A 43325-nucleotide genomic window follows, 5' to 3' on the forward strand; every position below is an offset into this window, starting at 1 on the left:
GGGGGGCGCGCCCCAGCCCCCCCCCCCCCCGCCCCGCGGCCCCCCCCGGGGGGCCGGGGGGCCCCCCCCCACGGCCGTACCACCGAGCGGGCCGCCGGGGAGTTCACCGCGCTGCCCCCGCACGCGGCCGCTCTTCAAAGGCACTTCGCCTTCGCCTGGCGGGCGATGGACGCCTTCTACGAGGAGGACGACCGCATCCTCGGCCACGCCGCGGACCCCCAGTCCGGAGTCACCCCGCGCTGGTACGTTCCGCGGGCCGACATCGACGAGACGTGGCTGCGCGCCGCCGACGGCCAGACCTTCTGCCCCTGCAAGGGCCTGTGCGACCACTACGGCATCGGCGAGGCGCGTCGCGCCGCGTGGACGTACCGCGACGCGTACCGGCAGGTCGACCTGGTCAGCGACCTGGTGTCCTTCGAACCGGACAAGGTGGAGGTCTCTCTCGACGGCAGGCCGCTGCGCCTCGAACCCGGTCAGAACGTCGTCCCCCACGGCATCGACCGAGGCATGGACGCCCACGAGGCCGCCTGAGACGCACCGCCCCGGCAGCCCTGCGAACACCCGCAACGTACGACGTCCCGGCCGCCGGCCCGGCCCGATCCTCCGGTGTCACGTCACCCCCCATGCGCCTTTCGTGCAACGGCACGCCCCGAACGTGCAGGAGTTCACACGCCCGTAACCCGCACACTCGGTGGCCAGGCACAACCGTGATTGGACCGACACGCGGAGGCGATGGACCCATGCGGACGTTCGTGCACACTTCCCATCCGGCACGGGTGATCTTCGGTCCCGGCACTGTCGGGGAACTCGCCGAAGAGGTACGGCGGCTCGGCGGTTCCCGGGTGCTGCTGCTCTCCAGCCCACCGCTCGCGGACGCGTCGGCGCGGGTCCGGGACGCTCTCGGCGGCCTGCTGGCGGCGGAGTTCGACGGCGCCGCCATGCACACGCCGACCGAGGTGACGGAAGCGGCGCTCGCCGTACTGAGGGAGGCGGGGGCCGACTGCCTCGTGTCCGTGGGCGGCGGCTCGACCACGGGCCTGTCCAAGGCGCTCGCGCTGCGCACGGACCTGCCCCAGGTCGTCGTACCGACCACGTACGCCGGATCCGAGGTGACCCCCGTGCTGGGGGAGACGCGTGACGGGCTCAAGGTCACCCAGTCCTCGGCCGCGATCCTGCCCGAGACCGTCGTCTACGACGTGGACTTCACACTCTCCCTTCCGCTGCCGATGTCGATCACCAGCGGTGTGAACGCCATGGCGCATGCCGTGGAGGCCCTGTACTCCCCCGACGCCGACCCGGTCACCGACCGGCGGGCCCTCGACGCGATCTCCCTCATCGCCCGGGCGCTGCCCCAGCTGGCGGCCGACCCCGCGGACCACGTGGCCAGGGCCGACCTGCTGCAGGCAGCCTGGCTCGCCGGCACGTGCCTCGCGACGGTGGGCATGGGCCTGCACCACAAGCTCTGCCACACCCTCGGCGGCAGCTTCGGCCTGCCGCACGCCGAGACACACACCGTGATCCTTCCGCACGCGATGGCCTACAACGCGCCCGCCGCCCCGGACGCCATGCGCCGTATCGCCCGGGCACTGGACGTGCCCGACGCACCGAGCGGCGTGTACGACCTGATCGCCTCGCTGGGCGGGCCGACCTCGCTGCGGGATCTGGGCATGCCCGAGTCCGAGCTGGCCCGCGCGGCCGGGTCGGCCGTGGCGACGCCGTACCCGAACCCCCGGGAACTGACCGCCGAAGGCGTCGAGAGCCTGCTGGCCGACGCCTGGCACGGCCGCCGCCCCCGGGAGTCCGACACCACCGACGCCACGACGGCCCGGCTCACGCATCAGGTCGTGGCGAGCTTCGCGCAGGCGCCCGACGCCCGTGTCCGCACCCTGCTCACCGCCCTCGTACGGCACCTGCACACCTTCGTGTCCGAGCAGGACGTCACCGAGACGGAATGGCAGTACGCGATCGACTTCCTCACCCGGACGGGAGAGGTGTGCGGCCCCACCCGGCAGGAGTTCGTGCTGCTCTCGGACGTGCTGGGGGTCTCCAGCGCCGTGGACCTGCTGACCAACTCCCGCACCCCCGACACCACCCCGTCCGCCGTCCTCGGCCCCTTCTACGTGGAGGGACCGCCCGAGGCGGAGCACGGCAGCGACATCTCCGGAGGCCTGCCCGGCACCCCCCTGTGGGTGGACGTCCGCATCACCGACACGGCCGGCGTGCCGGTCAAGGACGCCGTCGTGGACGTGTGGCAGTCCAACGAGGACGGCTTCTACGACGTCCAGCTGCCGGAGCTGGACGGCCCCGTCCTGCGGGCGCGGCTGCGCAGCGACGCCGAGGGGCGGCTCACCTTCTGGTCGATCCTGCCCTCGGAGTACCCGATCCCGCAGGACGGCCCCGTGGGACAGATGCTCGCGGCAGTCGGCCGCCACCCCTACCGGGCGCCGCACCTGCACTTCATGATCGACGCGCCCGGCCACCGCCGGCTCGTCACGCAGCTGTTCGTGGCCGGCGGCTCCTACCTCGACAGCGACACCGTGTTCGGCGTGAAGGACCAGCTCGTCGTCGACTTCGCCCCGCAGCCAGGCCCCACCCCGGACGGCCGGAGCCTCGACGGGGAGTGGCGCCGCCTGGACCACGTCTTCCGCATCGCCCCCCTGACAGACTGACCGAGGAGAAGGCCACTCATGACCCGCACGGACACCTACGACACCGACGTCCTCGTCGTCGGCAGCGGCCCCGCCGGGGGCTCGGCCGCCCTGTTGCTGGCCACCTACGGCATCCGCACCCTCCTCGTCACCAAATACGGCTGGCTCGCCAACACGCCCCGGGCGCACATCACCAACCAGCGCACGATGGAGGTCCTGCGCGACCTGGGCGTCGAAGCCGAGGCTCTGGCGCAGGGCAGCCCGTCCCACCTCATGGGGGACACGGTGCTGTGCACCGCGCTCACGGGCGAGGAGATCGGCCGGATCCGCAGCTGGGGCACGGGGCCCGGCTCCCTGACCGAGTACGCGTCGACCAGTCCCTGCGAGATGATCGACCTGCCGCAGACCTACCTCGAGCCGATCCTCACCACCAACGCCGCGGCCCGCGGCGCCAAGGTCCGCTTCGACACCGAGTTCCTGAGCCTCACGCAGGACGAGGACGGGGTCACCGCCCTGCTGCGCGACCGGATCCGCGGCGACGAGTTCACCGTACGGGCCCGCTACCTGATCGGCGCCGACGGCGGACGCAGCACCGTCGCCGAGCAGATCGGCCTCCCCATGGACGGGCGCATGGGCAAGGCCGGCAGCATGAACATCGTCTTCAAGGCCGACCTCGCCCAGTACTGCGCCCACCGCCCCAGCGTCCTGTACTGGGTGCTGCGGCCCGGCGCGGCGACCGGCGGCATCGGCATGGGCCTGGTCCGTATGGTCCGGCCGTGGAACGAGTGGCTGCTGGTGTGGGGCTACGACATCGAGCAGCCGCCGCCCTCGGTGGACGAGGAGGAGGCGCGCCGGATCGTACGGGATCTGATCGGCGCCCCGGACCTGCCCGTGGAGATCACGTCCACCTCGCTGTGGACCGTCAACCATACCTACGCCTCGGCCTATTCGTCCGGGCGGGTGTTCTGCATGGGCGACGCCGTGCACCGCCACCCGCCGTCCAACGGGCTCGGCTCCAACACCTCGGTCCAGGACGCGTACAACCTGGCCTGGAAGCTCGCCATGGTCGTGCGCGGCGAGGCCGAACCGGAACTGCTGGACAGCTACTCGGCCGAACGCGCCCCCGTGGGGCGGCAGATCGTCGAACGCGCGAACCTCAGCCGCGACCAGTTCGGACCGGTCTTCGAGACGCTCGGCGTCGGCGCCGACAGCGACGAGCGGACCATCGCCGAGGGACTCGCCGCACTGCGGGCCGGCACCGCCGAGGGCGCCAAGCGCCGCCGGCTGCTGGAGGACGCGATCCAGCTCAAGAACTACGAATTCAACGCGCACGGCGTTGAGATGAACCAGCGCTACGTCTCCGGCGCGGTCCTCGCCGACGACTCTCCCGCCGAGCACCGGCAGGACGACCCGGAGCTGGTGTCCCGTCCCACGACCCGCCCGGGCGCCAAGCTGCCGCACGCCTGGCTCGTGGACGGCGGGGGGCAGCGGCTCTCCACGCTCGACGTCGTCGGCAAGGGCGAGTTCACTGTGCTGACCGGATTGTCGGGCGGGGTCTGGGAGGCGGCGGCGGAAGCCTGCCGCGCCGAACTCGGCATACCGCTGCGCCACGTGCGCATCGGCGACGACGACTCGCGTGACGCCTACGGCGAATGGAGCAGGGTGAGCGAGACGCCCGAGGACGGGGTGCTCCTGGTGCGCCCGGACGGCTACGTGGCCTGGCGTCGCGGCACCGCACCGGAGACCGCCGCGGAGGCACGGGACGAACTGCGCGCCGCGCTGCGCCGGATTCTGGGGCGGTGACCATGGACAAGCAAGTGGCCACGGCCGCGCAGGCCTTGGCAGACGTCACGGACGGACAGTCCTTCGCCGTCGGCGGGTTCGGACTGAGCGGTGTCCCGGAGGTGCTCATCGGCGCGCTGTACGAGTCCGGCGCGGGCGACCTCACTGTCGTGTCGAACAACTGCGGCGTCGACGGGCGCGGTCTCGGCGTGCTGCTGGCGGCAGGCCGCATCAGCCGGGTCACCGGCTCCTACATCGGTGACAACAAGGAGTTCGCCCGCCAGTACCTGGCAGGTGAGCTCGAGGTCGAGCTGATTCCCCAGGGCACGCTCGCCGAGCGCATGCGGGCGGGCGGCAGCGGCATCCCGGCGTTCTTCACACCCGCCGGTGTCGGTACCGCGGTGGCGGAGGGAGGCCTGCCGTGGCGGTACGCCCCCGACGGCTCGGTCGCGGTCGCCTCACCGCCCAAGGAGGTGCGGGTGTTCCACGGCGTCGAGCACATTCTGGAACACGCCGTCACCACCGACTACGCCCTCGTCCGTGCCGCCCGCGGCGACCGGCACGGCAACCTCGTCTTCCACCGGGCGGCCCGCAACTTCAACCCGCTGGCCGCCATGGCCGGCCGCATCACCGTGGCCGAGGTGGAGGAACTCGTCGAGCCGGGCGAACTCGACCCCGACGAAATCCACCTGCCCGGCGTGTTCGTCCAGCGGGTCGTGGCACTGACCCCGGAGCAGGCGGCCGACAAGGGCATCGAGAAGAGGACGGTACGCGAGCGATGAGCTGGAGCAGACAGGAGATGGCGGCACGCGCCGCACGTGAACTGCGCGACGGCGACTACGTGAACCTCGGCATCGGGTTGCCCACGCTGGTGGCTGACTTCCTGCCGGCCGGCGTGGACGTCGTCCTGCACTCCGAGAACGGCCTGCTCGGTGTCGGACCGTACCCGGCGCCGGACGAGGTCGACCCCGACCTGATCAACGCCGGCAAGGAAACCGTGACGGTGGTGCCCGGGGCGGCGTTCTTCGACTCGGCGCTGTCCTTCGGCATGATCCGCGGCGGCCACATCGACACCGCCGTCCTCGGTGCGCTGCAGGTCTCGGCAGGCGGCGACCTGGCCAACTGGGCCGTCCCGGGAAAGATGATCAGAGGCATGGGCGGCGCCATGGACCTCGTGCACGGCGTGGGACGGGTCGTCGTGCTGATGGAGCACACCGCGAAGGACGGCAGCTCCAAGATCGTCGACGAGTGCACGCTCCCGCTGACGGGACGGGCCTGCGTCGATCGCGTCATCACCGACCTGTGCGTGCTCGATGTCACCCCGCAGGGACTCGCACTCGTCGAGACAGCGCCGGGCGTGACGGCGGAGCAGGTCGTCGACCGCACGTCCGCATCTCTCATCGTGAGGAGCCCCCGATGATCGAACAACCGCGTGACGTCTACATCGTCGACGCCGTACGCACCCCCTTCGGCCGATACGGCGGCGCACTGTCCGGCGTACGCCCCGACGACCTGGCCGCCGGCGTGCTGCGCGCCCTCGTGGAGCGCAGTCCCGGCCTCGACCCGGCCCGCATCGACGACGTGCTGTTCGGCAACGCCAACGGAGCCGGCGAGGACAACCGGAACGTGGCGCGGATGGCCGTCCTGCTGGCGGGCCTGCCCGTCAGCGTGCCCGGCGCCACCGTCAACCGGCTCTGCGGCTCCGGCATGGAGGCCGTGGTCCAGGCGGCCCGCGCCATCGCCCTGGGCGACGCCTCCGTCGCCGTGGCCGGCGGCGTGGAGTCCATGAGCCGCGCCCCTTGGGTGCTGCAGAAGCCGGACCGGCCCTACCCGGCTAAGGACCAGCAGCTCCACTCCACCACCCTGGGCTGGCGGATGGTCAACCCGCGGATGCCGCGGGAGTGGACGATCCCCCTCGGCGAGAGCGCGGAGCTGGTGGGCGCCAAGTACGGCGTGACGCGCGCGGAGCAGGACGCCTTCGCGCTGGCCAGCCACACCAATGCCGCCGCCGCATGGCGCGACGGCCTCTACGACGGCGAGGTCGTCGCCGTCGACGGCGTGGACCTGCCGCGCGACGAGGGCATCCGCGACACCACCTCCCTGGAGGCCCTGGCGAAGCTGAAGCCGGCATTCCTGCCCGACGGCACCATCACGGCCGGCAACGCCTCACCGCTGAACGACGGCGCGTCCGCGCTGCTCCTGGCCGACGAGGAGGGGCTCGCGGCGATCGGCCGCGAACCGCTTGCCCGGGTGCGGGCGGCGGCGGTCACGGGCATCGAGCCGCAGTACTTCGGACTGGGCCCGGTGGACGCCATCCGCAAGGTCCTGGCCAAGGCGCGGGTCGACGCGGCCGACCTGCGCACCGTCGAGCTCAACGAGGCCTACGCGGCCCAGGTGCTGTCCTGTCTGGCGGCGCTGCCCGAACTCGACCGGTCCGTCGTCAACCCGCGTGGTGGCGCCATCGCGATCGGACACCCGCTGGGCGCCTCCGGGGCCCGTGTCGCGGGCGCGGTCGCCCACCAGCTGGCCGCGGCCGGCACGGGAACGGGTCTGGCGGCGCTCTGCATCGGGGTGGGACAGGCGCTGGCGCTGGTGCTGGAACGCTGAGCGGGGAAGGGTGAGAGGGCGGTCGCCGCCCTCTCACCCCTCGCGGCGCACGACGGCCGGGGTGGTGCCCAGGCGGGCGCGCATCACCCGGGTCAGGTGCTCCTGGTGGGAGAACCCGCACGCGATGGCCACCTGCCCGATGGGCGCCGACCCGGTGCGCAGCAGCCGGGACGCGTGTTCCAGGCGCAGGCGCAACACGTACTGGTGCGGGGACTGGCCCGTACTCGCGCGGAACTGGCGCGTGAACTGGCTGACACTGAGCGAGGCGGCGGTGGCCAGATCCGCGATCGGCAGCGGCTCGGCCAGGCGTTCCCCGATGAGGTCCCGCACCGCGGTGAGCTGCCGGTCGGAGAGTCCGGAGCGGACCGGCCCTCGCTTCGCCGGTCGCGCGGCGTGCCGCCGGGCGAGCTGTGCGGCGAGCATGCCGGTCAGATGGTCCACGTACGTGCGGGCCGACGGCTCCCAGCGGCGCACCGCGACATCCAGCGCGATCATGAGCTGCTCGGCGAGCGGATCGGTGGAACCCAGTTCCTCGGACAGCTGGACGGGCCGCCCCTCGTTGGCCTCGCGCAGCGCCTGGTCCGTGAGGTAGGCGTGCACTGTCTCCAGGGGGCCACCCAGCTCGACGCTGAGCTCCCGGCCGACCGGCTGCAGGAACAGTCCACCGGCGGGAACGGTCCGCGACCGCGCCGCGCTGCCCTCACCCCGGCGCACGGTGACCGGTCCGCTCAAGTGCAGGATGAGCAGATGGGTGGGAGCGGGGTCGAACCTCGCCCGGTAGGACTGCTCCTTCTGCGCGGACAGATAGAGGTGCTCCCACCCGAGCCCCGCGCTGCTGTACCGGGGCCGCACACCGGGCAGGCGAAGCATCCCCACCGTGTCGGTCAGTCCGAGCTCTGCCACGGTGCGACCTCCTCGGGCACCACCAAGCTGGTTGAATGCTAAATCATACCCGACGGGCCCGGAGCCGACCGCGCATTGATCCCCATACTGGATCAAAATGGACGCAACATACGGCCATACTGCGGAGGCGCGGCGATGCACGGTGACGCCGAGAACGACGAGGACCTCATCGAAGAGCGTGACCGGTACGACGGCGAACCCGACGCCGAGGACGATGACGAGTACGACGAGTCCGGGCCGTACGACGAGGAGCCGGACGGCGGGTGGACCGGTGCCCGGGTGGCGGCCGACGCGGACCCCGACGTCTTCCTCGATGTCCCCGTACTGAAGGTCGACGAGATCGACCTGGAGGTCGACGACCTGCGAGCGCGTGTCTCCCTGCAGGCCGAGGTGCTGGACCTGCTGAAGCTGAACGTGGGTGCCGACGTCTCGCTCGGCCGGGTGCACCTCGGCATCTCAGGGGTCGAGGCGCAGGCGCAGCTCAGGGTGCGTCTGGACAATGTCGCCACGATCATCAACCGGGTGCTCACGACGCTCGATCGCAACCCGGAGATCCTGCATGAGCTGGCGCGCGGGGTCGGGTCGGCCGTGCAGGACGTCGGTGGCGGGGCCCGTCAAGCTGTCGGCGAGCTGGGTACGGGTGCCGGAAGAGCCGTCCAGGATGTGGGGCAAGGTGCCGGGGCCGCCGTCCAGGACGTGGGCCGGGGTGCGGGTGCTGCCGTACGGGATGTGGGCCAGGGGGTCGGCTCCGTGGCGAAGGACGTCGCCCAGGGGGCTGGAAGAGCTGTGGGGGACGTGGGCAGTGGCGCCGGGCGCGCGGTGGAGGGCGTCGGTCACGAGGCGGGTCAGGCTGTCGGAAGGGTGGGTGAGGGGCTCGGCGACACCACCGGAGGTGTGGTCGAGAAGGCTGCGGACGTGACGGACACCGCGGACGAAGTGGTAGGGGAGGCGGGCCGCGCTCTCGAGGACGGACCCGACGCGGCGGGCGGCAGCGCACCCGGAACCGAGTCGGCCGAACGGAGCACGGCGCGCAGGCCCGCCGAAGGCCGGGGCCGGGCCGCCCGGAGTCAGGGCGCCACCCGCACGCGCAGGGTGCGCGGTGAGGACGGGAAGCTGCCGCCGCGGACCAGTCGCCGTCGCACCATCGACGAGCGTGAGGAGCCGCCCTGAACGACGAGCGGGGGAGATGAGCGCCCAGCAGGAGACATCTCGTTCCGGTCGACGGTCCACGCCGAACGGCTCCGCTTCACGGAGGAACCCCGCACCGCGGTCCGCTTCCCAGGCGCCGGGGAGCGGGAGTCGATGAGCCACAGCGACCGGACGCACCTTCCCGGCAGGGTCGTTCCCGGTCGGGATTACCACGACGTCACCGTCGCCTACCGTCTCGCGACCGGGCTCACCGGTGAGCCGAGGACGAACGGGTAGGCGCCGACGGCATGGCCCGGCGCGGAGCCGGCTGGCCATGTGTGCAAAACCCGGTCCGATCTCGCCGTCGCCCCCTCGGTGTGCCGCCGTCGCGTACGTGCGCCCCCCTTGCACTCGGCCCACAGCTTTCACTTAAGGTTAGGCTCGCCTAATTGTTCAAAGCTGGACCACAGCAAGGAGCACCTCCCATGCCACTTCGGCGCCGCGGCTCAGCCGTAGTCACCCTCGCCCTCGCGGCCGCGCTCTCCCTCACGGCGTGCGGCAGCGGTTCGTCCGGGAAGGGCGACAGCGCGTCCACCGCGGCCGGGTCCGGTGCCAAGGACTCGAAGTCGGTCGCCATGGGCGGCGAGGACTTCGCCGACGCGGCGAAGAAGACAGCCGAGCTCGGCACGGACGCCAAGCCCGGCGAGTGGCCGCGCACGATCGAGCACGCGATGGGCAGCACCGAGATCAAGGCCGAGCCCAAGCGCGTGGTAGTGCTGGACGTCGGCGAGCTGGACAACGTTGTTTCCCTCGGCGTGAAGCCGGTCGGCCTGGCTCCGAGCGAGGGCTCGCCGGAACTGCCCTCATACCTCAAGAAGGACGCGGGCACGCCGGCGAACATCGGCACCATCAACAGCCTCAACCTCGAGGCGATCGCGGCCCTCGAGCCGGATCTGATCCTGGGCAGCCAGCTGCGCGCCGCCGCTTCGTACGACGAGCTGTCGCAGATCGCGCCGACCGTCTTCTCGATCCGCCCCGGCTTCACGTGGAAGGAGAACTACCTCCTCAACGCCGCCGCGCTGGACAAGACCGCGCAGGCCAAGGCGAACCTCGCCGCGTACGACAAGCGCGTGAAGGCGCTGGGTGCCGAGCTGGGCGCCGACAAGCCGAGCGTGTCGATGGTCCGGTACATGCCCGACGGAGTCGTCCGGCTCTACGCCAACAACTCCTTCATCGGCACGATCCTGAAGGACCTCGGCATTCCGCGGCCGAAGAACCAGGACATCGAGGACCTGGCTGCCGAGGTCAGCGCCGAGAACATCGATCAGGCCGACGCCGACTGGATCTTCACGGGCGTCTACGGCGACCCGAAGGCCACGGACAAGAGCAAGGCCCAGGGCAACCCGCTGTGGAAGAACCTCAAGGCGGTCAAGGCGGGCCACGCCTACGACGTGCCGGACGAGACCTGGTACCTGGGCCTCGGCGTCATTGCTGCCGACGCGGTGCTCGACGACCTCCAGAAGTACCTGGCCGCCTGACGAACCTGGTAAGAGAGAGTGAGCCCGGCGGATGCCGCCATCCACCCCCACCCGTCGCCGGGCCGCTTGGCTGCTGGCCGGCGCCGCGATGCTGCTGGTCGCCGTACTGCTGAGTCTCGCCGTGGGCAGTCGCCAGATCGCGCCCGGCGAGGTGATCCAGGCACTGCTGCACGGCGGCGACAGCGACGACGCCCAGGTCGTGCGGGCGTTGCGGACCCCGCGCACGGTCGTGGGCCTGCTGGCGGGCGTCGCGCTCGCGCTCGCCGGAACGGTGATGCAGGGCATCACCCGCAACCCCATCGCTGAACCAGGCATTCTCGGTGTCAGCCAGGGCGCGGCGGTGGGTGTGGTGTGCGCGATCGCCTTTTGTGGCGTGCACTCGATCAACGGCTATGTCTGGTTCGCCTTCGCGGGCGCGGCGCTGGCGGCGGTGGGCGTGTACGCCGTCGCCAGCGGTGGACGGGGCGGGGCGTCGCCGGTCAAGCTCGCACTCGCGGGTGCGGCGATGAACGCCTTCCTCGCCGCCCTCGTATCCGGGATCGCCACCACCAACGCCCGTGTCCTCGACGAGTTCCGCTTCTGGCAGGTCGGTTCGATCAGCGGGCGAGGCAGCGAGGTCATGGGCCAGATCTGGCCGTTTCTGCTGGCCGGACTGGTGCTGGTCGCGGCGATGGCTCGTGGCCTCGACGCACTCGCCCTGGGCGACGATGCCGCCAAGGCCCTTGGGCACAACGTCGGGCTGATGCGCCTGCTCGGCGCGCTGGGCGCGACCGTGCTCACGGGCGCGGCGGTGGCCGCGGTCGGCCCGATCGCGTTCATCGGCCTCGCCGTACCGCACATCGCCCGCGCGCTGGTGGGTACCGCGCACCGCTGGGTGCTCCCACTGGCCGCGCTGCTGGGCCCGGTGATGATCCTCGGCTCGGACGTCCTCGGCCGCATCGTCTTCCCGCCTTCGGAGGTTCCGGTCGCCGTCATGACCGCCCTGATCGGCGTCCCGTTCCTCATCGCGCTCGTCCGGCGCCGGACGGTGGTGGCCGCATGAGCCGTATGAACGCATCGAGCCGCACCGAGTTCATTGCCGAAAGCCCCGGGCAACCCGTCGTCGCCGCCGAACAACCCGTGGCTCATCCGGCCGGCCGCGCAGTTCGCCCCGCCGGGCACGCCGTGCTGCGCGGCGGCCGGGCCAGCTTCCTGGTCCACCGGCGGGCAGTCGTCGTCGCCGCGGCGCTGGCGGTGTTGCTCGCGTCTGCGGTGGTCGCGTACCTGTGCGTGGGCGAGTCCTTCGTCCCACCCGCGGAGGTGGTCCGTGTGCTGTTCGGGCGACCGAGTCCCGACGAGTTGGTGGTGGGCACGCTGCGCCTGCCCCGACTGGTGGTCGGACTCCTCGCCGGAGCCGCGTTCGGCCTCGCGGGCGCACTCGTGCAGACCGTCGCACGCAATCCACTCGCCAGCCCCGACGTCATCGGTGTCACGCACGGCGCCGGAGCGGCCACGGTCGCCGCGCTGGCCTTCAACGCCGTCGCCGCCGACGCCCTTCCGTACGTATCCGTCGCGGGCGGCGTCGTGGCAGCGCTGCTGGTCTATGTCTTCGCATGGCGGCGCGGACTCCAGTCCTCCCGCTTCGTGCTCGTCGGCATCGGTGTGTCGGTCGCGCTCGGCTCGCTGACACAACTCTTCCTCACCAAGGGCGACTACTTGGTGGCCCAGCAGGCGAAGGTATGGCTGACGGGCTCCCTCAACAGTCGCGGTTACGAGGAGGCCGGCCCGCTCGCGCTCGTGATGTTGCTCGGCGTCCCGGCAGCCTTGTGGGCGGCACGGGCACAGCGCGGCGCGGCGTTCGACGACGACACGGCGACCGCCCTCGGCGTGCGCCTGAACCGGGTACGGCTCGGGCTGACCGCGCTCGGTGTCGTCCTGGCGTCGGTCGCGACCGGAGCGGTGGGCCCGGTCGACTTCGTCGCCCTGCTCGCCCCGCAGATCGCGCGCCGGCTCACCCGCACGGCCCAGATCCCACTGCTGTCCTCGGCGTTGACCGGCTCGCTGATCGTGGTGGTCGCCGACCTGCTCGGCCGCCGTATGTTCGCCCCGATCGAGCTGCCGGTCGGAGTCCTCACCGCCGCGGTGGGCGCTCCGTATCTGATGTGGCTCATCGTCCGCACCCGTAGCCGTTCCGGAGGCACCTCCTCATGAGTCGTCCGCCCGTCAGCCGCCTCGCGGCGCGCGATCTGACCCTGGCGTACGAGGACCGCACCGTGGTCGAGGGCCTCGACCTGGAGATACCCGACGGCAGGGTCACCGTCGTCGTCGGTCCCAACGCCTGCGGCAAGTCCACCGTCCTGCGCGCGCTGGGCCGCCTTCTGAAACCGCGTGGGGGCTCCGTGCTGCTGGACGGCGCCGAACTCGCCAGCGTCCCGGGCAGACAGATCGCGCGGACCATCGGTGTCCTGCCGCAGTCCCCGACCCCGCCGGACGGCATCACCGTCGCCGACCTCGTCGCCCGTGGCCGCCAGCCGCACCAGAAGTGGTGGCAGCAGTGGTCGGAGGCCGACGAGCGGGCCGTCGCCGAGGCGCTGGCGCACACCGACACCGCCGACCTCTCCGACCGCCCGGTGGACGAGCTCTCCGGCGGCCAGCGGCAGCGCGTGTGGATCGCGATGGCCCTGGCGCAGGACACGGAACTGCTGCTGCTGGACGAGCCCACGACCTACCTGGACATCGCTCATCAGGTGGAGGTGCTGGACCTGGTCCGTCGGCTCAACCACGAGCGTGGCCGCACCGTCGTCGCCGTCCTGCACGACCTCAACCAGGCCGCTCGCTACGCCGACCACCTCGTGGCCATGAAAGCCGGCCGCATCGTCGCCCAGGGGCCGCCGGACGAGATCGTGACCGCCGAGCTGGTCCGTGACGTCTTCGGCCTCTCCTCCGTCGTGGTCCCCGACCCCGTAACGGGTGGTCCCCTGGTCGTCCCCACCCGCACCTGGCAGCCCCTGCTTGCGCACGAGCCCCAAGCTCGCTGATCGTCCCTTGCCGCTCGCCTGCTTCCTATGACCTGGCGTCGTCGCCGGCCGTAGCGATGGCTGCGTCGATGAGCGTGACGGCGATGGCACGCGCATACGCCGCGGGTTCGGTGCTGTTGAGGGCGGTGCTCCGCGCCGCCGCGCCGTCGTAGAGGAGCGCGAGCTGCTCGCCGAGCTCCTCCGGCGCCCGGGCGCCGGCCTGACGGGCCAGGTCGGCGAGCCGCCGGGCGAACTCGGACTTGTAGGCGGCCGCGAGCCGGTGGGCCGGGTGCTCGGGGTCGGGGATCTCGACGGCCGCGCCCAGGAAGGGGCAGCCCCGCAGGGGCCTGCCCGACACCTCCGGACGCCGGTCGAAGACGGCGAGCAGTTGTTCGCGCGGGTGGTGACCCGCTTCCGCCGAGGCCGCGCCCACCGGGAGCAGATCGTCCTCGAGACCGCTCAGGTAGGCGTGGACGAGCTCGTCCTTGCCGGCGAAGTGCGAATACAGCGTGCGCTTGGAGACGTTGGCGACCGTGCACAGCTGCTCCATGCCGGTGGCGTTGACTCCTTGGGCGATGAACAGCTCGGTGGCCGCCTTCAGGATCCGCTCCCGGGCGCCGCGGCCACGGCGGCGTACGGGGGATGGCGCAGTGCTCATAACTTGAGGATACCGATCGTTGTACATAACCGGAGTCCTGAGCTAGGGTCGAGGGGTAAGTAAACCGATTGGTGTGGTTAAGGGTGGACGCACTCCCGTCGATCGGCGCCCCCCGTCACCCGTCTCTGTTCCGGAGAAACGGTCATGTCCTCATCCCCAGCAACGGCCGGCGCCGCTGAGGCCGCGACGCCGCCGCGGGTCCCCGAAGCGCGCGACCCAGGCCACCGAGAGCCGCGTCCGGGACTCGTGCTCGCCGTGCTGGCCACATCGGTGTTCCTGTCCGCGCTGGACGCCTTCATCGTCAATGTCGCGCTGACGCCGATCGGCCAGGGCGTGGGGGAGACGTCGCTGTCCAGGCTGAGCTGGATCCTCAACGGTTACGCGATCGTGTACGCGGCCCTGCTGGTCCCGGCCGGCCGCCTGGTCGACCGATACGGCCACAAGGCCGGCTTCCTGCTCGGGCTGGGCGTCTTCACCGCGGCCAGCTTGGGCGCCGCCGTCAGCGGCGACCTGTGGGTGCTGGTCGGCTTCCGCTTCCTGCAAGCGGCCGGAGCGGCCGTCCTCACCCCCGCCAGTCTCGGCCTCGTGCTGACCACGGCGCCGCCCGCGAAGGTCACCCGGCACGTGCAGATCTGGGCGGCCAGTGGATCGCTGGCCGCGGCGGCGGGCCCCGTGGTCGGTGGCCTGCTCGTCCAGGTGGCCTGGCAATGGATCTTCCTGCTCAACCTGCCGATCGGGATACTCGCGCTGACCATGGCCGTGCGGCTGCTGCCCGCCGGACGCCGGAGCCCTGACACGCGCCTGCCGGACCTGCTCGGCGGCGCGCTGCTGGTGGTCGCGATCGGTGCGCTGGCGCTGGGCCTCGTCCAGGGTCCGGAGTGGGGCTGGACCACCGGGCCCACCCTTGCGGCCTTCACGCTGTCCGCGACCGCGCTCATGCTGTGCCTCCGGCGCTCCGCCCGTCATGCCGTACCGGTCGTCGACCTGATCCTGCTGCGCGACCGCGTGTTCGCCTGGGCGAACATCGCCGCTGTGCTGTTCTACGCCGCCTTCGCCATCCAGCTCCTCGGCATCACCCTGTGGTTGCAGCAGGTGTGGCACTGGTCGGCGATCGAGACCGGCCTCGGTGTCGCCCCCGGCCCGGCGATGGTGTTCATGGCCGCCGCGCTCGGCCGGCGCCTGGCCCGGCACGTACCGACCGGGACAGTCGCCGCCACGGGCGCGGCGCTGGTCGCCCTCGGCACCGCCTGGGTCGCCCTGAACGCGCGCGGCCCCCTTGACTACGCCGCCGACATCCTGCCCGGCTGGCTGGTCGCCGGCGTCGGCGTGGGCCTCGCCCTCCCGACCATCATCTCCTCCGCCACCTCCGGTCTGCCCAAGGACCGGGGCGCGACCGGCAGCGCGATCGTCGCCATGGCCGGGCAGGTCGGCACCGTGCTCGGCGTCAGCGTCCTCGTCGTCATCCTGGCGGCCACCGGATCCGGTGGGTCCGCCCACTCCTTCTCCCTCGCCTGGTGGACCTCCGCCGGCGCCATGGCCGCCAGCGGGCTCGCCGCCCTGGGCCTCACGCCCCGACGTCACCCCCCAACTGCCGCGGCCGGCTGACGCGGCCACACGAACGGTCCAGCCACGACCCGGTCCCGTCCCGGGGTGGCCGGCATACCGGTCTGGCTGGAATGGGAACGGTACGAGAGCCTGCGGACACAGGCCGCGCTGGGGGACCTCGCCGGTCGTGACGGCGCCGCGCTGGCCCATACCCGGCAGGAGCAGAGCCGTCAGGCCGTCGCCGGCTGTCTCGCGGCGGCGACGACACGTTGGCTGCCGGCGTATGCGTTGGGAACGGCATTGCTGGTGGGTGCGGGTGCGGGTGCGGGTGCGTGGTCGTGGGAGGGGGCGCGGGCTCGCGGGACGGCGACCGAATCGGCTTGAACCGACCCGTTGTCATCGAGGGCGGACGCGTCAGGCTCCGTCGGTGTCGTTGTCGTCGCTGAAGAGCAACCCGAAGACACCCTCCAGACGGCGGGCGAGCGCCTCTTCATCGCCCTGCACCAGTGCCGCGTCGCCGATGACCTTGCGCATCAGCCAGATGCCGGCGATCACCGAGAGGGCGAGCCCCGCGCGTTCCGGGACGTCGCTGCCCTTCAGTTGCTCCGTCAGCCGCCGCCCCACGTGGCGCTCGATGCCCTGCCGCATGATCTCCGCGGCGCGCTGGTTGGGGGCGGACAGCAGCATCAGCAGGAACGGGTCGAGGTGGTCGGCCGCGGGCGACGTTCGCTCCACCAGTGCCCGGGCCACGTCCTGGCTCAGCGTGCGCGGGTCGTCCGTGACGACGGTGGGCGGGGCGAAGGACGCTTCCACCACCTCGGCGAAGAGCTGTTCCTTCGAACCGAAGTAGCGGTTGACCAGCATGGCGGTCACACCCGCGGCTGCCGCGATCTCCCGTACGCCGACGCCGTCGTACCCGTTGCGGGAGAACGCCTCCATGGCGGACCGCAGAATCGCCGCACGGGTGGCCGCCGCGTTCCGGGGCCGCTTGGGAGCCGGGTCGCCGACGGGCGTCCTGGGCGGTTCCTGTTCCATGCTGCGCAGTCTATCCAGGCGTTGCACCGACATCTACATGCGTATACATGCCCGACGCGCTCACACCGCGGCGCGGATCGTGCCGCCGTCCACCCGGATCGTGGCGCCGCTGATGTAGTCGGCGTACGGGCCGGCGAGGTAGGCGACGGCACCGGCGATCTCCTCGGGGCGGCCGAAGCGGCCCACGTCGTTGGGGACGAAGTCGCGGGAGGCGTTGCGTTCGATCTCCTCCCAGGACTCGCCCCAGCCGTGCTCCGGCGCGAGCGTGGTGATCAGCTCCTTCACCGTGTCGACGAGGATCGCTCCGGGAGCCACCACGTTGGAGGTCACCCCGGTGTCCTTGAGTTCCCGAGCCAGCGAGACGGCCAGGTTGTGCCGTGCGGCGAGCGTGGCGTTGTAGTGGGGCTGCATGGCGATCGGCTGGGTGGCGAGGCCCCCACCGATCTGGATCACCCGCCCCCAACCGCGCTCGCGCATACCCGGCACCAGCCGCTGGATCATCCGGACCCCGGAAACCACGTTCACCTCGTACGTGCGGATCCAGCCTGCGAGGTGGCCTCGGCCCACCCGATGTGGTCGTACGCCCCGGCGTTGTTGACCAGGATGTCGACGTCGCCCGCCGCGGCGGCCACGGCGTCCGCGCCCGCGTCCGTGGCGAGATCGCCGATCGCCATGGCGACCGCGCCGACCTGCTCCGCGACCTTCCGGGTCCGGGCCTCGTCGCGTCCGTGCACCACGACGTCGGCGCCCTCGGCCGCCAGCATCCGGGCGATCGCCTCTCCGAGCCCGGAACTGGAACCCGTCACCAGGGCCCGGCGACCAGTCAGATTCAGAACCATCATCCTGCCCTTTCCTGTATATCTACGACTGTAGACATCTCCAGTCTACACTCGTATACAGGACGCTCGCCCTACGGGAAGTCCCCGTGGGGGAGGTGCGGCAGGGGTCCTGGCCGGGACGACCCGGCCCGTTCGGCAAGGCCCCGAGGCATCTGCCGTTCACGCCGGGCGGCGATGTCCTTCATGCGATGCCGGATCCGGCGAGGTCTGCTGCGGCCCCTGACGGGCGACCGACCGGGCAGCCCGGGGTGGCGTGCCGTGAACGAGCGCATTTTCCGCGACGGATGTGAGGCGGTCGCCCTGAGCGGGGACCTGGCGGCGATCACCCCGAGACTGCGGCAGCTCTACGAGTGGTCTGCTCACCCTCCGCCAGGGTCACGTGTGCCCACGCCTGCAGGTCGCCGGACCCCGCGGAGATCTCCTCGTCCACTGGTTCCGTACCGCGCTCGACCGTCTGCTCGCACCGGACGAACGGGTCGACTGCTACGGGCTGGTGACGGAGTCGATAAGCGGCGGACACGAGGTCCGGGTCCAGGACGTCCGGGCCGACTGGCCCGTGCTCGCCGACGCGCTGCGTCCGCTGCCGTTCTCCGCGTCGGCAGGCTTCCACCAGCCCTCCGAGGACCGGCTGTTCCTGGGTCACCGCAGTCCGCCGAACTGGCCTTCCGACTCGGGGGGAGTGGTCTTCGAAGGCGCGGGCGAGGGCTGAGCGCCGGGGCGTCGATCCCGGCCGCGATTCCCGCCCCCAAGGCCGTGAGGCGACCGGCCTCGACCGACCGCCCGGAGAGGGCGGCGAACAGGAGCCGGGGCGAGCACCCGGGACGGCGTACAGGCAGCGCTCAGGCCATGGACGCAGGCGTCCGAGGACGGGCCGTCACGCGGCCTACTCCGGCTTCCTTCCCCAGGCGGTGAGCATCCCGGCCGATGCCCCCGGACTGCGTGTGTCCTCAGTGGGCCGGCTGGACCCGGTAACTGACCGCCCCGAAGCTGAACTCGCCGGTGTGCAGGCTTCCGAGCCTGTAGAACGTGTCGCCGTTGCTTCCCGGCAGTCCTGGCCTGCAGTCGGGTTGTAGTAGACGTCGATGTCGTTCGCAGAGACGTTCACGCCGGACAGCGCTGCGTCAGCCAGGTTGTGGCAGGTACCCACGTCCGCGAGGTTCAAGGCGATCTTTGTTCCCGTCAAGCGCGGACCTGTGTACAGGGCGGCCGAGGAGCTGTCGAGAGCCGCGGCCGAGGGAGACCCGGCCGACAGGGCCACAAGTGCCGCGGCGACTGAGGCAACGGCAGACGCGGTTCTCGTACGACGCGTGATCACAGGGTGTTCCTTCGCGAATGGGCAGGCGGACGGCGGTGCTGAACAGGTAGCGATCGATCAGCCGCAAAGGTGGTCACACCTTCAACAAGACGCCGGGAAGTGGAGATCCAGCCACCCGCATCGCCTTGTCCGTATCGGCCCGGGGTGGGACGCCGGAGAGGTGCGGCGCGGCGGTTCAGGCGCCGGCGGGATGAGGAGGACGGCCCTTCGCCGCCGTGCAGAGGCACACCGAAAGTATATTGATTGACCAATCCAGAATCGGCTATGGTGATGCGTATGGCACGCAATCGGGAGTTCGACGTCGACAAGGCAGTCGATCGAGCGATGGACCTGTTCTGGCGTCGTGGCTATGCTGCGACATCGCTGCAGGACCTGCTCGGGGAGATGTCGATCGGCAGTGGAAGCCTGTATGCGGCGTTCGGCTCCAAGGAAGCGCTCTATGCCCGCGCGCTGGAGCGCTACTGCTCCGTTTACACGTACGGCTTCGCCGAGCGGCTGGAGAACGCCACCGACGTGCGGACCGCTGTGCGAAGCGTCCTGCTGGAGATGGTGGAGGCCGACCTCGCCGAGCCGGAGCGCGGATGCCTGGTGGTCAACGCCGCCACGGAGCGCAGTGATGATCCGACCACGGCCGATCGGGTGGCGGCTGCGTTGCGGCTGCTGGAGTCGGCTCTTGCCGGCGCATTGGAGCGAGCGAAGGCCCGAGGCGAGCTGTCACCGGACAAGGACCCCGCAGAGCTCGCCCGTTTCCTGACCACCTTCGTCCAGGGCCTGCGAGTGGTGGGTAAGGCCCGCCTGGGCCGGGCCTTCGTCGATGATGCGGTGTCGACGGCCCTGCGCGCTCTGGACTGACGGAATCGATCAGCTCGACCCGACCCGACCCGACCCGACCGGCTCGATCGGCTCGATCGGCTCGCTCGGCCGGTCATGGTCACCGGTTCGGTAGCGCCCCGGTGGCGTGGTGTCTCGGCGTCGCCTACGTTCATTGTGTATTAACCAATCCAGAAAAAGGTCATCCATGGAGCTCCACCTCAAGGGCAAGGTCGCCGTCGTCACCGGAGCCAGCAAGGGCATCGGCCTCGCGACCGTCGAGGCGCTGGGACGCGAGGGCGTCCACGTCGTTGCCGGCAGCAGGAGCAGCACGCCCGAACTCGCCGCCCTTCGCGACAAGTACGACGTCACCGTTGTGCCCGTAGACCTCGCGACGCCGGACGGAGCGGACCGGCTCGTCCAGCGTGCCGTCGACGAACGGGGCAGGCTGGACATCCTCGTCAACAATCTCGGCGCGACCGACTCCCGGTCCAGCTTCCTCGAGGTGGACGACACGGAGTGGCAGCGGGTCTTCGACGTCACCTTCTTCAGTGCCGTACGGAGCAGCCGTGCGGCCCTGCCCCACCTGCTGGAGGCGGGGGACGCCGCCATCGTCAACATCAGTTCGATCAACGCCCGGCTGCCCTTCCCTGTCGTCGTGGACTACTCCGCGGCGAAGGCGGCACTGACCAACCTCACCAAATCGCTCTCCGAGGAGTTCGCACCGCGTGGCGTGCGCGTCAACGCCATCGCCCCGGGTCCGGTCCGCACTCCCTTCTGGACCGCGCCGGGCGGCTTCGCCGATGTGACCGCGGCGGCCGCCGGCACCACCGCGCAGGAGGCCCTCGACGTGGTGGTCCCACAGACCATGGGGATCTCGACCGGCCGCGTCACCGAGCCGCAAGAGGTGGCCGACCTCGTCCTGTTCCTCGCCTCGCCCGTCGCGGGCAACGTCACCGGCGCCGAATTCCTCATCGACGGAGGCCAGAACAAGACGATCTGAGCCGGCCGTCATGCCCCGCACAGCTCAATGTCGTGCCGGAGGACTACGTCTGCGTGTTCTGCGACGCGGTACTGCCGGCCACGTGGCATGTGGACTTGCCCGCACCTGGCGCCCCCGGCCTGACGGTCGGCCCTCGGGTCCGTTGTGTGGGTGTGAGGTGGCGGCCTGGCGGACGCCTGTCAGGAGTCGCACCCGCGGGCCTGTGCCGGCCCCAACTGGCATGGTCGGCGGAGCAGTGGCCGGCCGGAACAGGTCACCGACTCAGGCAGGCGAGGCAGTGGCCTGCCGGCCGGTGCCCCGCCGCCGGTAAGCGCCGGGGCTGACGCCGAACTCCCGCTTGAAGGCGCGATTGAAGGCGAACTCGGAGCTGTATCCCACCCTCTCCGCCACAGCTTGGAGCGGCGCGTCGTCGTCGCGGAGGATCCGTCCGGCCGTGGTCATCCGCCACCAGGTCAGGTACGCCATCGGCGGACGTCCGACGAGTTCGGTGAAGCGCCGGGAGAACGCGGACCGGGACACGCCCGCCCGTCGGCTCAGTCTTTCGACAGTCCAGGTGGCTGCGGGCTCGGCGTGCATGTCCTGGAGTGCGGAGCCGACCGTCGGGTCGGCCAGCGCCGCGGCCCAACTGCCGGTCCCGCGCGGAGCGTGGTCCTGGTACCAAGCGCGCAGGATGTACAGCAACATCGTGTCGAGCAGCGCGGGAATCGCCGCATCGGTGCCAGGTCTGCGCTGGTCCAGCTCGTCCCCGAGCAGGTCGACGACCGAGTTGAGCGCCATGCGACTGCCCACCCGCCGGGGGAGGTGCATGAATGCGGGGAGCTCGGCGAGCAACGGGTGCGCGCCCGCCCGGTCGAGATGGTACGAGCCGCACATCAGGAGCGTGAGGTCGCCGGCACCACCTGCGGTGTCGGGCGCCGACACCCATGTGTCGTCCATGTCGGGTGCGACGTCGACGAGTTCGGTGTCTGGCGAGTCGGCGAGGGCGATCTCATGGCCGTGCAGAACGAGTACGACGTCTCCGGCCCCCAGCGGTACCGGTTTCCGTCCCGCGAGCAGCAGCCAGCACCGTCCCTGCAGGACGACATGGAAGCCGACCTCGCGGGTGACCGGGAACCGCAGTCCCCACGGCGCCGTCCGGCGGGTGCGCGCGGCATGTGGCCGACCGGTACGGATGACCGAGACCGCGTCGCTGACCACGTCCATGCCTCGATCGTACAGATGCCCCGGCGGATGAAGACGAATGGACAAAATATCGCCATTCATAGTCATGGATCATCCAGGTTGATCTTCATAGGCTGCACTACAGCAATGCCCGTCAGACGAGTCCGACTGTGTGCCCCATCGGCACGAAGAGGAGAAAGAAGCATGACAACCGCCGCGCCCCGGATCATCCGGCGCTACTTCGAAATCGCTCCCGCACCGGAGACCGACAGGTACTTCGCCCTGTTTGCCGACGACGCTCTCGTCGAGGACGAAGGCAAGGAGTACGTCGGCATCGACGCCATCCGAGCCTGGCGCACCGAGGTTCCCCTCGTCCAGTACACGATCACCGACCTTGAACCGGTCGGAGACGGGCTGGTCGTGACCTGCACGGTCGCCGGGGACTTCCCGGGCAGCCCCGTCGTCGGTCTGAAGTTCCACTTCGAGGAGTTCGACGAGGACCACGTGAAGACCCTCCGCATCCGCCCCTGACCAAGCGGAACGGCCTGCCGCGCCCTCGGCGACGGGCAAGGGCATCAGGCCATGAAGCCCCCGTCGGCGCGCAGGGACGCGCCCGTCACGAATGTCGCGTCCGGGCCGACGAGGAAGGAGACCGCCCCCGCGATCTCTTCGGGCCGTCCGGAGCGGCCCAACGCGTTCATCGATCGTTGGACGTCTGCGAACGTCCCGACGTCCGGGTTCATGTCGGTGGCCAGGGAGCTGATCTGCACCGCGTTGACGTTGATACCCCGAGGTCCGAGCTCCCTGGCCCAGCCGCGGGTGACTGTTGAGTGAAGGCTCAAGAAATAACGCCCACGTCCGGTCGACTTATTGATCGTCCATTCAGCATGGACACCTGGGTGTCAGGCGTGTCAAACAGGCGAGGTGTTTCGGGCGTCAAGGTGTCCAGCGGTCGCGTGTGAGGCCGGCCGCTCCGGCGCCGCGCCCAGGGTGCCGCGGGGATCACTGCCCTGCGGTTCAAGCCTCCCAGGGCAGGTTTCGCATGGCCAGATCGACAAGGCCGAGCAGCGTTTCGCGGTCGGCGCCGGAGGCTGCCTCGACGGCGATGCCTTCCTGGAGGACGCTGACGTACCGTGCGGCGACGCGGGGATCGACGTCGGAGGGGAGTTCTCCGGCCTGCTGGGCCTGGGTCAGTCGCTCGGCGAGCATGACCTGGGCGGCCTTGCGTCGGTCGCACAGGTCCAGTGCGACCTCGCGGGACGCGTCACTGGTGGCGAGTGCGCCCTGTACCAGAAGGCACCCGGCCGGGGTCGTCTCTCCTGTGGTGCTCTGCGCGGCTCCGGTGAGCCAGCGGCGGATGACCTCCCGGACGTTGTCCGCCTCGACGCCCTGGGGGCCGTACGAGAAGACGGTGGCCACGTAACGGTCGGCGACCTGCTTGAACAGTCCGGCTTTCGAGCCGAAGGCGGCGTAGATGCTGCCGGGCTTGAGCCCGGTCGCCTCGGTGAGGTCGGCCATGGTCGCGCCTTCATAGCCCTTGGCCCAGAAGACGTTCAGCGCCGCCTGCAGGACGTGGTCCGCCTCGAACTCGCGAGGGCGCCCCCTTGCCATGGCTCGCCTCCGATTTGTGAAGTGTTCATTCAATATAGCGCTTCGAGGCGGGCGACCGGCCCTGTGCGATTGGCTCCGCATCCTCCCCTCGGATTGGTCCGTGCGGACGCGCAAGCCCGCGCATACGGTCCGAGTCATGATCGCCGCATCTCCCGCCCGCATGAGAATCTGCGTGTTCCTCTCGGCCGCCGACCTGGACGAGCGCTACACACGCCCGGCCCGCGACTTCGCCGAGCTGATCGGCGAGGGGGGCCACACGCTGGTGTGGGGTGGTTCCGACACCGGTTTGATGAGAGTCGTCGCCGACGGGGTCCGGCGGCGCGGCGGGCAGCTCGTCGGCGTCTCGGTCGGCATCCTGAGGCAGTGGGCCAGGACGGACGCGGACGAGATGGTGTTCGCCGAGGATCTCGCCGCACGCAAGGCCCTGCTGCTCGCCGGGGCGGACGCCCTGGTCGTCCTGGCCGGTGGTCTGGGCACTCTGGACGAGCTGACCGAGGTGCTGGAGCTGCGGAAGCACGGTCTGCACGACAAGCCGGTCGTGCTGCTGAACACGGAGGGCTTCTACGACGGCCTGATCACCCAGCTGCGGAGGATGGAGGCGGACGGCTTCCTGCCGACGCGACTGTCCGAACTGTTCTTCGTCGCCGACTCGCCCGCCGATGCCTTTGCCCACCTGGAGGAGGCGGTGGGCGAGCGCTGACGCGGTCGTGGCGGACCGGCCCGCGTACCCGGCCTGTCGGCGCGGCCGTCCCCCGGGCCCCTCGATCCCGGCCCGCCGGCTGCCACCGATCCGGGTTCACGGCAGCACCCGGCACAAGGCATCCAGCGCGCCTGCCCACGCGCTGTCCGAGGGAGCCGCGTAGTTGACCACGAGCGCGTCCTGCTCGGGTGACCGCTCATCGGTGTCCGCCGATTCGTGGAGGAACTCCGCGAGCCCGCTGACCGCCAGGCCCTCCCGGGCCGCCGCCCGGACGACCGAGCGCTCGGTTCCGTGGGGGAGTTCCACGACCGCTTGCAGCCCCGCCGCGATGCCGGCCACGCGGACGTCGGGCGCCCTGCGCGCCAGGGTGGTGACCAGTTGGTCGCGGCGGCGCCGGTAACGGGAGCGCATGGAGCGCACATGACGGTCGTAGGCGCCCGATGCGATGAACTCGGCGAGCGTCAACTGCCCCAGCGCGCTCGACATGTAGTCCCCGTGGCCCTTGGCGGCGGTGATCCGCGGGATCAGCTCCTCGGGAAGCACCATCCAGCCGAGCCGTACGCCCGGCGCCAGCGATTTGCTCACCGACCCGCAGTACACGACTCGGTCCGGGTCGAGGCCCTGCAACGCCCCGACGGGCTGGCGGTCGTACCGGAACTCCCCGTCGTAGTCGTCCTCCAGGATCAACCCGTCGGTGGCGCGCGCCCATTCGACGGCGGCCACACGGCGGTCGGGGCGCAGCGCGGCTCCTGTCGGGTACTGGTGCGCGGGGGTCAGGAGCACCGCGCCGGTCTCGCGCAGATGTGCCAGGTCGTCGGTCCGGGCTCCGTGTTCGTCGACGCGGACGGGTGGGGTGTGCAGTCCGGCGCGGGTGAGCAGGTCGCGGTAGAGGTCGAGGCCGTAGGCCTCGACGGCTACCGCCCGCGCCTGCCGCTCCTCGAGAACCTGGGCCAGCAGCGCCAGCCCATGGTGGAACCCGGCGCAGACGACGATCCGTTCCGGATCGGCGTGGACACCGCGGGCGCGTGCCAGATAGTCCGCGAGCGCCGAGCGCAGCTCTTCCCTGCCGAGCGCGTCCCCGTAGCCGAAGGCGTCGTGCGGCGCCGCGGTCAGTGCGCGGCGCGCGGCGGCGAGCCACTGTGCGCGCGGGAAGTTCGCGAGATCCGGCGCACCCGGCTGCATGCCGTACAGGGGACGGTGCGGAGTGGGTCGGGTGCGGGAGGCGGCCGCGGTGGCCCGGCCCGGCGTGGTCCGTTCGGCCACGCGGGTCCCGGAGCCCTGCCGGGCGGTGAGCCACCCTTCGGCTACCAGCTCGGCGTAGGCGTCGGTCACGGTGTTGCGGGAGATCCCCAGGTCGGCGGCGAGGGAGCGGGAGGGCGGCAGCCGGGTGCCGGGGGCCAGCCGTCCCGTTCGCACGGCTTCCCGCAGCGCGTTGGTGAGCCCCGTGCGCAGGCCCGGACCGCGCAGCTCCAGGTGGAGGTCCGCGCCGGAGGCGGAGGGCTGACCGTCCGCGGAATTGGTCTGGGAATCCGTCATGGAAATGGACCATACTCCAGTGCCATTCGCTGCGTAGCGTTGCAGTCATGAACGAGAACGCAGCACCCGAAGGCGCGGAGCGCCTGCCCGAGCACCCTCCCCGGCTGGACTGGGCGAAACTCGCCCCGGAGGCCTTCAAGGCCATGATCCGACTCGACACGGCAGCCGGGCAGGGCCTGGAGCCCACCCTGCTGGAGCTGGTCAAGATCCGCGCCTCGCAGATCAACCACTGCGCCTACTGCCTGGACATGCACAGCAAGGATGCCCTGGCGGCCGGTGAGACCGCCGAGCGGATCATCCAGCTCCACGCGTGGCGCGAGTCGAAGCACTTCTACACGGCCCGGGAGGCCGCGGCGATCGAGCTGACCGAGGCGATCACCGTCCTGATCGACGGATTCGTCCCCGACGAGGTCTACGCCAGGGCCGCGAACGAGTTCGACGAGGAGGAACTGGCCCGACTCGTCGTCGCGATCACCACGATCAACGCGTGGAACCGCTTCGGCATCTCCACCCGACTCGTGCCCGGCCACTACACCCCCGCCGGTTGACCCTCCCGGAGCGGGGCCCAGGATCCCGGGGTCCCACCGTCCGGTAGCCCCCCCGGTTCCGATGCCGCGTCGGACCGGTCGACGACAAGGAGACTCCGGTGAATGTCGCCTTCTCACTTCCGCGTCGGCCGCTTCTGGCACGTGCCGTCGACGAGTTCGTACTCGCCACCGTCCTGTTGTTCCTCGCGGTGACGGTCGTGCGGTGGGTGCGTGAGCCGGACTCGGCTCTGTACGTCGGTGACCTCGGGGCCGCGCTTGCCGTCATCGGCGTCCTCAGCGGGGCCATCCTCACCGGGCTGATCCTCAGCCCGCCCGGCCGCCGCAGCGGGGGCCACATGAATCCCGCCGTGACGGTCTCCCTGTGGCTCATGGACGCCTTCCCCGGACGGAGTGTCGCGCCGTATGTGCTGGCGCAACTGGCCGGTTCCGCGGCAGGCACCGGACTCGGGCGCCTGGTGTGGGGGCCCGCGGTCTCGCTGCCGTCGGTGGACTACGCGGTGATCGTGCCCGCACCCACGTGGCAGCCCATGTCCGTCTTCGCGACCGAGGCGGGCAGCATGACGATCATCATGGTCGCCGTGGGGCTCACCAAGGTGCATGCCCGCTCGGCCCGCTTCGTGCCCTACGTCATCGGGCCGGCCGTCGCTCTGGTGATCGCCGTCCTGGGGCCCCGTAGCGGCGGTTCGGCCAATCCCGCCCGCCAGTTCGGTCCGGCTCACGGGGCAGGGCACGGACCGGTGGATCTACCTGGTCGCACCGGTCCTGGGAGCGGCTGCCGGCGCGTGGCTGCACCGCCTCCTCGGCAGGTTGCGGCGGCCCGCACCCGCGACGAGGGCGCGCAGGCAGTCGCCACTTGTCGCCGAGGCCACCGCCGACATCGCGGGCCGACACCCCGGGACACACACCCCGGCCCCGACGGTCATGCCGCCCGACTGACGGCCCCGGAGCGGAGACCATCCGAGAACGACAGGCTCACCATCAGGTAAAGGACTGATCCCCATGCGCATCCTGATCGCGGGCGCGACCGGCGCAGTCGGCCGACTGCTCGTCCCCATGCTGCTGGACGCAGGACACCAGGTCACAGGAGTCTCCCGGACCCCCGCCGGCGCCGATCGCGTGCGGCAGCAGGGCGCCTCGGCCATCGAGGCGGACGCCTTCGACGCCGAAGGTCTGCGGCGGGCCATGAAGGAGGCCGCGCCGGACGCGGTGATCCACCAGCTGACGGCGTTGTCGGACGCGGACGGGGCAGCGACCGACAGGCTGCGCCGGGAAGGCACCCGCAACCTGGTCGACGCGGCCAAGGCCGCCGGAGTCGGAAGGATCGTCGCCCAGTCGCTGGCCTGGGCATACGCCCCTGGGGAGGGACCTGCCGACGAGTCGGTTCCGCTCGACTTCGGCGCGACGCGACCGCGAGGAGCGATGGTCGACGGCATTCAGGCGCTGGAGGAGACCGCGGCCGAACTGGAGACCGCCGTGGCACTGCGGTACGGCATTCTGTACGGCCCCGGCACGTGGTACGCCCCGGGCGGTGCCGTCGCCGCGGCCCTGGCGGGCGACCCCGGCGCGCGCCTGCTGGCGTACCTGGACGCGGACCGCTCGGTCACGTCGTTCGTGCACGTGGCCGATGCGGCACGGGCCACCGTCGCCGCCCTGAACTGGCCTTCCGGCCCTGCCAACATCGTGGACGACGACCCGGCGCAGGGCCGCCACTGGCTGCCCGTCCTGGCCGAGGCGCTCGGTGTACCGGTTCCCGAACCGACGGCGGGAAGGCAGGGCTGGGCACGGGGAGCGTCCAACGCCCTGGCACGCTCCCGAGGTTGGCGGCCCGAACACGGCACGTGGCGTGACGGCTTCGCTTCGCAGGACGCCTGACCCCGAGTCCCGGCGCCGCGCGTCACGACACCGCGCTCCCTGGGAGCTCGGGCGCCACTTCTACCGCTTCACCCGGCTGCGTACGACCTCGACGAGGAAACCCTGCGGCTCCGCTGGACACGAGGCATCGCCGACAAGTGGGAACACGACCGCTTCGAGTTCGTACCCGCCGCCACCCCGGCCTCCGTGCTCGGCTTCATCGCCGACCGGCCGAAGGAGAACTGGCCCCCTGCGCCGGCCCTCTTCCATCTCGCCCTACGGGGTGATCAGAGGCGGACCGTCGCGGTGAGGCGTCGCAGCGCGGCGTAGCCGGGTGGGCCCCAGCTGCGCTGGCCGCCCGGACGGCCGTGGACGCCGGCGTCTCCGATGAAGATGCAGGCGAGGGCTTTCAGCACTGCCCAGCCACGCGCACGGCGACGGGTCGCCGGGTCCGTGGCCGGCTGGTAGGCGTCGTAGAAGCGGTCGACGGCGCCGTCCGGCAGCAGAATCCACGCGGCGGCGAGGTCGCAGGCCGGATCGCCCGCAAAGAGGTCGCCGAAGTCGATCACGCCGCAGAAAGTGCCGTCCTCGGTGAGGACGTTGGCCGGATGCAGATCGCCGTGAAGCCACAGTGCCGGCCCCGTCCAGTCGGGCGCGGCGACGGCGTCTTCCCAGACTGCGCGGACGGCGTCCGGGTCGGGGATCAGCCCCAGTTCGGTGGCCGAGGCCAACTGCTGGGCGAAGCCCTCGGCACGGTCCGCCAACGGACCCCCACGGTCGCGGCCTGTCGGCGCCCCTTCGGGGGCAGGTCGGTGAAGAGCGGCAAGGAAGGCGGCCAAGGTGTCGGCCGCCTCCGCGGCGCGTGTGGCGGGGGCACGGTCGGCGGGCGTCCCCGGCACCCAGGTGGTGACGATCCAAGGCCGCGGGAACCGCTCGGTGGGCTCGCTGAGGCGCTGCGGGACAGGAACCGGCAAGGGAAGACGCGGAGCGAGACCGGGGAGCCAGGCGTGCTCCTTGCGCAGCAACGCGTCGGCAGACTGCGTCGCCCAGGGCAACCGGACGGCGAGGTCGTCGCCGAGCCGCCACAACTGGTTGTCCCAGCCACGCGCGCCGAGCCGCAAGGGATGATCGGCCAGGTCGGGGTGCTGATCGCGCAGCAGATCCCGGACCAGTTCCGCGGTGATCTCGATCTCGGTGTGCGTCATGCGGAGCCACGGTAGTCGGGCGGAGACCCGCCGAGGGACTTGGCACTCCGTTCCCCATGGGCGGAGCACCGTCAGAGACTCTTCCTGGCGAACCATCATCGCAAAGGAGAACCTGTCGATTTCCAGGCAGAGATCGACACCGTCCGGGTGGCATCCGCTCCGCAGCCCGGCGGCGAGGTCTGCCGCGGCACGAGAAGTCCTCGCGCGGTGGAGATACGGGGCAGCCTCGACATCGCCTCCGGCCATACACCGACCTATGTATTCAACGCAGGCCAGGTCCTCGTCGGCCTGGCCGCCCTCGCCGGTGACGACGAACGTCACCGGACCGGAATCCCTGGTCTGCGGGAACCGCGCGGTGCGCCATGGGATGTCCGCCCTGAGCAAGTGCGCGAGCCAGATCTCACTGACCGTCGGGAGCTGGCCACCGGCGAACGAGGACGGGTACGGGTACGGGTACGGGTACGGAAGGCTGCGACGTACCGGCCGAGGGCCTGGCCGGTATCTCGCCCGTCGCTACCAGATCAGACACCAGTAGGTCCCGGCCTGCCCGGTACCCACCGAGGTGAGGCCTCTTGGGAGCAGCGCCGGATCCGGTTGGCCGACGGCTGCCAGCGAGCAGGCGGGGTCACCGACGACCCCGGCGGCAGCCATGCGCCGAGCAGCGGCCGTTGCCGTCGTGCTCGTGTACCACCGTGTCGGCGACGGCGACGGCGCGACCGTGGACGGCGGTGACGTGGGCGTGGGCGCGATCGTCGATGGAGATGGAGATGGAGATGGATACGGCGTGGGTGTGGGGGACGGCGGGGGTGCCGATGAAGACGGCGTCGGCGTGGGCGGCGGCGAGGGAGGCTTCGGTGCCGTCGTCGACGGCTTCGGTGTCGAGGGCCGCGTCAGGCTCGGCTCGGGCGTCGGCACGGGCGACGGGACGGCTGTCGTCCGCCGGGGCGTCGGCGGGGGCTGGTAGCTCGGCGTTGCCGGTTGGTGGGGACGGGCCGTCGCCGTCGGCGTGGACTCCGGTGTGCGTGCCGACGTCGACGGTGCCGCGCTCGGCGTCTGCGGTGCCGCGCTCGGCGTCTGCGGGGTCGGCGTCCAGGACGGTAGCGGGTCCAACGTGGGCAGGGACAGGTCGCCCGAGGCCGTCGGCCGCGGGCGGGGCGTGCCGCCGTCCGGAGCCACCAGCGCCCAGACGCCGATGCCACCGAGGACGAGCACAGCGGCACCGCCTGCGATCCACGGGGCCCGCCGGGGTGGGCGTCGGTGCCGGTTCATATTTCTCACTGTCCGAAGGTCACGGCGATGCCGCCACTCGGGTGACCGTCTCCGCCGGTCAGGGAGCCGGTGGCCGGGTCCATGTCGGCGGGTGGTCTGTCGGTCGAACGGGACGGCCGACGGCTGCTGATCGACGCCGGTCTGGGGCCGGTACGCGGGCCGACCGAGTCTCCGACGACGTGGTGGGGCTCGTCGACTCCGGTGTGGGCCCCGCACGCCCGCGGTATGACGGTCCCGGCCGCCCCGGCGGCGGACATCCTCGCGCTCATGGGTGTGGCGCACACTCCGATCGAGGACGGTGAAGAGATCTTCCCCGGTGTGCGCGCCCTGGTGACTCCGGGACATTCGCCGGGTCACACTCATACGTGGTGTCCGCGGGAAGCGAGCAGGTGATCGTGTTCGGCGACGGGTTCCACACCCCGGTGCAACTGGCACATCCCGAGTGGCCCGCGCGGCCCGACACGGACCAACGTCGCGCGATCACCCTGCGTGAGCGTCTCGCCGGGGAACTCGCGGAGCCGCGAACCATGGCGCGTTGCTTCCCGCACCGGCGACGGTCTGACGGTGCCGCGCTAGGAGTGCATGACCTCGACGCGCCGCGCGTGCTCCGCGCGGCTTCCACCACCTGGGGATCGTGTCCCGACTGCCGACCCCGACTGCTGGTCTGCCTGAGCTGGGCGTTCCTGGCGACTGCGGGGTCGGAGGGAGCGGTGTGACGGGGGCTTCAGCGATCGGCCGGGGGCTGGGGGAGGTCAAGCGGGTTGTCCGCCATCCTGGTCTGGAGTCCTGACCGTACGGCACCGGCTGCGGAGCTGTCGGACTTGCGCCTCGCCTGCTCCTGGAAGCACGTCAGGAACTCCGCCGCGAGACCGAGTCGAGGGTAGCGCCCGAGTACTTCGGCCCTGAATTCCGGGGCGAAGTCGTCCGCGTCGCTGCCGACGATCTCAAGAGCTGTCGCTCGGCACAGTACGTGTCCTTCGGGATCCATGGAGACATCGACCTCGGGCCACATGTGGCGGACGATGACCTCTGCCAGCCGTTCTCGGCGTTCCGCCGGCCAACCCGCGCCGGCGGTGAACACCCGCGCCACGTGGCCGCCGGCCACCTCGAACGACACGGTGTGGCTGTCGAACTCGGCCACCAGTCCCATGTCATGGAACAAGGCGGCTACGTAGAGGAGTTCGGAGTCGACATCGATTCCTTGCGCCCTGGCACGGGCAGCTGCCCACACATAGGCCCGGACGGAATGGTTCAGCAGCGCGGGGGAGTGGTATGCGGACGCCAGCTCCAATGCGGCGGCCGAGGCCGCGGTGTCCGGGACCATCAAATCGTCGAGGGTGATGCCGGACGTCGCCAGATGCGCGCCGGTGTTCGGTGGATTCACAGGCATGGCATGTTTTCCTTCTGCTGAACGGGACGCGGGGCCCTGGGTGGGCATTCGGTCAGGCCGGACTCACCGCGTGGCCACGCAAAGCCGAAGAGGCCGACAGCGATGGTGACATCTCGACCCTAGCCTCGTGGTGGCCCAGCTGCCTGGGCCGCCAAAAGGAGAAGATCTTGGGCCATTCAACAGTGGCAGGGCCCGCGGACACCACCTCGTCGGTGCGGAGCCAACCGAACGCCGACGGTCCGGCATGACATGATCGACTCCTTGGCCCGGGAGCCCTGGCATCATCAGTCCGCGTGGCCACAGGCTGAGCGGCTGGACCACAGACGATGGACGACATCGCACTGCGGCACCTGGGGGGGCAGGGACAATGGGGTACGGCGGGACACGGGAAGTGCGCCGGGAGCGCACGCGTGCCGAACGGCTGACCGAAGGACTGACCGTCGCCGTGGCGTCGGTCCTCTCGCTCGTCCTGCTGGCTGGACCGGCGGTCGTCTTCGGTTCGACCGCCTGGCACCTGGTCACCGACACCGGCACCACCACCTTCGGTCGGCTCGCGGCGCCGGTGGTCTTCCTCGTCCTCATGGCGCTGCCGCCCGTCCTGGCCCATGTGGTGTTCCGCTGGGGCCGGCGCAAAGGCAGGGAGCCGCTGACGGCGGCGGTTCCGGGGGTGCTGACGCTGCTCGGCGCGTCCGTCGTGCCGCTCGCGGCTCTCTGCCTGACTTTCGTGTACGCGGATTGACGACGACCGTCAGGGCCCTCTTCCAGGCCTTCTTCGGCAGAGCACATCAGCGGCTCCGCTTGCGGAGCAGCATCGGTCACCTTCTCGCACCGCGCGCAAGGAACTACCGTCGCGAGCATGGTCGATCACGATTCCCTCCGCGCCACCAGCGAGGCCTACGACGCTGTTGCCCCCACCTATGCGCAGCTGTTCCGCGACACACTGCGTGACAGTCCCCTGGACCGTGCGATCTTGGGTGTCTTCGCCGAGGCCGTGCGGGCGAGCGGGGACGGCCAGGTCGCGGACCTGGGGTGCGGGCCTGGCCATGTCACCGCCTATCTCGACGAGTTGGGGCTGGCGGCGTTCGGTGTCGATGCCTCTCCTGCGATGATCAAGCTGGCTCGCCAGGCCTGTCCGGACCTGAGGTTCGACGTGGGCTCGATGGCCGCGTTGGACATCGCTGACGGGGCGCTGGACGGCGTGCTCTCACGGTGGTCCATCATCCACATTCCGCCCCAGGAACTCCCCGTCGTCCTGGCTGAGTTCCATCGTGTGCTGGCACCTGGCGGCCACCTCCTGGTCGGCTTCTCGGCAAGCGACGATCCGTCCCACCCGACGCAGGTCTTCGATCACACAGTCGCGCCGGCCTATCGGTGGTCGCCTGATCACCTCGCCGCGCTGCTGCGCGGGTCCGGACTGGCGGAGGTGGCCCGGACGGTTCGCGAGCCCCAGCCCACCGACCGACGGCAGTTCCGGGAGATTCACCTGCTCGCCCGGAAAGCCTCGACAGAGGCAGCCTGACCGATCGAGAACGGGGCCCCAAGGCAGTTGCGCGGCCTGTCGCCCTCGCCTGGCGAACCAGTCGGGCGAGGGTCGGAAATCAGCTCGCCACTGCTCGCCTCACCCGGTACGGTCGCGCGAGTGTCCTCACCGCCGGGAGCCCCAGAGAGCTGCGCGCGGGCACCCGGCAGTTCCCACGTTGAAATGAGGTTTCGTCAATGGCCTGTCGTATCAGTGAACTCGTGCTCGGTTGCCGCGACCCCGAGGTGCTGGCGCGGTTCTGGTGCGAGGTCCTGGACTTCGTGGAGCTCGATCGCGAGGACGACGGGAGCATCGAGATCGGGCCGCGCGAAGGTTTCGGCGGCCCGCAGCCGACGATCATCCTCAGCCGCAGAGACGAGCCGGAGCCCGGGAAGTCCCGGCTGCACATCGACGTCAACGCCACCGACCGCGACCAGGACGCCGAGCTCGAACGCCTGCTGAAGCTCGGTGCCCGCCCGGCCGACATCGGCCAGACCGGGCAGGAGCAGTGGCACGTCCTCGCCGACCCCGAAGGCAACGAGTTCTGCCTGCTCAAGGCCCGCCTCGCTGCACTCTGACGGCCCCCGCCGGCAACGAGGCAGCACCCGGGCGGTCGTGGTCGTGACGTGAGTGAGGTCTCCGGCAGGGGCTCGTCGACAAGCAGAGCACCCCATCTCCGGAGACCTCACGCCCACCCCGGCGGTGACAAGACGGTTGGACCTCGGGCCGCCGGCACGCCGTCGAACGCGGCACCAAACGGCTCAGACGCCCTCACACCGTCGTTCACTCGGGATGAAAGCTCGCCGTCCGCTACGAGGCCATCCTCCGCATCCCCGGCATCAACGACTCCACCGCCGCCGGCCACCGAGTCGCCGGCATCCGAGTCGCCGGCCACCGAGTCGGCATCCGAGTCGCCGGCCACCGAGTCGCCGTCCGCCGTGTCGTACGACGACGACACCTGCGAGATGACAGCCTCCTGACGGCGTGCCCCCGCCCGGCCGGGATTCGCCGTACCGCCCCAACGCCCCACGCCTCCTTCCGGAAGGTGCCGACCGGTGCCTTGTCAGCGTGCCGATCGCGGATATATAACGTTGTAAAGATCACCCACAGGGACTCGGCGCACGGCTCACGGTGACGACACGGCACCCGCCCCGACCACCCGAGTCGGGGCCACTTCGAAGGGAATGCCGTGCGGGTCAGCCTCAAGGACGTCGCCGCGCACGCTGGGGTCTCCATCAAGACCGTCTCCAACGTGGTGAACAACTACCAGCACGTCACACCGGCCATGCGCGAACGCGTCCAGCGGTCCATCGACGCTCTCGGCTATCAGCCCAACCTGACCGCCCGGCACCTCCGCAAGGGCCGCACGGGCATCATCGCGCTCGCCCTGCCCGAGCTGGGCAACCCGTACTTCGCCGAACTGACCGCCGCCGTCATCAACGCCGCCGCCGCGCACGACTACATCGTGCTGCTGGACCACACCGGGGGCCGTCGCGAGCAGGAGATGCTGGTCAGTCAGGGCTTTCGGGCCCGCGTCATCGACGGTCTCATCCTCAGCCCCATCGAGCTGGAGACCGACGACCTGCGCAACCGTACGGAGCAGGTGCCGCTGGTGCTGCTCGGGGAGCGGGAGTACGACCTGCCCTACGACCACATCGCCATCGACAACGTCGCGGCGGCCCGCGCCGCCGTCCGGCATCTGGTCGGGCTCGGGCGCCGGGAGGTGGCCTTCATCGGCGCCCGGCGCGGGCGCAGCGAGCCGGCCCAACTGCGGGTGCGCGGCTGGCATGAGGAGCTGACCGCGGCCGGACTCCCCGCCGATGACGGGCTCGTGGCCGAGACCGTGGGCTGGGGGCACGCGGACGGGGCCGCGGCCATGACCCGCATCCTGGACAGCGGGCGCCGCCCCGACGCGGTGTTCGCCTACAACGACCCGATGGCCATCGGCGCCATGCGGGCGCTGCACGAGCGAGGGCTGCGGATTCCCGGGGACATCGCCGTCGTCGGCTTCGACGACGTCGTCGAGGGACGTTTTGGCGCGGTGACCCTCACCTCCGTGTCACCCGACAAGGAAGCCATCGGCAGGCTCGCCGTCGAGTCGGTGCTCGCCCGGCTCAACGGCGCGGCTCCCGAACCCCGGCGGATCTGGGCCGACTACAGCCTGGTGGAGCGGGAGAGCACTGTGGGGCGCCGCTAGGGCGGCCGCCCCTGCGGCGGGTTCCGCTTTCCCGCAGTCCAAGTGCCCCCGTGCAGAGGGGGTTTACAGCATCCTTCCAACGATGTAAAAACCTCTTTGCGGCGGACCTGCCAACAATTTCCGCCGGAGGGAGAGCAGTGTTCGCGCACTGTGCCGCACCTCCCTAGTTCCCTTTCAGCGTCGCCCGGATCGGGGTCACCATGCAGCGCACAACTCACCGTCCTCGCCTCCTCGCCCGACCCACGGTCGTGGCCCTGGCCGCCGCGGTGGCCCTGACCGCCACCGCCTGCGCCAAGTCGGAGGACGACGCGTCGAAGGACACCAAGTCCCCGCCCGCCGCCGGCGCCGAGCAGAAGGTCGCCACGCCCAAGCCGGGCAGCAAGACCTGCACCGTCGACGCCTACGGCGGCGAGAAGCTGGACCTCAAGGGCGCGACCGTCGGCTTCTCCCAGTCGGAGAAGGAGGCCAACCCGTTCCGCATCGCCGAGACCCAGTCCATCAAGGACGAGGCCGAGAAGCGGGGCGTCAAGTTGCTGACGGCCAACGCCCAGTCGCAGTTCTCCAAGCAGATCAGCGACGTCCAGGACCTGCTCGCCAAGGGCGCCGACCTGCTGGTCATAGCCCCGCTCAACTCCGACGGCTGGGACCCGGTGCTGCAGGCTGCGGCCGCCAAGAAGGTCCCGATCGTCACGATCGACCGCAAGATCAACGCCACCGCCTGCAAGGACTACGTCTCCTTCATCGCCTCGGACTTCGTCGAGCAGGGCCGGCGCGCCGCCGACCAGATGATCGAGGCCACGGGCGGCAAGGGCGAGGTCGCGATCCTGCTCGGTTCGGCGGGCAACAACGTCACCACCGAGCGCACCAAGGGCTTCAAGGACCGGATCGCCGAGAAGGCACCCGACCTCGAGGTGGTGTTCGAGCAGACCGGTGACTTCGCCCGGGAGAAGGGCCAGCAGGTCACCGAGCAGCTCATCCAGTCGAAGCCCGGCATCAAGGGCATCTACGCCGAGAACGACGAGATGGGCCTGGGTGCGGTGGCCGCGCTCAAGGGCGCCGGGAAGAAGCCGGGCGCCGTCAAGATCGTCACGGTGGACGGCACCCGCAACGCCGTCCAGGGCATCGTCGACGGCTGGATCAGCGGCGTCATCGAGTCCAACCCGCGCTTCGGCCCGCTGGCGTTCCAGACGCTGGACACCTTCACCAAGGGCGAGGAGGTCGCGCAGGACATCGTCATCGAGGACGGCGCCTACACCGGGGACAACGCGAAGACGGACATCGGCAAGGCCTACTGAACCCGCACGGGGCCCGGACCCGCTGTCCGGGCCCCACCGTCCTTCCTCGATCACTTCCTCCTGGAGGCACAGGTGGCGGCACCACCCGCCGAAGTCCTCGCCGTCCGCGGCCTGAGCAAGACCTTCCCCGGCGTCCGGGCCCTGGACGACGTGGACCTCACCCTGCACGCGGGTGAGGTGCACGCCCTCATCGGCGAGAACGGCGCCGGAAAGTCCACCCTCATCAAGCTCCTGACCGGCGTGTACCGGCCCGACGCCGGAGAGATCACCTTCCAGGGCCGCGAGGTCTCCTTCGCCACCCCCCTGGAGGCGCAGAAGGCGGGGATCTCGACGATCTACCAAGAGGTCAACCTGATCCCGCTGCTCAGCGTTGCCCGCAACCTCTTCCTGGGCCGGGAGCCGCGCAACCGCCTCGGTGTGCTGGACGTCGCCCGCATGAACCGCGAGGCCGAGCAGGCTTTGCGCACCTACGGCGTCCGGGTGGACGTCCGCAGGCCGCTGCGCACCCTCGGCGTCGGCGCCCAGCAGATGGTGGCACTGGCCCGTGCCGTGGCCACCGACGCGCGGATCGTCGTCATGGACGAACCGACCTCCTCCCTCGAACCGCGTGAGGTGGAGACCCTGTTCTCGGTGATCCGGCGCCTGCGCGACGCGGGCATCGCGGTCGTCTACGTCAGCCACCGCCTGGACGAGCTCTACGCCGTCTGCGGCACCGTCACCGTGCTGCGCGACGGCCGTCGCGTCCACCACGGCCGGCTGGCCGACCTCGACCGGCTCACCCTGGTGTCGACCATGCTCGGCCGGGACCTGGGGGAGGTCCGCGAGGAGGGTCTGACGAAGTTCACCGGCGACCACGGCGCGACCGGCGCACAACCGGTGCTCAGGGCGGAGGAACTGACGGTCCCGCACCAGCTGTACGGCGTCTCCCTCAGCATCCGGCCCGGCGAGGTCGTCGGACTGGGCGGCCTGCTCGGCTCCGGACGTACCGAGACGGCGAAGGCCATTTCCGGCGCCCTGCCGCTGCGTTCGGGCCGCGTGACCGTGGCCGGTGTCCCCCTGCGCGGCGGTTCCACGCCGGCCGCGATCCGGGCGGGCGTCAGCCTGCTGCCCGAGGACCGCAAGAGCGAGGGCATCGTCCCCGGCCTGTCGGTCCGCGAGAACATCGCACTCGCCGTCCTGCCCCGCCTGTCCCGCTTCGGCCTGGTCTCCGAGGCCCGCGTCGACAGCATCGTGGACACCTTCATGAAGCGACTGCGCATCAAGGCGTCCTCGCCGCAGCAGAAGGTAGGCGAACTGTCCGGCGGCAACCAGCAGAAGGTGCTGCTCGCCCGCTGGCTGGCGATGAACCCCAAGGTGCTGCTCCTGGACGAGCCCACCCGCGGCATCGACGTCGGCGCCAAGGCAGAGGTGCAGAAACTCGTCGACGAACTCGCCGCCGACGGCCTGGGCGTCCTGCTCATCTCCTCCGACCTGGAGGAACTGATCGAAGGGTCCGACCGCGTGGTCGTACTGAAGGACGGTGCCGTCGTCGGCGAGCTGACCGGCGACGACGTCACCGAGGACAAGCTGATGCGGACCATCGCCGGGGACGCCCCCGCGCCCGACCTGAGCGAGGAGGCGGCGATCGATGGCTGAGGCCGCCCTGGGCACCGCTCCCTTGGACAAGACGCGTGTGCCGCAGTGGCTGCAGACCTACGGCGTCTACGCCGGGGTGGCGGTCCTGCTCGTCGTCAACATCGCCATCACCCCGCACTTCCTGTCCGCGGAGAACTTCCGCACCCAGGCCGTGCAGGTCGCGCCGGTCATCATCGTCGCGCTCGGCATGGCGCTGGTCATCGGCACCGAGGGCGTCGACCTGTCGGTCGGTGCCGTGATGGCGCTGGCGGCCTCCGTCACCGCGCTCTACCTCGGCTACGGCCTGCTGCCCGCGCTGCTGGTGGTGGCGGTGTTCGCGGCCGGTGTCGGCCTGGCCAACGGAGCACTGGTCGCGTTCGTCGGGGTGCAGCCGATCGTCGCGACCCTGGCGCTGATGGTCGGCGGCCGGGGCCTCGCACTGGTCCTGCTGCCGCAACTGGAGGACCTGCGCAACCCCGCACTGGCCTCCCTCGGCTCCGGCGACCTCCTCGGCATCCCGTACCTGATCCTGATCGCCGCCGGCCTGGCGCTGCTGCTGGCCTTCGTGGTCCGCCGCACCACCTTCGGCCGCCAACTGCTCGCGATCGGCGACAGCCGCCCCGCGGCGCAGCTCGCCGGACTGCCCGTACGCCGCGTGCTGATCATCGTGTACGTCGTCTGCGCCCTGCTCGCCGCCGTCGCCGGAGTGCTCGCCACCGCCCGCCTCCAGGCGAGCGACCCGACCTCCCTCGGCAATCTGATGGAGCTCTCCGCCATCACCGCGGTCGTCGTCGGCGGCACCCCGCTGACCGGCGGCCGGGTCAACATCGCCGGCACCGTGGCGGGGGCCGTCCTGATCCAGTTGCTCACAGCCACCCTCATCAAGCACGATCTGCCGCCCTCCTGGACCCAGATCGCCCAGGCCATAGTGATCGTCGCCGCCGTGTACGCGGCACGGGGACGGGGGAAGCGATGACCGCCACGAGGACGGACGCACCCGTGACCACCGCGAGCAAGCAGCCCTCGGAGGAGACCGAACCGGTCGGCTCCGCCCGCTCCGAGCGACTGAGCGCCCTGATCCAGCAGCACGGCGCGCTGGCCGTGCTGGTGCTCGTCTGCCTGGTGGCGTCGTTCAGTTTCGACTCCTTCGCCACCGGCGACAACGTCGGCAACATGGCGACCGGTTCGGCGTTCCTCGCGATCGTCGCCCTCGGCATGACCTTCGTGATCATCACCGGCGGCATCGACCTGTCGGTCGGCTCCCTGTTCGCGCTCGGCGGGGTCCTGGCCGCCTGGGGGTCGCGCCACGGCACCCTGGTGGCGCTGCTGCTGCCGCTCGCGGTGTGCGGACTGATCGGGGTCGTCAACGGGCTGCTCGTGGCCCGTTCCCGGCTGGCCCCCTTCATCGTCACGCTGGCCGCCATGCTCGGCGCGCGCGGCCTGATGCTGGCCATCACGGACGAGGGCGCGGACACCTTCCTGATCGGCAAGGGCTCGTTCCTCGCCGAACTGGGCCAGGGCAGCACCCTCGGCCTCGGCAACCCGGTGTGGATCACGCTGGGGCTGTTCGCCGCCGGAGCGGTGGTGCTGCGCCGCACCCGTTTCGGACAGCACGTCTACGCGGTCGGCGGCAACGAGGACGCGGCGGCCCTGATGGGCGCCCCGGTCGCCCGGACCAAGATCCTCGTCTACACCCTGTCCGGACTGCTGGCCGGGCTGGCCGGAGCGCTCAACGCCGCCTGGCTCGCCTCCGGCGTGACCATCCTCGGCAACGGCATGGAACTGGAGGCCATCTCCGCCGTCGTCATCGGCGGCACCCTGCTCACCGGCGGCCTCGGCTACGTCAGCGGCTCGCTGGTCGGTGTCCTGCTGCTCAAGGTCATCCAGAACGTCATCAACCAGATCGGCTCCCTCGACTCCTCCTACCAGCAGGTTGTCAGCGGCGCCTTCCTGGCGGTGGTCGTCGTCGCCCAGACCTGGCTGGGCCGCAGACGGCAACTGATGTGAAAGCCCCGGACGCGGCAGCCGCGCGATGCGCGATCCCGGCCGCCGCGTCCGGATCCAGGCGGCCGGTACCCCCGTGCCCGGCCGCCTTCCGCACACGCACGTCTCCGCACCCCCACTAGTGAAGGAGTCACGATGCGTCCCATGTCATCCGCACTGCGCCGACCGGGTGCCTGGCTCAGACGGCGGGCGCGGTGGGCCACCACCGCGCTGGCCGCGCTGACCCTGGTCGGCGGTACGGCCCTCACCGCCACCGGGACCGCCGCAGCCGCGCCCCGGGTCTGGACCCCCGAACCGGCCCCGATGACCACCCCGTGGACCCACCAGGTCCCCACCACCGACCCACTCCCGGAATACCCGCGCCCCCAGCTCACCCGCCCCGACTGGGCCAACCTCAATGGCATCTGGGACTTCGCCGTCACCCCGGCGGACGCCGGCCAGCCCGCGTCCTTCACCGAGCAGATCCGCGTCCCGTTCGTCGCCGAGTCCGCCCTGTCCGGCATCCAGCGCAGGATCACCCAGAACGACAAGCTCTGGTACAAGCGCACCTTCACGGTCCCGGCAGACTGGAACGGCCGCCGCGTCCAGCTCAACTTCGGTGCCAGTGACTGGCGTACCACGGTGTGGGTCAACGGCCGCCAGGCGGGCGCCCTGCACAACGGCGGCTTCGACGCCTTCTCCTACGACATCACCGACCTCCTGAACGGCGGCACCAACACGCTCGTCGTCTCCGTGTGGGACCCCACCGAGACCGGTGGCCAGGCCGTCGGCAAGCAGCGGATCCGCGACGTCGCCCCGCATCCCGGCGGCGGCATCTTCTACACGGCGGCGTCCGGCATCTGGCAGACGGTGTGGCTCGAACCCACGGCGCCCGCGCACATCGCGCGCCTCGACATGGTCCCGGACCCGGCGAACAACCGCCTCAAGGTCACCGTCCGCGGTGCCGGCACCAGCGGCCATCAGGCCCGCGTCACCGTCTCCACCGGCGGCACGACGGTCGGCACGGCCACCGGCACGGTGGGCACCGAGTTCACCGTCCCGGTCCCCAGCCCACGCCTGTGGACCCCCGACGACCCGTTCCTCTACGACGTGCGCGCCGACCTGCTCTCGGGCGGCACGACCGCCGACACCGTCGGCAGCTACACCGGCATGCGCTCCGTAGGCCTCGCCCGCGTCGACGGTCTGCTGCGACCCGTCCTCAACGGGCAGTTCGTCTTCCAGACCGGCACCCTGGACCAGGGGTACTGGCCGGACGGCATCTACACCGCGCCCACGGACGCGGCCCTCCGTCACGACCTGCAGAAGCACAAGGACCTGGGATTCAACATGGTCCGCAAGCACATCAAGGTGGAGCCGCAGCGGTGGTTCTACTGGGCCGACCGGCTCGGCCTGCTGGTCTGGCAGGACATGCCCTCGATGGACCTGCGCACCCCCGACGCCGCCGCCCGCACCCAGTGGGAGGCCGAGTACGACCGCGTCATCGACCAGCACCGCAGCTCACCCTCACTGATCATGTGGGTCAACCAGAACGAGGGCTGGGGCCAGTACGACCAGGCCCGCATCGCGGGCGAGGTGAAGGCGTACGACCCCTCCCGGCTGGTGAACAACATGAGCGGCGTCAACTGCTGCGGTGCCGTCGACGGCGGCAACGGCGACGTCGTCGACCACCATGTCTACGTCGGGCCGGGCACCACCGTGCCCAGCGCCACGCGGGCCGCCGTCCTCGGCGAGTTCGGCGGCCTCGGCTTCAAGGTCGCCGGTCACGAGTGGTATCCCGGCGGCGGCTTCAGCTACGAGGACCAGCCGAGCCTGGCCCACCTGAACAACCGTCTGGTCGGCCTGTTGGACGCGATCCGCGAGGTACGCATGCCGCGCGGCCTGTCCGCCTCGGTCTACACCGAGATCACCGACGTCGAGAACGAGGCCAACGGCCTGCTCACCTACGACCGTCAGGTGGTCAAGGTCGACGAGGCCAGGGTCAGGGCCGCCAACCGCGCGCTCATCGACGCCTCCCGGGGACCGACGGCCCCCCTCACCCTGCCCACCGGCCAGTACCGGTCGCTGCGTGTGACCACACCCGGCCACACCGACCGCTACGTACGGCACAAGGACGGCGCGGCCTTCACGGAGGTCGTCGGCAGCGGCAGCGACGCCCTGCTGAAGAACGACACCACCTGGAAGATCGTGGCAGGGCTCGCCAACAGCTCCTGCTACAGCTTCGAGTCGCGCAACTACCCCGGCGAGTACCTGCGGCACCGCGAGTACCGCGTCCACAAGGAGGCGGGCAGCGGCGACCTCTTCCGGGCCGACGCCACCTTCTGCCCGGTCCGGGGCGCGAACGGGGGAGTGCGGCTGTCGGCGTACAACTTCCCGGAACAGTATCTGCGCCACTACGACTCCCAGTTGTGGCTCGCCACCCCGGGCGGCACGCACACCTGGGACAGCCCCGCACTCTTCACGGAAGACACCACGTGGACCGTGGAGGCCCCGTGGGCCCCGTGATCCGGGCGTGACGCACAGAACCGAGCGGGGGGGGGGGGGGGGGCGCGCGCCGGCCCCCCCCCCGGGGCCCCCCCCCCCCCCCCCCCGGGCGCCCCCCCCCCCCGGCGCCCCCCCCA

39 protein-coding genes and 1 pseudogene are annotated in these 43325 nt (G+C 71.0%); 30 read left to right on the forward strand and 10 right to left on the reverse strand.

Features of this window, described 5'->3' with window-relative positions:
• The first annotated feature begins 165 nt into the window (after positions 1-165).
• The 6 genes from ACFV6X_RS32805 to ACFV6X_RS32830 all read left to right on the forward strand — a co-directional run bounded on the left by ACFV6X_RS32805 (position 166) and on the right by ACFV6X_RS32830 (position 7037).
• Positions 166-531, forward strand: coding sequence for a DUF427 domain-containing protein (locus ACFV6X_RS32805; RefSeq protein ID WP_385389810.1), 366 nt, complete (start codon positions 166-168; stop codon positions 529-531).
• A gap of 209 nt (positions 532-740) precedes the next feature.
• Entirely contained in the window at positions 741-2669 is a 1929-nt protein-coding gene (locus ACFV6X_RS32810) for a maleylacetate reductase and hydroxyquinol 1,2-dioxygenase domain-containing protein (protein WP_385389812.1), read from the forward strand.
• An 18-nt stretch (positions 2670-2687) separates the two neighbouring features.
• The gene (locus tag ACFV6X_RS32815; RefSeq protein WP_385389813.1) at positions 2688-4451 is read left to right on the forward strand and encodes an FAD-dependent oxidoreductase; all 1764 of its coding nucleotides are present in this window, start codon (positions 2688-2690) and stop codon (positions 4449-4451) included.
• A 2-nt stretch (positions 4452-4453) separates the two neighbouring features.
• Positions 4454-5212 (forward strand): CoA transferase subunit A, encoded by a 759-nt coding sequence (locus ACFV6X_RS32820; protein WP_385389815.1) that lies wholly within the window; start codon positions 4454-4456, stop codon positions 5210-5212.
• Positions 5209-5850, forward strand: coding sequence for a CoA transferase subunit B (locus tag ACFV6X_RS32825; protein ID WP_385389816.1), 642 nt, complete (start codon positions 5209-5211; stop codon positions 5848-5850). Before ACFV6X_RS32820 ends, ACFV6X_RS32825 begins: the two co-directional genes overlap by 4 nt.
• The gene (locus ACFV6X_RS32830; protein ID WP_385389818.1) at positions 5847-7037 is read left to right on the forward strand and encodes a thiolase family protein; all 1191 of its coding nucleotides are present in this window, start codon (positions 5847-5849) and stop codon (positions 7035-7037) included. Before ACFV6X_RS32825 ends, ACFV6X_RS32830 begins: the two co-directional genes overlap by 4 nt.
• Before the next feature lie 33 nt (positions 7038-7070).
• Here the strand turns inward: ACFV6X_RS32830 and ACFV6X_RS32835 are convergent, their stop codons facing one another.
• Positions 7071-7940: a helix-turn-helix domain-containing protein gene (locus ACFV6X_RS32835; protein ID WP_385389819.1), complete on the reverse strand. Its 870-nt coding sequence runs from the start codon at positions 7938-7940 to the stop codon at positions 7071-7073.
• A 135-nt stretch (positions 7941-8075) separates the two neighbouring features.
• Between ACFV6X_RS32835 and ACFV6X_RS32840 the strand changes: the two genes are divergently transcribed.
• The 5 genes from ACFV6X_RS32840 to ACFV6X_RS32860 all read left to right on the forward strand — a co-directional run bounded on the left by ACFV6X_RS32840 (position 8076) and on the right by ACFV6X_RS32860 (position 13623).
• Positions 8076-9110: a hypothetical protein gene (locus ACFV6X_RS32840; protein ID WP_385389821.1), complete on the forward strand. Its 1035-nt coding sequence runs from the start codon at positions 8076-8078 to the stop codon at positions 9108-9110.
• Positions 9111-9553: 443 nt separating this feature from the next.
• Positions 9554-10606, forward strand: coding sequence for an ABC transporter substrate-binding protein (locus ACFV6X_RS32845; protein ID WP_385389823.1), 1053 nt, complete (start codon positions 9554-9556; stop codon positions 10604-10606).
• A gap of 31 nt (positions 10607-10637) precedes the next feature.
• Positions 10638-11648, forward strand: a complete 1011-nt coding sequence (locus ACFV6X_RS32850) for a FecCD family ABC transporter permease (RefSeq protein WP_385389825.1) — start codon at positions 10638-10640, stop codon at positions 11646-11648.
• A 5-nt stretch (positions 11649-11653) separates the two neighbouring features.
• A complete protein-coding gene (locus ACFV6X_RS32855) occupies positions 11654-12796 on the forward strand; it encodes a FecCD family ABC transporter permease (RefSeq protein ID WP_385389874.1) in 1143 nt (380 codons plus the stop codon).
• Entirely contained in the window at positions 12793-13623 is an 831-nt protein-coding gene (locus ACFV6X_RS32860; RefSeq protein WP_385389826.1) for an ABC transporter ATP-binding protein, read from the forward strand. Before ACFV6X_RS32855 ends, ACFV6X_RS32860 begins: the two co-directional genes overlap by 4 nt.
• A gap of 25 nt (positions 13624-13648) precedes the next feature.
• Here the strand turns inward: ACFV6X_RS32860 and ACFV6X_RS32865 are convergent, their stop codons facing one another.
• Positions 13649-14260 carry a TetR/AcrR family transcriptional regulator gene (locus tag ACFV6X_RS32865; protein ID WP_385389828.1) on the reverse strand — a complete coding sequence of 204 codons (612 nt, stop codon included), beginning with the start codon at positions 14258-14260 and terminating at the stop codon, positions 13649-13651.
• Between the two features lie 255 nt (positions 14261-14515).
• Between ACFV6X_RS32865 and ACFV6X_RS32870 the strand changes: the two genes are divergently transcribed.
• Complete coding sequence (locus ACFV6X_RS32870) at positions 14516-15865, forward strand: MFS transporter (protein ID WP_385389829.1); 1350 nt, start codon at positions 14516-14518, stop codon at positions 15863-15865.
• Positions 15866-16219: 354 nt separating this feature from the next.
• Here ACFV6X_RS32870 and ACFV6X_RS32875 read toward each other — a convergent pair whose 3' ends face one another.
• The gene (locus ACFV6X_RS32875; protein ID WP_385389831.1) at positions 16220-16840 is read right to left on the reverse strand and encodes a TetR/AcrR family transcriptional regulator; all 621 of its coding nucleotides are present in this window, start codon (positions 16838-16840) and stop codon (positions 16220-16222) included.
• 60 nt (positions 16841-16900) lie between these two features.
• Positions 16901-17682 (reverse strand): annotated as a pseudogene (locus ACFV6X_RS32880) (SDR family NAD(P)-dependent oxidoreductase).
• A 376-nt stretch (positions 17683-18058) separates the two neighbouring features.
• Between ACFV6X_RS32880 and ACFV6X_RS32885 the strand changes: the two are divergent.
• From ACFV6X_RS32885 to ACFV6X_RS32895, 3 genes are all read left to right on the forward strand, one after another.
• Complete coding sequence (locus ACFV6X_RS32885; RefSeq protein WP_385389832.1) at positions 18059-18388, forward strand: hypothetical protein; 330 nt, start codon at positions 18059-18061, stop codon at positions 18386-18388.
• Positions 18389-19270: 882 nt separating this feature from the next.
• On the forward strand, positions 19271-19846 hold the full coding sequence (locus tag ACFV6X_RS32890) for a TetR/AcrR family transcriptional regulator (protein ID WP_385389834.1): 576 nt from the start codon (positions 19271-19273) through the stop codon (positions 19844-19846).
• Between the two features lie 166 nt (positions 19847-20012).
• Entirely contained in the window at positions 20013-20807 is a 795-nt protein-coding gene (locus tag ACFV6X_RS32895) for an SDR family NAD(P)-dependent oxidoreductase (RefSeq protein WP_385389835.1), read from the forward strand.
• A 261-nt stretch (positions 20808-21068) separates the two neighbouring features.
• On the opposite strand, the gene ACFV6X_RS32900 is transcribed toward ACFV6X_RS32895, so the two are convergent.
• The gene (locus ACFV6X_RS32900; RefSeq protein ID WP_385389837.1) at positions 21069-22010 is read right to left on the reverse strand and encodes an AraC family transcriptional regulator; all 942 of its coding nucleotides are present in this window, start codon (positions 22008-22010) and stop codon (positions 21069-21071) included.
• Positions 22011-22172: 162 nt separating this feature from the next.
• Here ACFV6X_RS32900 and ACFV6X_RS32905 point away from each other — a divergent pair, with 162 nt between their 5' ends.
• Positions 22173-22499, forward strand: coding sequence for a nuclear transport factor 2 family protein (locus ACFV6X_RS32905; protein ID WP_385389839.1), 327 nt, complete (start codon positions 22173-22175; stop codon positions 22497-22499).
• Between the two features lie 44 nt (positions 22500-22543).
• On the opposite strand, the gene ACFV6X_RS32910 is transcribed toward ACFV6X_RS32905, so the two are convergent.
• Together ACFV6X_RS32910 and ACFV6X_RS32915 are read right to left on the reverse strand one after the other, a co-directional pair.
• Positions 22544-22810 carry an SDR family oxidoreductase gene (locus tag ACFV6X_RS32910; RefSeq protein WP_385389841.1) on the reverse strand — a complete coding sequence of 89 codons (267 nt, stop codon included), beginning with the start codon at positions 22808-22810 and terminating at the stop codon, positions 22544-22546.
• Positions 22811-22985: 175 nt separating this feature from the next.
• Complete coding sequence (locus ACFV6X_RS32915; RefSeq protein WP_385389842.1) at positions 22986-23579, reverse strand: TetR/AcrR family transcriptional regulator; 594 nt, start codon at positions 23577-23579, stop codon at positions 22986-22988.
• 160 nt (positions 23580-23739) lie between these two features.
• On the opposite strand from ACFV6X_RS32915, the gene ACFV6X_RS32920 reads away from it, so the two are divergent.
• Positions 23740-24279, forward strand: a complete 540-nt coding sequence (locus ACFV6X_RS32920; RefSeq protein WP_385389876.1) for a TIGR00730 family Rossman fold protein — start codon at positions 23740-23742, stop codon at positions 24277-24279.
• Between the two features lie 96 nt (positions 24280-24375).
• Here ACFV6X_RS32920 and ACFV6X_RS32925 read toward each other — a convergent pair whose 3' ends face one another.
• Positions 24376-25815, reverse strand: coding sequence for a PLP-dependent aminotransferase family protein (locus ACFV6X_RS32925; protein ID WP_385389844.1), 1440 nt, complete (start codon positions 25813-25815; stop codon positions 24376-24378).
• 47 nt (positions 25816-25862) lie between these two features.
• On the opposite strand from ACFV6X_RS32925, the gene ACFV6X_RS32930 reads away from it, so the two are divergent.
• From ACFV6X_RS32930 to ACFV6X_RS32940, 3 genes are all read left to right on the forward strand, one after another.
• On the forward strand, positions 25863-26363 hold the full coding sequence (locus ACFV6X_RS32930; RefSeq protein WP_385389846.1) for a carboxymuconolactone decarboxylase family protein: 501 nt from the start codon (positions 25863-25865) through the stop codon (positions 26361-26363).
• A gap of 98 nt (positions 26364-26461) precedes the next feature.
• Entirely contained in the window at positions 26462-27349 is an 888-nt protein-coding gene (locus ACFV6X_RS32935) for an MIP/aquaporin family protein (RefSeq protein ID WP_385389848.1), read from the forward strand.
• A gap of 13 nt (positions 27350-27362) precedes the next feature.
• Positions 27363-28235 carry an NAD-dependent epimerase/dehydratase family protein gene (locus ACFV6X_RS32940; RefSeq protein ID WP_385389849.1) on the forward strand — a complete coding sequence of 291 codons (873 nt, stop codon included), beginning with the start codon at positions 27363-27365 and terminating at the stop codon, positions 28233-28235.
• Positions 28236-28501: 266 nt separating this feature from the next.
• Here ACFV6X_RS32940 and ACFV6X_RS32945 read toward each other — a convergent pair whose 3' ends face one another.
• Positions 28502-29419 carry an aminoglycoside phosphotransferase family protein gene (locus ACFV6X_RS32945; RefSeq protein ID WP_385389851.1) on the reverse strand — a complete coding sequence of 306 codons (918 nt, stop codon included), beginning with the start codon at positions 29417-29419 and terminating at the stop codon, positions 28502-28504.
• A gap of 682 nt (positions 29420-30101) precedes the next feature.
• Between ACFV6X_RS32945 and ACFV6X_RS32950 the strand changes: the two genes are divergently transcribed.
• Positions 30102-30383 (forward strand): hypothetical protein, encoded by a 282-nt coding sequence (locus ACFV6X_RS32950; protein ID WP_385389853.1) that lies wholly within the window; start codon positions 30102-30104, stop codon positions 30381-30383.
• Positions 30384-31412: 1029 nt separating this feature from the next.
• Here the strand turns inward: ACFV6X_RS32950 and ACFV6X_RS32955 are convergent.
• Positions 31413-32126, reverse strand: a complete 714-nt coding sequence (locus ACFV6X_RS32955; RefSeq protein ID WP_385389855.1) for an HD domain-containing protein — start codon at positions 32124-32126, stop codon at positions 31413-31415.
• 343 nt (positions 32127-32469) lie between these two features.
• Here ACFV6X_RS32955 and ACFV6X_RS32960 point away from each other — a divergent pair, with 343 nt between their 5' ends.
• The 9 genes from ACFV6X_RS32960 to ACFV6X_RS33000 all read left to right on the forward strand — a co-directional run bounded on the left by ACFV6X_RS32960 (position 32470) and on the right by ACFV6X_RS33000 (position 43209).
• Positions 32470-32817 (forward strand): hypothetical protein, encoded by a 348-nt coding sequence (locus ACFV6X_RS32960; RefSeq protein WP_385389857.1) that lies wholly within the window; start codon positions 32470-32472, stop codon positions 32815-32817.
• A 117-nt stretch (positions 32818-32934) separates the two neighbouring features.
• A complete protein-coding gene (locus ACFV6X_RS32965) occupies positions 32935-33597 on the forward strand; it encodes a class I SAM-dependent methyltransferase (protein WP_385389859.1) in 663 nt (220 codons plus the stop codon).
• A gap of 197 nt (positions 33598-33794) precedes the next feature.
• The gene (locus tag ACFV6X_RS32970) at positions 33795-34175 is read left to right on the forward strand and encodes a VOC family protein (protein ID WP_385389861.1); all 381 of its coding nucleotides are present in this window, start codon (positions 33795-33797) and stop codon (positions 34173-34175) included.
• Positions 34176-34786: 611 nt separating this feature from the next.
• Complete coding sequence (locus tag ACFV6X_RS32975; RefSeq protein WP_385389863.1) at positions 34787-35794, forward strand: LacI family DNA-binding transcriptional regulator; 1008 nt, start codon at positions 34787-34789, stop codon at positions 35792-35794.
• Positions 35795-35994: 200 nt separating this feature from the next.
• Entirely contained in the window at positions 35995-37089 is a 1095-nt protein-coding gene (locus tag ACFV6X_RS32980) for an ABC transporter substrate-binding protein (RefSeq protein WP_385389865.1), read from the forward strand.
• A 72-nt stretch (positions 37090-37161) separates the two neighbouring features.
• Positions 37162-38724, forward strand: a complete 1563-nt coding sequence (locus ACFV6X_RS32985) for a sugar ABC transporter ATP-binding protein (RefSeq protein ID WP_385389867.1) — start codon at positions 37162-37164, stop codon at positions 38722-38724.
• A complete protein-coding gene (locus ACFV6X_RS32990) occupies positions 38717-39679 on the forward strand; it encodes an ABC transporter permease (RefSeq protein WP_385389868.1) in 963 nt (320 codons plus the stop codon). Before ACFV6X_RS32985 ends, ACFV6X_RS32990 begins: the two co-directional genes overlap by 8 nt.
• Positions 39676-40710, forward strand: a complete 1035-nt coding sequence (locus ACFV6X_RS32995; protein WP_385389870.1) for an ABC transporter permease — start codon at positions 39676-39678, stop codon at positions 40708-40710. The genes ACFV6X_RS32990 and ACFV6X_RS32995 overlap by 4 nt, the downstream gene beginning before the upstream one ends.
• A 141-nt stretch (positions 40711-40851) precedes the next feature.
• Entirely contained in the window at positions 40852-43209 is a 2358-nt protein-coding gene (locus tag ACFV6X_RS33000; RefSeq protein WP_385389872.1) for an AbfB domain-containing protein, read from the forward strand.
• Positions 43210-43325 lie beyond the last annotated feature (116 nt).

This window comes from Streptomyces sp. NPDC059861 (genome assembly GCF_042731435.1).
GTDB lineage: Bacteria > Actinomycetota > Actinomycetes > Streptomycetales > Streptomycetaceae > Streptomyces.

Excerpts from the sequence above, each read along its gene's own strand:
- ACFV6X_RS32805 (WP_385389810.1), top strand. The coding sequence starts at position 166 with ATGGACGCCTTCTACGAGGAGGACGACCGCATCCTCGGCCACGCCGCG.
- ACFV6X_RS32810 (WP_385389812.1), top strand. The coding sequence starts at position 741 with ATGCGGACGTTCGTGCACACTTCCCATCCGGCACGGGTGATCTTCGGT.
- ACFV6X_RS32815 (WP_385389813.1), top strand. The coding sequence starts at position 2,688 with ATGACCCGCACGGACACCTACGACACCGACGTCCTCGTCGTCGGCAGC.
- ACFV6X_RS32820 (WP_385389815.1), top strand. The coding sequence starts at position 4,454 with ATGGACAAGCAAGTGGCCACGGCCGCGCAGGCCTTGGCAGACGTCACG.
- ACFV6X_RS32825 (WP_385389816.1), top strand. The coding sequence starts at position 5,209 with ATGAGCTGGAGCAGACAGGAGATGGCGGCACGCGCCGCACGTGAACTG.
- ACFV6X_RS32830 (WP_385389818.1), top strand. The coding sequence starts at position 5,847 with ATGATCGAACAACCGCGTGACGTCTACATCGTCGACGCCGTACGCACC.
- ACFV6X_RS32840 (WP_385389821.1), top strand. The coding sequence starts at position 8,076 with ATGCACGGTGACGCCGAGAACGACGAGGACCTCATCGAAGAGCGTGAC.
- ACFV6X_RS32845 (WP_385389823.1), top strand. The coding sequence starts at position 9,554 with ATGCCACTTCGGCGCCGCGGCTCAGCCGTAGTCACCCTCGCCCTCGCG.
- ACFV6X_RS32850 (WP_385389825.1), top strand. The coding sequence starts at position 10,638 with ATGCCGCCATCCACCCCCACCCGTCGCCGGGCCGCTTGGCTGCTGGCC.
- ACFV6X_RS32855 (WP_385389874.1), top strand. The coding sequence starts at position 11,654 with ATGAACGCATCGAGCCGCACCGAGTTCATTGCCGAAAGCCCCGGGCAA.
- ACFV6X_RS32860 (WP_385389826.1), top strand. The coding sequence starts at position 12,793 with ATGAGTCGTCCGCCCGTCAGCCGCCTCGCGGCGCGCGATCTGACCCTG.
- ACFV6X_RS32865 (WP_385389828.1), bottom strand. The coding sequence starts at position 14,260 with ATGAGCACTGCGCCATCCCCCGTACGCCGCCGTGGCCGCGGCGCCCGG.
- ACFV6X_RS32875 (WP_385389831.1), bottom strand. The coding sequence starts at position 16,840 with ATGGAACAGGAACCGCCCAGGACGCCCGTCGGCGACCCGGCTCCCAAG.
- ACFV6X_RS32890 (WP_385389834.1), top strand. The coding sequence starts at position 19,271 with ATGGCACGCAATCGGGAGTTCGACGTCGACAAGGCAGTCGATCGAGCG.
- ACFV6X_RS32895 (WP_385389835.1), top strand. The coding sequence starts at position 20,013 with ATGGAGCTCCACCTCAAGGGCAAGGTCGCCGTCGTCACCGGAGCCAGC.
- ACFV6X_RS32900 (WP_385389837.1), bottom strand. The coding sequence starts at position 22,010 with ATGGACGTGGTCAGCGACGCGGTCTCGGTCATCCGTACCGGTCGGCCA.
- ACFV6X_RS32905 (WP_385389839.1), top strand. The coding sequence starts at position 22,173 with ATGACAACCGCCGCGCCCCGGATCATCCGGCGCTACTTCGAAATCGCT.
- ACFV6X_RS32915 (WP_385389842.1), bottom strand. The coding sequence starts at position 23,579 with ATGGCAAGGGGGCGCCCTCGCGAGTTCGAGGCGGACCACGTCCTGCAG.
- ACFV6X_RS32920 (WP_385389876.1), top strand. The coding sequence starts at position 23,740 with ATGAGAATCTGCGTGTTCCTCTCGGCCGCCGACCTGGACGAGCGCTAC.
- ACFV6X_RS32925 (WP_385389844.1), bottom strand. The coding sequence starts at position 25,815 with ATGACGGATTCCCAGACCAATTCCGCGGACGGTCAGCCCTCCGCCTCC.
- ACFV6X_RS32930 (WP_385389846.1), top strand. The coding sequence starts at position 25,863 with ATGAACGAGAACGCAGCACCCGAAGGCGCGGAGCGCCTGCCCGAGCAC.
- ACFV6X_RS32940 (WP_385389849.1), top strand. The coding sequence starts at position 27,363 with ATGCGCATCCTGATCGCGGGCGCGACCGGCGCAGTCGGCCGACTGCTC.
- ACFV6X_RS32945 (WP_385389851.1), bottom strand. The coding sequence starts at position 29,419 with ATGACGCACACCGAGATCGAGATCACCGCGGAACTGGTCCGGGATCTG.
- ACFV6X_RS32955 (WP_385389855.1), bottom strand. The coding sequence starts at position 32,126 with ATGCCCACCCAGGGCCCCGCGTCCCGTTCAGCAGAAGGAAAACATGCC.
- ACFV6X_RS32965 (WP_385389859.1), top strand. The coding sequence starts at position 32,935 with ATGGTCGATCACGATTCCCTCCGCGCCACCAGCGAGGCCTACGACGCT.
- ACFV6X_RS32970 (WP_385389861.1), top strand. The coding sequence starts at position 33,795 with ATGGCCTGTCGTATCAGTGAACTCGTGCTCGGTTGCCGCGACCCCGAG.
- ACFV6X_RS32980 (WP_385389865.1), top strand. The coding sequence starts at position 35,995 with ATGCAGCGCACAACTCACCGTCCTCGCCTCCTCGCCCGACCCACGGTC.
- ACFV6X_RS32990 (WP_385389868.1), top strand. The coding sequence starts at position 38,717 with ATGGCTGAGGCCGCCCTGGGCACCGCTCCCTTGGACAAGACGCGTGTG.
- ACFV6X_RS32995 (WP_385389870.1), top strand. The coding sequence starts at position 39,676 with ATGACCGCCACGAGGACGGACGCACCCGTGACCACCGCGAGCAAGCAG.
- ACFV6X_RS33000 (WP_385389872.1), top strand. The coding sequence starts at position 40,852 with ATGTCATCCGCACTGCGCCGACCGGGTGCCTGGCTCAGACGGCGGGCG.